The 42,689-nt window shown below is 71.5% G+C and carries 27 protein-coding genes and 1 pseudogene; 17 read left to right on the top strand and 11 right to left on the bottom strand.

Translation table 11 applies throughout. The features are described from left to right. Positions 1–398: 398 nt before the first annotated feature. Both ABZV34_RS30085 and ptsP read left to right on the top strand, forming a co-directional pair. Positions 399–848, top strand: a complete 450-nt coding sequence (locus ABZV34_RS30085; RefSeq protein WP_356283426.1) for a PTS glucose transporter subunit IIA — start codon at positions 399–401, stop codon at positions 846–848. 77 nt (positions 849–925) lie between these two features. Beyond that, entirely contained in the window at positions 926–2,596 is a 1,671-nt protein-coding gene (gene ptsP, locus ABZV34_RS30080) for a phosphoenolpyruvate--protein phosphotransferase (protein ID WP_356283423.1), read from the top strand. A gap of 71 nt (positions 2,597–2,667) precedes the next feature. On the opposite strand, the gene ABZV34_RS30075 is transcribed toward ptsP, so the two are convergent. After that, the gene (locus ABZV34_RS30075) at positions 2,668–3,561 is read right to left on the bottom strand and encodes a hypothetical protein (RefSeq protein ID WP_356283422.1); all 894 of its coding nucleotides are present in this window, start codon (positions 3,559–3,561) and stop codon (positions 2,668–2,670) included. A gap of 248 nt (positions 3,562–3,809) precedes the next feature. Next, on the bottom strand, positions 3,810–5,777 hold the full coding sequence (locus tag ABZV34_RS30070; RefSeq protein WP_356283419.1) for an acetoacetate--CoA ligase: 1,968 nt from the start codon (positions 5,775–5,777) through the stop codon (positions 3,810–3,812). Positions 5,778–5,990: 213 nt separating this feature from the next. Between ABZV34_RS30070 and ABZV34_RS30065 the strand changes: the two genes are divergently transcribed. After that, the gene (locus ABZV34_RS30065) at positions 5,991–8,357 is read left to right on the top strand and encodes a TIM-barrel domain-containing protein (RefSeq protein ID WP_356283416.1); all 2,367 of its coding nucleotides are present in this window, start codon (positions 5,991–5,993) and stop codon (positions 8,355–8,357) included. Between the two features lie 28 nt (positions 8,358–8,385). Here the strand turns inward: ABZV34_RS30065 and ABZV34_RS30060 are convergent, their stop codons facing one another. Then, positions 8,386–8,919: an NUDIX domain-containing protein gene (locus tag ABZV34_RS30060; RefSeq protein WP_356283413.1), complete on the bottom strand. Its 534-nt coding sequence runs from the start codon at positions 8,917–8,919 to the stop codon at positions 8,386–8,388. 469 nt (positions 8,920–9,388) lie between these two features. Here ABZV34_RS30060 and ABZV34_RS30055 point away from each other — a divergent pair, with 469 nt between their 5' ends. From ABZV34_RS30055 to glpK, 5 genes are all read left to right on the top strand, one after another. Further along, positions 9,389–9,814 carry a zinc ribbon domain-containing protein gene (locus ABZV34_RS30055; RefSeq protein ID WP_356283430.1) on the top strand — a complete coding sequence of 142 codons (426 nt, stop codon included), beginning with the start codon at positions 9,389–9,391 and terminating at the stop codon, positions 9,812–9,814. A 28-nt stretch (positions 9,815–9,842) separates the two neighbouring features. Next, a complete protein-coding gene (locus tag ABZV34_RS30050; protein ID WP_356283410.1) occupies positions 9,843–11,033 on the top strand; it encodes a lipid-transfer protein in 1,191 nt (396 codons plus the stop codon). A gap of 99 nt (positions 11,034–11,132) precedes the next feature. Continuing rightward, on the top strand, positions 11,133–12,764 hold the full coding sequence (locus tag ABZV34_RS30045; protein ID WP_356283407.1) for a GGDEF domain-containing protein: 1,632 nt from the start codon (positions 11,133–11,135) through the stop codon (positions 12,762–12,764). 482 nt (positions 12,765–13,246) lie between these two features. Further along, entirely contained in the window at positions 13,247–13,987 is a 741-nt protein-coding gene (locus ABZV34_RS30040) for an MIP/aquaporin family protein (protein ID WP_356283404.1), read from the top strand. Between the two features lie 13 nt (positions 13,988–14,000). Next, complete coding sequence (glpK, locus tag ABZV34_RS30035; protein ID WP_356283401.1) at positions 14,001–15,521, top strand: glycerol kinase GlpK; 1,521 nt, start codon at positions 14,001–14,003, stop codon at positions 15,519–15,521. 121 nt (positions 15,522–15,642) lie between these two features. On the opposite strand, the gene ABZV34_RS30030 is transcribed toward glpK, so the two are convergent. The 5 genes and pseudogenes from ABZV34_RS30030 to ABZV34_RS30010 all read right to left on the bottom strand — a co-directional run bounded on the left by ABZV34_RS30030 (position 15,643) and on the right by ABZV34_RS30010 (position 23,620). Then, positions 15,643–16,248: an ATP/GTP-binding protein gene (locus ABZV34_RS30030; protein ID WP_356283398.1), complete on the bottom strand. Its 606-nt coding sequence runs from the start codon at positions 16,246–16,248 to the stop codon at positions 15,643–15,645. Further along, a pseudogene (locus tag ABZV34_RS30025) lies at positions 16,229–19,862 on the bottom strand (hydantoinase B/oxoprolinase family protein). Before ABZV34_RS30025 ends, ABZV34_RS30030 begins: the two are co-directional and overlap by 20 nt. A gap of 24 nt (positions 19,863–19,886) precedes the next feature. Beyond that, the gene (locus ABZV34_RS30020; RefSeq protein ID WP_356283395.1) at positions 19,887–20,282 is read right to left on the bottom strand and encodes a DUF742 domain-containing protein; all 396 of its coding nucleotides are present in this window, start codon (positions 20,280–20,282) and stop codon (positions 19,887–19,889) included. A 9-nt stretch (positions 20,283–20,291) separates the two neighbouring features. After that, on the bottom strand, positions 20,292–20,732 hold the full coding sequence (locus ABZV34_RS30015; protein WP_356283392.1) for a roadblock/LC7 domain-containing protein: 441 nt from the start codon (positions 20,730–20,732) through the stop codon (positions 20,292–20,294). Further along, positions 20,729–23,620, bottom strand: a complete 2,892-nt coding sequence (locus tag ABZV34_RS30010) for a nitrate- and nitrite sensing domain-containing protein (RefSeq protein ID WP_356283389.1) — start codon at positions 23,618–23,620, stop codon at positions 20,729–20,731. The genes ABZV34_RS30015 and ABZV34_RS30010 overlap by 4 nt, the downstream gene beginning before the upstream one ends. Positions 23,621–24,198: 578 nt before the next feature. On the opposite strand from ABZV34_RS30010, the gene ABZV34_RS30005 reads away from it, so the two are divergent. After that, positions 24,199–24,930: a hypothetical protein gene (locus ABZV34_RS30005; protein WP_356283427.1), complete on the top strand. Its 732-nt coding sequence runs from the start codon at positions 24,199–24,201 to the stop codon at positions 24,928–24,930. 226 nt (positions 24,931–25,156) lie between these two features. Here ABZV34_RS30005 and ABZV34_RS30000 read toward each other — a convergent pair whose 3' ends face one another. Next, positions 25,157–26,422 (bottom strand): FAD-dependent oxidoreductase, encoded by a 1,266-nt coding sequence (locus ABZV34_RS30000; protein ID WP_356283387.1) that lies wholly within the window; start codon positions 26,420–26,422, stop codon positions 25,157–25,159. Next, positions 26,419–26,739 carry a bifunctional 3-phenylpropionate/cinnamic acid dioxygenase ferredoxin subunit gene (locus ABZV34_RS29995; protein ID WP_356283384.1) on the bottom strand — a complete coding sequence of 107 codons (321 nt, stop codon included), beginning with the start codon at positions 26,737–26,739 and terminating at the stop codon, positions 26,419–26,421. The genes ABZV34_RS30000 and ABZV34_RS29995 overlap by 4 nt, the downstream gene beginning before the upstream one ends. Before the next feature lie 214 nt (positions 26,740–26,953). On the opposite strand from ABZV34_RS29995, the gene ABZV34_RS29990 reads away from it, so the two are divergent. The 8 genes from ABZV34_RS29990 (at position 26,954) to ABZV34_RS29955 (ending at position 39,126) form a co-directional block, all read left to right on the top strand. Further along, positions 26,954–27,775: an IclR family transcriptional regulator gene (locus tag ABZV34_RS29990; protein WP_356283381.1), complete on the top strand. Its 822-nt coding sequence runs from the start codon at positions 26,954–26,956 to the stop codon at positions 27,773–27,775. Between the two features lie 373 nt (positions 27,776–28,148). After that, on the top strand, positions 28,149–29,234 hold the full coding sequence (locus tag ABZV34_RS29985) for an S-(hydroxymethyl)mycothiol dehydrogenase (RefSeq protein WP_356283378.1): 1,086 nt from the start codon (positions 28,149–28,151) through the stop codon (positions 29,232–29,234). A 234-nt stretch (positions 29,235–29,468) separates the two neighbouring features. Continuing rightward, positions 29,469–31,922, top strand: a complete 2,454-nt coding sequence (locus ABZV34_RS29980) for an FAD-dependent oxidoreductase (RefSeq protein WP_356283375.1) — start codon at positions 29,469–29,471, stop codon at positions 31,920–31,922. Between the two features lie 39 nt (positions 31,923–31,961). Further along, positions 31,962–33,116 (top strand): N-methyl-L-tryptophan oxidase, encoded by a 1,155-nt coding sequence (gene solA / locus ABZV34_RS29975; protein WP_356283372.1) that lies wholly within the window; start codon positions 31,962–31,964, stop codon positions 33,114–33,116. Between the two features lie 11 nt (positions 33,117–33,127). After that, the gene (locus ABZV34_RS29970) at positions 33,128–34,273 is read left to right on the top strand and encodes an aromatic ring-hydroxylating dioxygenase subunit alpha (protein WP_356283369.1); all 1,146 of its coding nucleotides are present in this window, start codon (positions 33,128–33,130) and stop codon (positions 34,271–34,273) included. Then, positions 34,266–35,726 carry an aldehyde dehydrogenase family protein gene (locus ABZV34_RS29965; RefSeq protein WP_356283366.1) on the top strand — a complete coding sequence of 487 codons (1,461 nt, stop codon included), beginning with the start codon at positions 34,266–34,268 and terminating at the stop codon, positions 35,724–35,726. The genes ABZV34_RS29970 and ABZV34_RS29965 overlap by 8 nt, the downstream gene beginning before the upstream one ends. A gap of 237 nt (positions 35,727–35,963) precedes the next feature. Further along, positions 35,964–37,526: an amino acid permease gene (locus ABZV34_RS29960; protein ID WP_356283363.1), complete on the top strand. Its 1,563-nt coding sequence runs from the start codon at positions 35,964–35,966 to the stop codon at positions 37,524–37,526. A gap of 49 nt (positions 37,527–37,575) precedes the next feature. Beyond that, a complete protein-coding gene (locus ABZV34_RS29955) occupies positions 37,576–39,126 on the top strand; it encodes a GMC family oxidoreductase N-terminal domain-containing protein (RefSeq protein ID WP_356283360.1) in 1,551 nt (516 codons plus the stop codon). A gap of 99 nt (positions 39,127–39,225) precedes the next feature. On the opposite strand, the gene ABZV34_RS29950 is transcribed toward ABZV34_RS29955, so the two are convergent. Then, on the bottom strand, positions 39,226–42,689 hold a 3,464-nt coding region (locus ABZV34_RS29950; protein ID WP_356283357.1), incomplete at its 5' end, for a hypothetical protein.

Here is a 42,689-nt window from a genome sequence, read left to right as displayed (position 1 = left end):
CCGACTCTATCAGACCGTTTCCGTATCCGATTTCCTCGGCGCTTTCCAGGTTTCCGCTTTCGCGTTTCCCTTTCCGGCGGTTCCGACTTTATCAGTGATTTTCCGTCTCTCTGACCACCCTCCTGCAGACATACAGAAGGAGACCCCGAGATAGGATCTGACAAGTTGGGTGCTGCCAGGCAACGACGCTTGGATGCGCCGCTCAGCCTCAAGCAGGAGTACGACTGTACAGGGGGCCTCGGAGCGGGCGCAAATCGTTTGCGCCGTGCTCTACGTCTGTCAACCGGAACCTCTCGTGCAGAACCGGCACTTCATATGACATACCCTGCTCGAACAGTGCGCCGTCCCGGACAGACAGTGACGGCCCCTCATGAATCTCCACCCTTGGGAGGCTTCCCATGACCACCGTTACGTCCCCTCTTGCAGGACGCGCCATCGGACTCGCCGCGGTACCGGATCCCGTCTTCTCCGGCGCGATGGTCGGCCCCGGCACGGCGATCGATCCCGTGCGTGAGCCCTCGGAGGCTGTCGCTCCCGTTGACGGAGTAATCGTCTCCCTCCACCCCCACGCCTTCGTCGTCGTCGACGAACAGGGTCACGGCGTGCTCACGCACCTGGGCATCGACACCGTGCAGCTCAACGGCGAGGGCTTCGAGCTGCTCGTCAACAAGGGAGACACCGTCACGCGCGGCCAGGCCGTGTTGCGCTGGAACCCGGCTGCCGTGGAACAGGCCGGCAAGTCGCCGATCTGCCCGGTCGTGGCACTCGAGGCAACGGCCGACTCCCTCTCCGACGTCCGCGAGGACGGCGACGTGAAGTCCGGCGACACCCTCTTCGCCTGGCAGTGACCTCCGTGCAGTCCTCGACGGCACATCGCATGACCACCGCGGCGGCGGGACCCGCCGCACTATCGGAGACGGGTGAGATGGAGACAACGCTGCGAGGCGTCGGCGTGAGCCACGGTGTGGCGATCGGCGAGGTTCGGCACATGGGAACGGCGGTCCTCGAACCGCCTGCCAAGCAGATCCCGGCGGAGGACGCGGAGCGCGAACAAGGGCGCGCCCGCAAGGCCGTCGAGGCGGTGGCGGCCGACTTGATCGCGCGCGGCAATCTGGCCGGCGGCGAGGCCCAGCACGTGCTCGAGGCGCAGGCCATGATGGCCCAGGACCCCGAGTTGATGGCCGACGTGGACCGGCGTATCGCCGTCGGCAGCACGGCGGAGCGCGCGGTCTACGACGCGTTCGCCTCGTACCGGGCTCTGTTGGCGGGTGCGGGTGAGTACCTCGCCGGCCGTGTGGCCGACCTCGACGACGTGCGGAACCGTATCGTCGCCCGGCTGCTCGGCGTACCCATGCCGGGTGTCCCGGACAGTGACGAGCCCTACGTTCTCATCGCCCGTGACCTCGCCCCCGCGGACACGGCGCTGCTCGACCCCACCCTCGTGCTCGGCTTCGTCACCGAGGAGGGCGGGCCGACCAGCCACAGCGCGATCCTGGCGCGGGCGCTCGGCGTACCCGCCGTGGTCGCGCTGCCCGGTGCCGGCGAACTCGCCGAGGGCACCGTGATCGCCGTGGACGGCAGCACCGGTGAGATCTTCGTGGAGCCGAGCGCCGAGAAGAAGGCACAACTGCGAGCCGCGGCCGCGGAGCGCAGGGCGGCACTGTCCGTCTCGACCGGTCCCGGCGCCACCTCCGACGGGCACAAGGTGCCGCTGCTGGCCAACGTCGGTGGCCCGTCCGACGTGCCGGCCGCTGTGGAGGCCGGAGCCGAAGGTGTCGGTCTGTTCCGTACCGAGTTCCTCTTCCTGGACGACAGCAAGCAGGCGCCCTCGGAGGAGAAGCAGGTCGAGGCGTACCGGCAGGTGCTCGAGGCGTTCCCCGAGGGACGCGTCGTGGTGCGTGTGCTGGACGCGGGCGCGGACAAGCCGCTCGAGTTCCTGACTCCGGCCGACGAGCCGAACCCGGCGCTGGGTGTGCGGGGTCTGCGTACGCTGCTCGACCACCCCGACGTGCTGCGGACGCAGCTGACGGCGCTGGCGAAGGCTTCGGAAGGACTGCCGGTCCACCTCGAAGTGATGGCTCCGATGGTCGCGGACCGCATCGACGCCAAGGCGTTCGCCGACGCGTGCCGTGCCGCCGGACTACGGGCGAAGTTCGGCGCCATGGTGGAGATCCCGTCGGCCGCCCTGCGGGCGCGGTCGATCCTCCAGGAGGTCGAGTTCCTGTCCCTGGGCACGAACGACCTCGCGCAGTACACCTTCGCCGCGGACCGGCAGGTGGGCGCGGTGTCCCGGCTGCAGGACCCGTGGCAGCCCGCGTTGCTCGACCTGGTCGCGCTGTCCGCCGAGGCGGCGAAGGCCGAGGGCAAGAGCTGTGGCGTCTGCGGTGAGGCCGCGTCGGACCCGCTGCTCGCGTGTGTGCTGACGGGTCTGGGGATCACCTCCCTGTCGATGGGTGCCGCGTCGATCCCCTATGTCCGGGCGACGCTCGCCAAGTACACGCTCGCGCAGTGCGAACGTGCCGCCGCGGCCGCACGCGCCGCGGACACGGCCGAGGAGGCGCGCACGGCGGCTCAGGCGGTGCTCTCCGGCGAGTGACGCGGCTCCTCGCCGAGCGAGGGCCGCCCGCCGAGGGGCGCTCCACCCGCGGGTGGAGCGCCCCTTCGCCTTCAGTGGGTGTGATCTGTCGTCCCTCCTTCGGGTCCGAGGTCGGGCGGTACGCAGTAGTCGACGCCCGATTCCGGGGAGACGAGGTCGCCGGACGCTACATCGGTGCAGTAGGCGTCGAAGACCTCACCGGCGGTGAGGGGTTCCAGTCCGTCGGCGCGCAGGCGCCATCCGTAGACGCGGTCGGTCGTGCCGGGGGCGGTGGTGCGCATGACGAGGCCGCCTGCGCTACGGGTGGCGATGCCCAGAGCGAGGACCGTGGTGAATTCCAGGGCTTCCGCTTCGTCGAGGCGGGCGGTGCCCCCGGCGTCGTCGTGGGCCCGGAGCGCGGCGACGAGTGGTTCGGGTGCCGTCGAGACACTGCAGACGAGGTGGCGTTCGCCGGGATCCGCGGTGTCGAGGACCCGGGCGAGCAGGCGGGAGGCCCGCGCGAAGGACGCGCGTCCGATGTCCTCTCCGCAGGAGGCGCAGTCGCCGACGCGGGCCAGGAGTGTCGTCGCGTACTCCCAGGTCGCCTTGCGGACGGCTTCGTCGATCAGGTCCGGAACGAGGTCGGCGAGGGGCTGGCCCTGGTACGGAACGGTGGAGCCGGTGGCGGCCAGTTCGGCGGTGAAACGGGTGCGGCTGGCGGCGGCGTCGGGTTCCAGTCCGTTGTGGACGCAGAACTCCGCGTACTCCTCGGGGTCGAAGAGTGCCACCGTGGTGTGGCTGCCCTGGGCGGCGAGAGTCCGCAGCAGGGATTCCACCTGCTGGAGGTAGGCAGTGTGGTCGTCGAAGGTGAAGGTGCGGTAGCGCCGCATCGCCGTGAAGTCGTGGGCGTCGGTCAGCAGACCGATCGTGCCGGCGATTTCACGGCGCAGGACGCGTCGCATGGTCTGGTGTTCGGTGTGCGCCATTGTTTCCCCCTGTGCACAGTCGATCAATGCTCACTCACAGTAATCGACGGCACTGACAACGGCCCGCGGGCGAGGTGCTCGCAGACCGCTTTGTGAGAGAACAAGCAGGTCACAGGGGGTGGACGTGTCCGGGACGGTTCAGCCGTCGGCGGCGCTCGACCTTCGCGGTGACGGCGCGTGGATCGCTGCTGCGCCGGGCGGCCGGTGCGAGTCCGTGGCCGACCGGACGGGTCGGCCACGGGGGCTGGTCAGCCGCGCTTGCGCGCCAGGTCCTCGTAGAACCTCAGTAGTTCGACGTTGTCCACGGAGCCGACGTTGACCGCCTTGCCCAGTGGAGCGCCCTGCAGCAGGCGCTTGACCGGGACCTCGATGCGTTTGCCCGTGAGCGTGTGCGGGACGCCGGGGACCTCGATGACCTCGTCGGGGACATGGCGGGGGGAGAGCTGTTCGCGAATGGTCTGCTTGATGCGGTTGAGGAGCGCTTCGTCGAGTGCGGCTCCGGGGGCGAGGTGGACGAAGAGGGGCATCCAGTAACCGCCGTCGGGCTGTTCGACGCCGATGACGAGCGACTCCTTGATCTCGGGGAGGCGTTCGACGGCTTCGTAGATGTCGGCCGACCCCATGCGCACGCCCTGGCGGTTGAGCGTGGAGTCGGAGCGGCCATGGATGACCACGGAGTTCCGTGAGGTGACGGTGATCCAGTCGCCGTGACGCCACACTCCGGGATAGGTGTCGAAGTAACTGTCGTGGTAGCGGCTGCCGTCGGGGTCGTTCCAGAAACGGATGGGCATGGACGGCATCGGGTTGGTGACCACGAGTTCGCCGACTTCGTCGATGACGGGTTCGCCGCCGGCGTCCCAGGACTGGAGGTCGGTGCCGAGTCCCGCCGCCTGGAGCTCGCCGATGTACACCGGGAGGGTGGGCACGGCTCCCGCGAAGCAGGAGCACACGTCCGTCCCCCCGCTGACCGAGGCGATCCACAGGTCCTCGCCCACCTCGTCGTGCAGCCAGCGGAAGCCGTCGGGCGGCAGCGGCGAGCCGGTGGTCGCGACGCACCTCACGCGCGTGAGGTCGAAGTCGCGTGCGGGGTGCACCTCCGCCTTGCGGCACGCCATGACGTACGCGGCGGACGTACCGAACAGGGTCGCTCCCGTGCGTTCGGCGATGCGCCACTGGGCACCGGTGTCCGGGTAGCCGGGACTGCCGTCGTACAGGACGATCGTGGTGCCCGTGAGCAGGCCCGAGACGAGGAAGTTCCACATCATCCAGCCGGTGGACGTGTACCAGAAGAAGCGGTCCTCGGTGCTCAGGTCGCAGTGCAGCCCGAGCTGCTTGAGGTGCTCGACGAGGATCCCGCCCTGGGACTGGACGATCGCCTTGGGCAGCCCGGTCGTTCCCGACGAATAGAGCACCCACAAGGGGTGGTCGAACGGCACCGGTTCGAAGACCGGCTCCACATCGGCGGAGGTCAGCGTGGCCCAGTCCAGGGCGCCTTCGGGCGCCTCCGTGCCGAGCAGCGGGATGTGGACGACTGCGCGCAGGGTGGGCAGCTCGCCACGCAGTTCGGCGACCACGTCGCGGCGGTCGTGCTCCTTGCCGCCGTAGCGGTAGCCGTCGACCGTGAAGAGCACGACAGGTTCGACCTGCTGGAAGCGGTCGAGGACGCTGCGGGCTCCGAAGTCGGGGGCGCAGGAGGTCCACACCGCTCCCACGGCGGCCGTGGCGAGCAGGGCGACCACGGCCTGCGGAACGTTCGGGAGATAGCCGCTGACGCGGTCGCCCGGGGCTACGCCGAGGGCGCGCAGCTCGGCGGCCAGGGAGCCGACCTGGCGGCGCAGCTCGGACCAGCTCACGGGGGTCGGCTCGTGGGTCTCGTCGACGTACAGGAGCGCGGGTTCGTCCGCGCGGGTTCCGGCCGCGCGCAGGGCGTGCTCGGCGTAGTTGAGGGTCGCTCCGGGGAACCATTCGGCGCCGGGCATCGACCGGTCGCCGAGCACGCGGGTGTAGGGGGTCGAGAAGCCTACGTCGAACCACTCGGTGACGGCTTTCCAGAACGTGTCCAGCTCATCCACGGACCAGCGGTGCAGTGCCGCGTAGCCGCCGTGGGAGGGGGCTCCGTGGTGCTCGGCCGCCCAGGCCTGGAATTTCGTGATCTGTGCCTGAGCGATGCGCTCTGGAGCGGGCTGCCAGAGCGGTGAGGGGTTCGCGGTGGACATGGGGCGGCTCCCGGACTGTGCGCGTCGTGTGCGTCGGTCGCGCACGAGCTGGGGTGTGCGCGTCGCGCGGCTGACAGGGACGATGCCATGTGATCGACTTCAGCACCAGGGCAGGCCACACATAGTCGGCGACGTGAAGATGTGCCCTCACCACGGGTGAACGGAAGTTGAACGACTCACCCGTTCGATGGAGGCAATGGCAGGGTGAGCAGCATGGATGGTCGTGACCTGGTGCGTTCGGTGAAGGCGGTCGGTTCGACGGGGGCGGCCCAAGGGTTGCGGACCGTGCGTGCCGCATGGCGCAGGCGGCGTGCCGATGCCGTCGGGCTGCCGCGACGGGGGGCCGAGCGTGCACGGGTGCCGGGCCCGGTGCAGGCCGTGGAACCGGGGCCCGGCGGCGGTGTCGTCCGGTTCAGCCGGTCCGACCTGCGGATCATGGTTGCGGTGAGCGGCGCGGTGTTCTGGGGCTGGGACGGCGTCGGTCCGGAGCCGTCGTACGGGCTCGCCGGCCGTTGTCCGGAGCCGGACCCGCGGGCCGTCCTGGAGCCCGACAAGGACGGCGGGTGGCGGGTGGTGGCCGAACGGGTGACGGTCGTCGTCTCGCGGCACGGAGCCGTCGAGGTGCGCACTCCTGGTGGGGTGATCCTGCGCCGCGATCTGCCGCCCCGCTGGTGGGAGCCGGTCGACGGGGGCGGGGCGCGCTGGATGCAGCGTTCGGAGGTGGCCGCCGACGCCCGGTTCTTCGGTCTGGGCGGGCGGGCGGCGGGTCCCAGGCTGCGCGACGGCACGTACCGGTTGTGGAACACCGATCCGGGGCACGCTTTCGCGCCCGGCGACGACCCGCTGTACATCACCATGCCCGTGCAGATGGTGGTCGCCGACGCGGCCACCCATCTCGTGTTCCACGACTCCTCGTGGGACGGCACGGTGGCTCTGCGTGAGGGTGAGGAGGGCGCGGGCTCCGGACACGACCGGGCCGGAACCTGCGAGTTGCGGATGGACGGCGGGCCACTGCGCTGCTGGGTGATAGTGGGCACTCCCGCGCGCGTGCTGCACGCCTGGGTGTCGCTGGCCGGTGCCCCGGCGCTGCCGCCGGCCTGGGCGCTGGGGCACCATCACGCGCGCTGGGGCTTCGGAAGCGAGCAGGAGGTGCGGCGGATCGTCGCGGGCTACCAGGAGCGTGATCTGCCGCTCGACGCGGTCCATCTGGACATCGACCACTACGACGCGCACCAGGTGTTCACCGTCGACCGGGAGCGCTTCCCGAAACTGCCGGCGCTCGCCGGGGATCTGCGTCGTGACGGTATCCGGCTGGTGTCGATCGTCGACGCGGCCGTCAAGGCCGAGCCGGGCAACGCGGTGTACGACAGCGGCGTCACCGAGAACGCCTTCGTGGGGGATGCGTCGGGCCGGCCCGTACGCAGTGTGGTGTGGCCCGGGGACTCGGTCCATCCGGACTTCACGGACGCGCGCGTGCGGCAGTGGTGGGGCGGTCTCTACGAGGAGCGGCTCGCGCAGGGGTTCTCGGGGTTCTGGCACGACATGAACGAACCGACGTCGTTCACGGCCTTCGGGGAGTCGACGCTGCCGCGGTCGGCGCGGCACTCCCTGGAGGGGCGCGGGGGTGACCACCGTGAGGCGCACAACGTGTACGCCCTGGGGATGGCCCGGGCCGCGTACGAGAGTCTGCGCCACATGGTCCCCCTGGAGCGGCCGTTCCTCTTCTCGCGCTCGGGGTGGGCAGGAATGCAGCGCTACGGGGGGGCCTGGTCCGGGGACGTGGCCACCGGCTGGCCGGGGCTGCGGGCGTCGCTGTCGTTGGTGCTCGGGCTCGGTCTGTGCGGGGTTCCGTACTCGGGTCCTGACGTGGGCGGCTTCGACGGGAGTCCGTCGCCGGAGCTGTATCTGCGGTGGTTCCAGCTCGGCGCGTATCTCCCGCTGTTCCGTACGCACGCGAGTGTGCGGGCGGGGCGCCGGGAACCCTGGGAGTTCGGTGCCGACGTTCTGGAGCACGCGCGCGTGGCGCTCGTCGAGCGGCGGCGGCTGTTGCCGTACTTCGTGACGCTCGCGCATCTGGCGGCCCGTACCGGAGCACCGTATGTGCGTCCGGTGTGGTGGGGCGCGCCAGAGGACCGGGCGTTGCGCGACTGCGAGGACACCTTCCTGCTCGGCGACTGTCTCCTCGTGGCGCCGGTGCTCGACCACGGGGCGGACCGGCGTGCGGTCCAGCTGCCGCGGGGGCGCTGGTACGACACCGTCACCGAAGAGGCGTACGAGGGGCCGGCCCAGGTGCTGCTCGACGCCCCCTTGTCGCGGATTCCGGTCCTGGCGCGCGCGGGTGCCGTTCTGCCCGTCCGGGGCGACGACGGTGCCCTGGAGCTGGAGGTGTGGGCTCCCGCGCGCGGGCGGGTCGGTGGTGGCCTCGTGGTGCCCGATGAGGGCGACGGATGGGACGAGCCGGAGGTGGAACGCTATGTGACGCGCTGGGAGGGGGAGCACGTGGTCGTCCGGCGGGAGGGGGACAACGGCGCGAGCCGGCCGGAACGTCCCGTTCGGATGCGGGGGCTCGGGTCGCTCTGAAGGGCCCCGTGGGGCCCCAGGAGTCCCCTCAGTACCGTCCTTCGAACCACGCCCCGGCCGCCAGGGTGTGCAGCGGGAACGCGAGTTCGGCCGGTCTGCGCAGCAGATGCCAGCCCGCGGTCTCGTCCGTGGCGGCGGAGGCCGGCAGGTCGGCCGCCGGGCGCGCCGGGAGGAGGCCGAAGAGCAGCAGGTGGCCGGCGGGAGAGCTCATCGCGTCGGCGAGGCGCACCTCGCGGCCGGCGGCGTCGATGCCCGTCTCCTCCCTGAGTTCCCGGACGACGGCACGCCGCCAGTCCTCCCGGTCGTCGATGAAGCCTCCGGGCAACGCGATGCCCCCGCGCGCGGGGGCGATGGTCCGGGTGATGACGACCAGGGCGGTGCCCTCGGCGTCGTAGACGGGCTGCAGGGCCACCGCGACCGGCAAGGGGTTGCGGTAGGCGACGGCGCCACAGACCGCGCAGGTGCGGGGCCAGCCGGAGATGCCCTCTCCGTAGGGTGCTCCGCAACTCGAACAGTGCGAGTCCGGGGCGAAGTCGGCGTGTGGGTGCGGGGTTTCGGACACGCCGGGACTGTAGCCGATCACCCGGCGCCGGCTTCAGGCGCCTCCGTGCTCGGTCCGTATTCGGCCGCGGTGCCGCGTACGGCGGGGCCGTTCGGTGGTCGTCACGGGGCGGGTGGACCGGCTCGGCGGGCCGGGCGGCGACTCGTCGTTCACGGGGAGGCCGAAGGAGGTGTCCGGACAGGGCTCGGGCTTGTAGGTGCGGTGCCGGCGCTCCTCGGCGAGCTTGAGGAACCCGGGTCCTTCGAGAGCCGTGCCGAGCGCCCGGTTCGCCGCGGGCCTCAGAGCGTCGTTGCCGCGGGGGCGGCCGGAACCACCCCCGTGGGCCCCGGCCGCCCCTCCTGTACTCCGACGCCCCGGAGGCCTGCGTGGTTCTCTTCCGAAGCTGCCCATTTTCCGTTGCCCGTGGCACACTTCTGACGTTCCGTCAGATCCACGCCATGGAGGGGTCTTGTCGCGTACACGCACGCCTGTGGTCGCCGGATGGTTCGCCGGAGACGGGGACGGGTTCCATCTGCTCGGTACACGCTGCTCGGCGTGCGCCTCGGTCTTCTTCCCCCGCGAGGACGGCTTCTGTCGCAATCCCGGCTGCCCGGGCGGAGACCTGAACGAGGTCCCGCTCTCCCGGCGCGGTCGCATCTGGTCCTACACGGACAGCCGTTACCGGCCACCGTCACCGTATGTGACCGATCCGGAACTCTTGTGGGAGCCCTACGCGTTGATCGCTGTGGAGCTGGAATCCGAGCGGATCGTCGTACTCGGTCAGACGGTTCCCGGTGTCTCCACCGTCGATCTGGCGGTGGGCATGGAAGTGGAGGTCGTCCCCGGTGTGCTGAACGAGGACGAGGAAACGACGTGGACGACGTGGCACTGGCGGCCGACGGGGGTGACGGCATGAGGAGCATGCGGGACACGGGGGTGACGGCATGAGCGGCGAGGTGGCGGTGCTCGGCGCGGGCCTGCACCCGTGGGGCAAGTGGGGACGGGGTTTCGTCGCGTACGGGGTGGCGGCGGCCCGAGCGGCGCTGGCCGACGCGGAGGTCGACTGGCGGGACGTCGACTCGGTCGTGGGCGCGGACACCGTGCGCGGAGGCTATCCGGGACACGTGGCGGGCGCGACCTTCGCGAGGGCGCTCGGCTGGCAGGGAGCGCGGGTGACGAGCGTGTACGCGGCGTGCGCCTCGGGAGCGCAAGCCGTCGGCACCGCGCGGGCGCAGATCCTGTCGGGTCTCGCGGACCTGGTGCTCGTGGTGGGCGCGGACGCGGCGCCCAAGGGGTTCTTCCGTCCGGCGGGCGGGGAGCGGCCGGACGATCCCGACTGGTTGCGGTTCCGTGTCCTCGGCGCGACGAATCCGACGTACTTCGGGCTGTACGCCCGCAGGCGGATGGCCGTGCACGGAGACACCTTGGAGGACTTCGCGCAGGTCAAGGTGAAGAACGCCGCCTTCGGGGCGCTGAACCCGAACGCGCGGTACCGCAAGAGGGTCACCGCCGAGGAGGTGGCCGGCTCCGCGGTCGTCGCCGATCCGCTGCGGCTGCTCGACATCTGCGCGACCTCCGACGGCGGTGCCGCCCTGGTGCTGTCGAGCATGGAGTTCGCACGACGGCACGGGACGGCCGATCCCGTGCGGATCCGCGCGGTGTCGACGGTGACGCCGCGCTATCCCCACACCGTGCTGGATCTGCCGGACATCGCCACGGACTCCGCGGTCGCGGTGGAGCCCGCGGCAGACACCTTCCGCGCCTCGATCGCACGGGCGGCCTACGAGGAGGCGGGGATCGGCCCGGAGGATCTGTCGCTGGCCGAGGTGTACGACCTGTCCACGGCGCTGGAGTTGCAGTGGTACGAGGATCTCGGGCTGTGTACGGAGGGCGAGGCGGCGAAGTTGCTGCGGGAAGGGGCCACGGCGCTGGGCGGCCGGATACCGGTCAACGTCAGCGGAGGCCTGGCCTCCTTCGGCGAAGCCGTACCGGCACAGGCCATAGCCCAGGTGTGCGAGCTGACCTGGCAGCTGCGGGGCCACGCGGGCGACCGGCAGGTCAGGGGAGCACGCGTGGGGATCACCGCGAACCAAGGCCTGTTCGGACACGGATCGTCGGTGGTCGCCGTCCGCTGAGCCGGCAGACTTGCGCACTCTCTGTGACAAGTCGGGAATCCCGCGTGAACAGCTCGTGAATCGCGCCCGGGTGTGCGCGGACGGCGCCAGTATGCTTCCGTGCCCTCCTGGACGGATACTGTCCGCTTCGCCTTCCAGCCGGTCGTCAACCTGACGACCGGAGGGGTCGCGGCGCTGGAGATACTCGCCCGCCCGGAGGCCGGAGACATCCTCGCTCAGGCGCGTCGCGATCCCGAACTCGACGGCCGGCTGGCCGCGTTGGCGATCCAGTCGGCGGCCCGCAAAGGGACCCTGCTGCCGCTGCACGTCAACGTGTTCGCCGGGACCCCGGCCGATCTCGGCGGACTCGCGGCACTGCGCGAGGCGGTCCGCGCGGCCGGGCGGCTGCCGTGGGAGGTCACGGTCGACATCGGGCCTCCGTACACGCATGTGCCGCAGCATGCCCTGCTGGAGGCCGTCGCCACGCTGCGCGGCGACGGCTTCCGGATCTGCGCGGACGGTGTGGGCGACGGCGACGTACCGCTGCGCCTGCTCACGGATCTCGCACCCGACCTGGTGAAGCTCGACGTGTCCCTGCTGGCTCGCCCCGCGGCCGTGCGGGCGATGCGAACGCTGTGCGAACAGCTGGGCGCGCTGTTGTCCGTGGAGGGCGTCGAGACGGAGCTGCAGTGCGCGGCCGCGGTCTCGGCGGGCGCGCAACTGGCGCAGGGCGACCTGTTCGCGCCGCCCGCGCGGCTGCCCGCGGCGGACGTATACGTTCCGGCCCCCTCCCCCGGCGTCGCCCCCACACCCCCGTCCGGGCCTTCGGTGCTGCAGTTCGTGCGGCCCGCCGCGCTGCTGCCCGCGACGGCGTCCGCGGGACGGGTACGCGCGCTGCTCACCGGGTCGCCCGACGTGTCCGGGGTGCTGCTCGTGGACGCCGCGGGGATCCCGGTCCGCTCGGTGCACCGGTCACGATTCCTGTTGTCCATGTCGGGGCCCTACGGGCACGCGCTGTACGCCGACCGCCCGGCCGCCAAGCTCGGGGATCCGCCGCGCACGGTCGGCGTGGACGCCACCGCGTGGGAGGTCCTCGACGTGGTGGCGGACGGGGAACGGGACCGAACGTCCGACGACGTGGCGGTCGTCGACCGCTACGGGCGGTGTGTGGGGGTCGTACGCCTGGCCGATCTCGTACGAGCGCTCTCCGAGAGCCGGGTCGAGGAGGCGGCGGGGCTCAACCCGCTGACACGGCTGCCCGGTTCGGACGTGATCACCACGGAGGTGGACCGGCGGATCGCGCACGGCCGCGTGTTCGCGCTCAGCTGGCTCGATGTCGACCATTTCAAGCGGGTCAACGACGGAGCGGGGTTCGCGGCGGGCGACGAACTCATCCGCGCGGTCGGGCGGGCTCTGCAGCTCGCGGCGTCCGAGGCGACCCGGGTGGGGCACATCGGTGGGGACGACTTCCTGGTCCTGGCGGATCCGGACACGCTCGACCCACTGGCCAGTTCCGTGCTCGACGCGCCATGGTCGGCGGGCGGACAGCCCGTCACGCTGTCGCTGGCCACGATCCTGTGCGCGCCGGGAAGCGTGAGCGACCACCGACAGGCGGCCGCCTGTCTGGCGCCGCTGAAGCAGGCGGCGAAGTCACTGAGCGGGGCGAGCTGGGTTCTGGGGCGTGCGGGTCTGCCGGGCCATGAGGTCCGCCGCGGCTCGGGCGCGGCACAGGCGCAGGCGCAGGCGGGCTGAGCGGCAGGGTAGGTACCCACCGAGTCCCGTAGGTGGGTGTGGCGTCAGGAGACCGCGGGGACACGGGAGCCGCGTGGGGCGTGGAGACATGAGCGGAGACCTGAGGGGAGCCATGTGACGGGCGGTGCCCGGGGGCGCCCCGGGACGAGCGGGCCGGGAGGCCCGTGCCGCGTGTCGATCTTGGCTCGTTCACGGCCCTCAACCGTTCCCGTCGCCGACCTTGACGCCCCCTGGGCACCGGTGAACACTTCCGGGTGTCAGTCGGCATCGCCGCATTCGGGCGTCTCCAGGCACCGCGCCGCCCGGGTTCCCGACCTGTACCAAAGGCCGTCCCCCACGGGCGATTCCGCTGCGACGGCACGCTCGTCACGGACGCCGGGCGGGGCGCGGGACCTCCCTGCCCTCGGCTGAAGTGGCCATGGGAAACGCATCCTGCACGGTGGCCCGGGGCGGTCCGCTCCGGGCGAGGCCTAGGAGCCGCCATGAGCAACGGCGACATATTCGTCGGCGAGTTGATCGGCACTGCGATTCTGATTCTGTTCGGCGCGGGCGTCTGCGCCGCTGTCACACTCGACAAGTCCAAGGCGCGGGGCGCCGGCTGGGTCGTCATCGCCTTCGGATGGGGATTCGGCGTGCTCGCCGGCGCGTACACCGCCGCACCACTGTCCGGGGGACAACTCAACCCGGCCGTGACCATCGGTTTCGCCATCGAGGGCTCGACCAAGTGGGAGGACGTGCCCTTCTACGTCCTGGGGCAGTTCGCCGGCGCCGCCGTCGGCGCCACGCTCTGCTGGCTGCTCTACCTCGGCCAGTTCAACCTCAACGCGGACGAGGACAACGCCATCGAGACGCTGGGCATCTTCTCGACCCGGCCCGAGATCGACAACCCGGTGCAGAACCTCATCACCGAGACCATCGCCACCGCCGGCCTGATGCTGCCCATTCTGGCCATGGTCGGCGGCCACAAGCACGTGGCGGGGATCGGCGACGCGGGACTTCCGGTGCAGCTCATCGCGTTCCTCGTCGTCGGTATCGGCCTCTCGCTGGGCGGCCCCACGGGGTATGCCATCAACCCGGCCCGCGACCTGGGACCACGCCTCATCCACGCACTGCTGCCGATTCCCAACAAGGGCACCTCGCAGTGGAGCTACTCCTGGATCCCGGTGGTCGGCCCGATCGCGGGTGCCGCCATCGGGGCCGCGATCTACAACGCAGCCTTCTGACGAAGGGGACGTCATGACGGACAACGCCGAGAAGTACGTCGCCGCAATCGACCAGGGCACCACATCGAGCCGCTGCATCATCTTCGACCGGGGCGGCGCGATCGTCGCCGTCGACCAGCGCGAGCACCGCCAGATCTTCCCCAAGCCGGGATGGGTGGAACACGACGCCACCGAGATCTGGTCCAAGGTGCAGGCGGTGGTGGCCGGCGCGATCGCCAAAGCCGGCCTGCGCGCCGACCAACTGAGCGCGCTCGGCATCACCAACCAGCGCGAAACGACGGTCCTGTGGGACCGCGCCACCGGCAAGCCCGTGCACAACGCGATCGTCTGGCAGGACACCCGGACCTCCGCGCTCTGCCACGAACTGGGCGGCACGGACGGCCAGGACCGCTTCCGCGACCAGACCGGCCTGCCGCTGGCCAGCTACTTCTCCGGGCCCAAGGCCGCCTGGCTGCTGGACAACGTGCCGGGCCTGCGCGCGCGTGCCGAACGCGGCGAGATCGCCTTCGGCACCATCGACTCCTGGCTGATCTGGAACCTGACGGGCGGCACGAACGGCGGTCGGCACGTCACCGACGTCACCAACGCCGGGCGCACCATGCTGATGAACCTGGAGACCCTCCAGTGGGACCCGTCCATCCTCTCCGCGATGAACATCCCCGAAGCGGTGCTGCCCGAGATCAGGTCCTCCGCCGAGGTGTACGGCACCGCCGTGGGCCAGCTCGCGGGCGTCCCCGTGGCGTCGGCGCTCGGCGACCAGCAGGCGGCGGTCTTCGGGCAGACCTGCTACGACGTGGGGACGGCCAAGAACACGTACGGCACGGGCAGTTTCCTGCTGCTCAACACCGGGAACCGGCCCGTCCCCTCGAAGAACGGGCTGCTCACCACCATGGGGTACAAGATCGGTGGTGAGGCACCCGTCTACTGCCTCGAGGGGTCGATCGCGATCACCGGCGCCCTGGTGCAGTGGTTCCGCGACCAGCTCGGCATCATCCGCAGTGCCGACGAGATCGAGCCGTTGGCCGCGAGCGTCGAGGACAACGGCGGCGCCTACATCGTGCCCGCGTTCTCCGGCCTGTTCGCCCCGTACTGGCGCTCCGACGCCCGCGGTGTCGTCACCGGCCTCACCCGGTACGTCACCAAGGCCCACCTCGCCCGCGCGGTCCTGGAGGCGACGAGCTGGCAGACCCGGGAGGTCGTGGACGCCATGTTCCAGGACTCCGGGGTGCAGATCACCACCTTGAAGGTGGACGGCGGCATGACCAAGAACAACCTGCTGATGCAGCACCAGGCGGATGTCCTCGGCGTGCCGGTGATCCGCCCGAAGGTCTCCGAGACGACCTGCCTGGGAGCGGCCTACGCAGCTGGGCTCGCCACCGGCGTGTGGAACGACCTCGACGAGCTCAAGTCGCACTGGCAGAAGGACGTCGAGTGGGCACCGGCCATGGAGGCCTCCGTACGCGACCGCGAGTACCACAACTGGCGCAAGGCGGTGGAGAAGAGCTTCGGCTGGCACACGGACGACGTCGGCTGAGGACGCGCGCCACGCGCGCGTGGCCCGTGTGAGGCGTACGCGCGCGTGCGCGATCGCGGCCCGTACCCCGGTCGGCGGGGGTACGGGCCGTGTCCGCGACGCCCAGGGGCCCGGGCCCGGGTCAGGTCGTGACCGGTTCGCGTCGGGCGACCGTGGTCGCCAGCGCGTGCTGAACGACCTCGATGAGGACCTCCTTGGCCGACTCCCGGTCCCGTGCGTCACACAGGACGAGCGGCACGTCGTCGTCGAGGTCCAGGGCCTGACGCACCGCCTCGACCGGATGGCGGGCCACTCCTTCGAAGCAGTTGACCCCCATCACGAACGGAATGGAGCGCCGCTCGAAGTAGTCGACGGCGGCGAAGCAGTCCTCCAGCCGCCGGGTGTCGGCGAGCACGATCGCACCGAGCGAACCGGTGGCCAGTTCGTCCCACAGGAACCAGAAGCGGTCCTGTCCGGGCGTCCCGAAGAGGTACAGGACCAGGTCCTCGCGGAGCGTGATGCGGCCGAAGTCCATGGCGACGGTGGTGGTGTTCTTGCCCTCCACGCCGCTGGTGTCGTCCACGGGCCGGCCCACCTCGGTGAGCACCTCCTCGGTGCGCAGCGGCTTGATCTCGCTGACCGCGCCGACCAGGGTCGTCTTGCCCACGCCGAAGCCGCCGGCCACCAGGATCTTGAGCGTGACGGGCTCGACCGGAGGCTTGCCGCGCTCAGTACGCCCGAAGATCATCGATCTCTACTCCTGCTTGATGGGGGTTCGTGCGGCGGTGGGCCGTAGCCTCCGCCGCCGGGGGTTTCGATGACGAGTACGTCGCCGGGGCCGACATCCGTCGTAGCACTTCCGCCAAGTTCGGTGACCGTGCCGTCGGCGCGCTCCACCCGGCCCGCGCCGAGTGCCCCCGGCCCGCCGCCCGCCATGCCGTAGGGCGGCATCCGGCGGTGCTGGGAGAGCGTGGAGAGGGTCATCGGCTCGAGGAAACGGATCCGGCGCACGGCGCCGTCCCCGCCGTTCCAGCGTCCCCGGCCTCCGCTGCCGTGCCGGACCGCGAACTCGTCGAGCCGGACAGGCAGCCGCCATTCCAGCACCTCGGGGTCGGTGAGCCGCGAGTTGGTCATGTGGGTCTGCACGACGGAGGCGCCGGGGAAGCCGTCACCCGCGCCCGATCCGGAGGCCACGGTCTCGTAGTACTGATAGCGCTCATTGCCGAACGTCACGTTGTTCATCGTGCCGGAGCCCTCGGCCTGTACACCGAGGGCTCCGTACAGCGCTCCGGTGATCGCCTGGGAGGTCTCCACGTTGCCGGCGACCACGGCGGCCGGGGGCTCGGGGGCCAGCATCGAGCCGGGCGGCACCACGACGTTCAGGGGACGCAGACAGCCTTCGTTGAGCGGGATGTCGTCGTCGACCAGGGTGCGGAAGACGTACAGGACCGCGGCGTCGACCACGGAGAAGGGTGCGTTGAAGTTGCTGGTGAGCTGCGGGGACGTGCCCGTGAAGTCGATGGTCGCGGAGCGCTCGCGGCGGTCCACCCGCACACTGACCCGGATGACGGCTCCCGAGTCGGTCTCGTAGGCGAACTCGCCGTCCTCCAGGGCGTCGATGACGCGTCGCACGGCTTCCTCGGCATTGTCCTGCACATGGCGCATATAGGCCTGTACGACGTCGATCCCGAAGTTCTCGATCATGCGGGCGACTTCGTCCACGCCCTTCTGGTTGGCGGCGATCTGGGCGCGCAGGTCGGCGAGGTTGGTCTCCGGATCGCGCGAGGGGTAGGGCGCCTCGGTGAGCAGGGCCAGTGTCTCCGCCTCGCGGAACCGGCCGTTCTCGGTGAGCAGCCAGTTGTCGAAGAGGATGCCTTCCTCGTCGATGGTGCGGCTGTTCGCGGGCATGGAACCCGGCGCGATGCCGCCGATCTCGGCGTGGTGGCCGCGTGCGGCGACGTAGAAGAGGATCCGCTCACCCTCCGTGTCGAACACCGGGGTGATCACGGTGACGTCCGGCAGGTGGGTACCACCGTGGTACGGGTCGTTGACCGCGTACGTGTCGCCGGGCCGCATGCTGTCGCCGCGCCGCCGGAGGACCTCCTGCACGCTGGTGCCCATGGAGCCCAGGTGCACCGGGATGTGGGGTGCGTTGGCCACCAGGCTGCCGTCGGGGTCGAAGAGGGCGCAGGAGAAGTCCAGGCGCTCCTTGATGTTGACGGACTGGGCGGTGGACTCCAGACGGGCGCCCATCTGCTCGGCGATGGACATGAAGAGGTTGTTGAAGACCTCCAGGAGGACCGGGTCCGCTTCCGTGCCGAGATCGGAACTCTGCGTAATCGCCACGCGTTCCATGACCAGATGCCCGTCGTCGGTCACCGCGGCCCGCCAGCCGTCGTCGACGACGGTCGTCGCGCTGGACTCCGTGATGATCGCGGGTCCGGTGACGGTCTGCCCGGGGGGCAGTTGCTCGCGGCGGTGCAGGGGCACGTCGCGCCGGACACCCCCCGTGTGCAGGCTGACCGTCTCCGGCGCACCGGGGGCGGCCGAAGGGGTGACGAGGGCGGAGAGATCGGGGGGTTCGGTGAGACCGGTGGCTTCCACGGACAGGGCTTCCACGACGACCGGACGATCGAGGGTGAAGGAGTAGGTGGCGCGATGGAGTTCTTCGAAGGCCCGCGTCATGGTGTCGGGCCGCGTCAGCTCCACGGTGAGCGCCGTGTCCGTGCCGTCGTAGCGGAGCTGGGCGCGGCGGGTGACGCGGATGCGGTGCCCTGGCACGTCCTCGGCGAGAAGTTCGGCACGCGCCGCGCCCTCCAGGTCGTCGGCGGTCTTGAGAACGCCGGGCATCGAGGAGAGTTCCAGGGGGGCCTCCACGGACTGCTCGCGCATGGCCGTGGTGTCGGCGAGCCCGATGCCGAGGGCGGAGAGGACACCGGCCATGGGCGGGACGAGGACCGTGCGGATGCCGAGCGAGTCGGCCACCATGCACGCGTGCTGACCGCCCGCGCCGCCGAAGGTGGTGAGCGCGTACCGGGTGACGTCGTGGCCCTTCTGGACCGAGATCCGTTTGACGGCGTTGGCGATGTTGGCCACGGCGATCTGCAGGTATCCCTCCGCCACCTGCTCCGGGGTGCGGTCGTCGCCGGTCCTCTCGCGGATCTCGCGCGCGAGAGCGGCGAACCGGCCACGCACGAGGGCGTCGTCGAGTGCCTGGTCGCCCTCGGGGCCGAACACCTGGGGGAAGTACGCGGACTGGATGCGGCCGAGCACCACGTTGGCGTCGGTGACCGTGAGCGGGCCGCCGCCGCGGTAGGAGGCGGGGCCCGGAGTGGCGCCTGCCGAGTCGGGTCCCACGCGGTAGCGGGAGCCGTCGAAGTGGAGCACCGACCCGCCCCCGGCGGCGACGGTGTGGATGTCCAGCATGGGCGCGCGCAACCGGACCCCGGCGATCCGCGTGGTGAAGACGCGTTCGTACTCGCCCGCGAAGTGCGAGACGTCCGTGGAGGTGCCGCCCATGTCGAAGCCGATGACCCGGTCGAAGCCGGCGAGCTGCGACATCCGGGCCATGCCGACGATGCCGCCCGCGGGTCCGGACAGGACGGCGTCCTTGCCTCGGAACCGGCCGGCTTCGGTGAGCCCTCCATTGGACTGCATGAACATCAGCCGCACTCCGCGCAGTTCGTCGGCGACATGCTCGACGTAGCGGCGCAGCACCGGCGACAGGTACGCGTCGACGACCGCCGTGTCGCCCCGCGGGACCAGCCTCATCAACGGGCTGACCTCGCTGGAGAGCGAGATCTGCGGGAATCCGACCGTGGCCGCGAGTTCACCGACGGCCTGTTCGTGGGTGGGGTGGAGATGACTGTGCATGCAGACGACGGCGACGGCGCGGATGCCGGAGTCGTACGCCTCCTGGAGGGGCACGGCGAGGGCGTCGAGGTCGGGGGCGCGCAGGACGGTGCCGTCGGCGGCGATCCGCTCGTCGACCTCGACCACACGCTCGTACAGCAGCTCGGGCAGTTCGATGGCGCGGGCGAAGATGCGTGGGCGGTTCTGGTAGGCGATGCGCAGGGCGTCCCGGAAGCCCCGGGTGACGACGAGAAGGGTGCGTTCTCCCTTGCGTTCCAGGAGGGCGTTGGTGGCGACGGTGGTGCCCATGCGGACGGCGTCGACGGGCGTGTCCCGGGGATCCCGGCCGTCGACGCCGAGGAGTTCGCGTACGCCCGCCACCGCCGCGTCGGCGTACCGGGCGGGATGGTCGGACAGCAGTTTGTGCGTGAGCAGACGGCCGTCCGGGCGTCGCGCGACGATGTCGGTGAAGGTGCCGCCCCGGTCGACCCAGAACTGCCAGCCAGTCACTTATGTTCCCCGCTTCCGCCCAGCTCAGAGCGCTCGGAGGCCGTTGATCACGTCGCGCAGAATACTCTCGTCCGGCAGCTCGGCAGGGGGTACGGGACGTGTCACATGGACCATTTCCTCGTGCACGAGGTCACCGATCAGGACCCGTACCACTCCGACGGGCAGGTCGAGCTCGGCGGCGAGTTCGGCGACCGACTGGGGTGTGTCGCGGCAGAGTTCCACGATGTCCACGTGTTCCGGGGACAGGCTGTGGTCCGCTTCGGTGTCGTCCGCGTGGGGTTCGGCGACGACCACGGCGATCAGGTCGAGGCGATGCTGGGCCGGGCTGGTGGTGCGGCCGCGCGTCATGGCATAGGGCCGGACCACCGGTCCGGCGTCGTCGTCGAACCAGTGGCTTGTTCCCTGACCGTCTCCGCTCATGCCATCCCACTACCCGCCGGAGGGCAGATCGGTGCGCGGAGCGGCGGCCAGATGTGCGCCGACCCGCTTCACCAGGAGTGTCATTTCGTAGGCGACCTGCCCGACGTCGGAGTCGGCGTCCGAGAACACGGCGAGGCAGCTGCCGTCGCCGGCGGCCGTGACGAAGAGGAAGGCGTTCTCGAGTTCGACGACGGTCTGCCGGACGCCGCCCGCCTCGAAGTGCCGTCCGACCCCCTTGGCCAGGCTGTGGAAGCCGGAGGCGACGGCGGCCAGGTGCTCGCTGTCCTCCCGGGTCAGGTCCTTGGACGCCCCGGTGGGCAGGCCGTCGCCGGAGAGCACGATCGCCTTGCGGATACTGGCGACGCGGTCCACCAGATCGTCGAGGAGCCAGTTCAGCTCTCCCGACGCCGTGCCGGTCTCGGTGGGCTCTGTTGTCTTCGGCGCGGTCATCGGCCGTCCCCCTCTGTGGTTCCTGGTGCTGTGCCGTCCTGGGCCTGGTCGCCCACGGCGTTCTCCTCGCGGCCGCGCCGCCAGCCGCGCTGGAGCGAGGCCATCCGGTTGCGTACCTCTTCGGCGTCACGATCGGTGGGATCCGGCCCGCGGACGGCGCCGGCTCCCTCGCGCTCCCCGCGCCGCTCGGGGCCGTCCTTCAACTGCGGTGCCAGATGGGCCTGCCGGACGCGGCGGGGCAGGGGTGTCGTACCCGGTTGCGCCCCTTCGGCCGCGGTGTCGGGGCTCGGTCCGGTCCCGGCCGTACCCGGCGGGGAGGTGCGACGGGTGCGTCTGGGCAGCGCGGTGGCCGCCTGGCCGGGGCCGGGCGTCTCGGACCGCGGGCCCGGCAGGCCGGAACGCGGTGCCGCGCCCTGGGCGTGTTCGCCGTTGCGACGCGCGGAGGTGTCGGTGCGCTCGGCGCGCCGGACGGCCGACGGCTTGGCGCTCTCGTGCTCGGCCTTGCCGGCGACACCGAGCAGGTCCACCGGCTCCAGGCCCTTGGCCGGCTCCGGACGCTCGGCGGTCCGCTCGTCCGTCTCGCCGCTCCGCGGCCGTGTCCGGGTCACGGGACGACCGTGCGAGCTGACGAGTTTGGGGGACCCGCGCCGCGGCAGCGGCACCGGGGCGCCCGGACGGTCGTCACCGCTGCGGGCCGTCTCGTCCTGCCCCTCGCGGCCCGGCTGGTGGTGCTCGACCGGTCCGCCGGCGATGGAGCGGCGCGGCCCGAACAGACCGTCCTGTCCGGTGTCCTCGCCGAGGGCGTCCGGGAATCCGCCGAATGCGTTCAGCTCCACCGGCGCCTCCAGTTCGACCGGGCCATCCAGGATCGAGGCGGGCAGACCGGGGAGGCGCACCGGGACCTCGGACAGCGCCGTCTTGCGGTCCGCCTCGGCCTTGCCCTCCTTCGAGGGCAGCGTGCGGTCCAGACGGAAGCCGATGCCGTTGGTGTCCGGGACGTCGTCCGTGAGCAGCGCGTCGGGGAGGAAGACGATGGCGGTCGTGCCGCCGTACGGGGAGGGCTGGAGGGAGACGCGTACGTTCTGCCGCTGGGCGAGCCTGCTGACGACGAAAAGCCCGAGCCGGTCGGTGTCGGAGAGCTCGAACTCGGGGGTCTCGGCGAGCCGCAGATTGGCGTCGAGGAGTGCTTCGGCGGCCATACCGAGGCCGCGGTCGTGGATCTCCAGGGTGAAGCCGTTGGCGACGCGTTCGCCGATGACCTGCACGGCGGTGTGCGGGGGCGAGAACACCGTGGCGTTCTCCAGGAGTTCGGCCACGAGGTGGGTGATGTCGGCCACGGCCGGCCCGGTGACGGCGACGCGGGGCAGCCGGCGCACCTCGATGCGCTCGTAGTCCTCCACCTCGGCGACGGCGGCGCGGACGATGTCCATGAGCTGCACGGGCTTGCGCCACTGCCGGGAGGGCGCGGCGCCGGAGAGGATGACGAGCCCCTCGGCGTGCCGGCGCATGCGCGTGGTCAGGTGGTCCAGGCGGAACAGGTCGGCGAGTTCGTCGGTGTCCTCGGTCCTGCGTTCCATGGTGTCGAGGAGGGTGAGCTGTTTGTGGAGCAGGACCTGGCTGCGGCGAGCGAGGTTGACGAAGACCTCGGAGACACCGTCGCGGAGTTCGGACTGCTTGACCGCGGCCTCGACAGCGGCGCGCTGGAGGGTGTTGAGTGCCTGGCCGACCTCGCCGATCTCGTTCTTGTCGTACTCCAGGCGTGGTGCTTCGGTCTCGACGTCGACCTGTTCGCCCGCGGAGAGTCGGCGCATCACGCTGGGCAGCCGGACGCCGGAGGCCTCGTGGGCCTCCATACGCAGTCGGCCCAGGTCGCGAATGAGGCTCCGGCCGATGCGGACGGACAGGATGATCGAGACCAGCAGGGCGACGAGCCCGAGGACGCCCGCGATGGCCGCCTTGACGACGACTCCCGTGGCCACGGGCCGGATCCGGTGGTGGTAGCGGTCGGTCGCCCTGTTGTCGAGGTCGCCGAGCTCGTCGAGGACATGCCCGGCGGCCCGGTCCCAGCTCTTCGCGGTGACGCCGTGGGGGGAACCTGCCGGGGAGGTGACGACGGCTTGCTCGGCCACACGCAGGGGTGCCGTATCGGCGTTCTTCCAGTAGCTCTCGTAGCGCTCGCTCTCCGAGTCGGGCAGCAGCGGCAGGCTGACGTCGTAGAGCAGCGTGCGCTGGGCCACGAGATCGGAGATGTCACGGATGTCGTCACCGGTGACGCGGCCCGCGACCAGCGCGGAACCGAGAAGGGCGTCCTCGCGCGAGAGCAGCTCGCGGGCGATGTCGATGTTGACGAGGGCGCGGCCCTGCTTGTCCATCTCCACGTTGTCGACGAGGTGGAGGTTGGAGACCAGGGTGTAGCAGGGGTCGACGAGACGGTTGTAGAGGTCGAGTGCCTGGGCCCGGTCGACGGTGCCCTCCTCGACGCTGCGGCGCAGTGAGTCGATGCCGTCGAGGGCGTCCAGCATGATGGTGAGGCGCTCGGCTGTGTCCGCGCCCATCTGCTCGGCCATGCCGTCGCTCTTGGCATTCGCTCGGACTTTCGCCACGGCCCGGTCGGTGGCGGTCCGGCTGTGCCGCAGCGCCGCGAGCGCGTCGGACGCGCGGGGATCGGCGAGATAGACGAGGGTCTGGCGGCGCTCCTGCTGGAGGACGCCGACGGCGTCCTCGGACGGATAGCCGATCTTCTCGACGACGTCGGACACGTTGAACAACTGGTTCGCCTCGCGCCCGGTGATGACCGTCGCGAAGGCCCAGATACCCGTCAGGGAAAGGAGCGGCACGAGGAGCAGCGCCACGATCTTCCGGCGGATGGACTTCCCGCGAAAGCGCATGGCCTCCCCCAGCTCGGCCCCCTCCGGCCCGGGGGCACACCTGTGCGTCAACAAACGGCGTGAGCCTACTACTGACTCGCAGGTAACTCGAAGGGCTGTCCTGGCGGCCGCCCGGCGCGAAGGCCACGGAACCTCCGCGCTTCCGGGAACCGGAGATGGGCAGTTGTCCGTCCATTGGGGGAGATTGCCTCCCTGATTCCGGCACGCGTGAGCGAATCACATCGGACCGGTGGACTTGGTCAGTTGGCCGGATCTTTTTCCTGGTGGGGAATCTTCGGGGCACTCCGTTCGTCTTTCTGTATGGGAGATGGGGGCGGAATCGGCCACAGGGGCCGCATCCCGCGTCCAGGCGGCGTAAAGCAGCGCAAGCCGGGCAGCCACTGGGGAGCAGGTGCCGTACGGCACCCGTGCGAGAGGTCTGCTGGGCGGTGGGGAGTGACGAGTTGATGGGCACGGCGGAGCGGCACGGGGCGTCCGGGAGCGGTGTTGCGGCACCGGTGGCGGAGCGCGGAACCGCACAGGCACCGGATCGGGACAGTCCGGCGGACGGGCGCGATCGAGTGGACGGGCGGCACGCGGTGGCGGGCGGACCCGGCGAAGCGGGGGGACAGGGAGCTGTCACGGCCGAGCGCGAGCGGGCGAGCGGGCAAGACGCCACGGCTGAGGAGCGGGACCCCGTGATCGGGCGGCAGGCCTCCGCCCGGGACGGAGACGCCCGCACCGGCGTGGGGAGTGGATACGCGCGACGAAGCGGCTCTGCTGCGGCGCCCCGTGAGCACGAGCGCGCGGGCAGACCGGGCGGTGGGTCCGCCGGGTACGGGCATGCGGAGGAGGCGGGAGTGGCCGCCGGTGTACCGGAGGCGGCGAGCCGGCGCGGTGCGGTCGGCCGGGGCGTCGCCGCGCACGAAGAACAGGCGTACTACCGGCCGTTGTGGATCGAGGAGCCGGCGCGGCGTCGGCGGTTGCCCGACCCGGTGCGGACCGCGGCCGTGCGGGCGGTCCTCATCATCTCCGTGACACTGATCCAGGCGGTCACCGCGTTCCTGTCCACGATGGCGGAGTCCTGGCTGGCCTTCCCCATGGTCCTGAGCAGCGTGGCCAGCACGGTCGTGGCGACCTGGGCCGTCCTCGACGTCTGGGTCACACGACAGGTGTGGAACCAACGGAACGGGGTGGTGTCGGAGCCGAGCAGCACCGCCCGGGCCCTGCGGCGCGAGCGCCGTCGGGCGCGACGCCAGGCACGCACGACGAAGCGGGCGCAGGAGCGGATACAGCGGCGGGGCGGCGCCGGGCGGTTGTCGCACCCGTGAGGCCGAGGGCCTGAGGTCGGCATCGTCGGCACCTCTGAGTGCGGCACCCCGAGGTCGGCATCGTCGACGCCTGAGTGCGCCACCCCCTGGCCGGCTGTCCCGGCGCCGGACTCCGGGAGCTCGCGCTCCCGGGGTCGCGTTCGGGACGCCTGTCCGGGCCCAGAGTGTCGGGCCGCCTCGCGCCTGGCGCTCTCCGGGTCGCCCTCAGATCGTCGTCGAGGCGGCGTCAGAGGTTCGCCGCGGCGGCTTCGGCCTGCTCCACCGGGCTCTGATGGGCTGTGAGTTGACGCCTCGCTTTCATGAACGGGCGTGGGCGGTCGACGGAGAGCACGGCGGTGGTCCGGCCCTCGCGTTCGTACAGGGCGAGGAGGCCGTCCTCGCCCGGTGTGCCGTCCTCGATGGTGCCCTCGGCGATCCGGACGGTGTCCGCCTGCCGGCGGCGTCCCGCGAACTGGACACGCGCGCCGTACTGATCGGACCAGAAGTAGGGCAGGGAGCGTACGGTCCCGATGGTGCGTCCGGCGAGCAGGTTGCCCACCGCGACGCGGGGTTGTTCGGTGGCGGACGTCCAGTGCTCGGCCCGGGTGCCACCGACGCGGGCGACGTCGCCGACGGCCACCACCTGGGGCAGCCCGGTGACGCATCCGTCGTCGCACAGGACGCCGTCGTGCAGAGCGAGTGCCGAACCGGCCAGCCAGCCGGTGTTGGGGGTCGCGCCGATACCGACGACCACGACGTCGGCGGGCAGGATCCGGCCGTCGGAGAGCTCCACTGCGGTGACGACGGGACCGGCCGGGCCGTCCTGGGCGCGCTCCGGACCGGTCGCGTCACGCCCCCGGCTCGCGCCGGCTCCGCTGCCCCGCAGCGCGGCGACCCCGGTGCCGGTCACCAGCTCGACGCCGCCGCGTCGGTGCAACGCGGCGCACACGGCGGCCATTTCGGGGCCGAGCGGGAGGACGAGGGGCAACGGGGCGGCCTCGACGACGGTGACGTCGTGACCGAGCCCGGCACAGGAGGAAGCGGTCTCGGCGCCGATGAAGCCGCCGCCGATGACGACGACGCGGCGCGGTCCGTGGATGAGTTCCTCGCGCAGGGAGCGGGCGTCGTCGAGGGTGCGCAGGGTGTGCACACCGGTGAGGCCGTCACCCGGAAGCCGGCGGGCCGAGGCGCCGGTGGCGATGACCACGCCGTCCGTGGAGACGGTACGGCCGTCGTCGAGGAGGACGGTGCGGCCACGGGCGTCGAGGCCGTGGGCACGTACGCCGAGCAGCCACTCGGCGTCGAGTGCGGCTCTCTCCTCGGCGTCGGTCAGGGCGAGTCGGGATTCGTCGGCGCGGCCGGTGAGGAAGTCCTTGGACAGGGGCGGACGGTCGTACGGGGCATGGGTCTCGTCGCCGACGATCACCAGGCGGCCGTCGAAGCCCTGGGCCCGTAGCTCCCGGGCGGCGTACAGACCGGAGAGCGAGGCACCGACGACGGTCACGGTCCTCATGCGGCGGTGCCCTCCTCCACGGCCAGGTGGATGTGGATGATCCCGTCGTCGACGGTGACACGGTGGGTGCGGACGGGGCGCCGTGCCGGAAGACATGTCGGCTGCCCCGTACGGAGATCGAAGGAGGCGGCGTGCAAGGGGCACTCGACCAGACATCCCTCCAGCCAGCCCTCCGAGAGGGAGGCGTCCTGGTGGGTGCAGGTGTCGTCGATGGCGTAGAGCTCGCCGTCGGCGTTGAACACGGCGACGGGCGGGGTGGTGTCGACACGGACGGATGCGCCCGCCGGGAGGTCGGCAAGGCGGCAGACGGGAATCATGGGCCCCCCTCTCGGTCCGGGACTCTCCGTCCGGGACCTCCTGGTCCAGGTGGTCCGGACACCTTTCCGGTTCCGGACACTTCGGTAACATGATGTTTCGCATGGCGCACGAGGGAGCGCTATGCGCAACAGAATCCGTGCGGGGGTCCCGCCACGTCAAGGGCTTCCCGCAGATGCGGCCCAAACAGGGCTGCCTGGTGGTGAGAGTTGAGCTATGACCCGCACGCAGAAGCAGGCTGAGCACTCCGAGGGCTTTCCCGAGAAGCGGAACGGCAGGGGCGCGGGCAGTGCCGTCCAGTCGGTGGACCGCGCCGTGAGCGTGCTGGAGATCCTCGCCCGGCTCGGCGAGGCAGGTGTCACCGAGATCGCCGAGGAGCTGGACGTGCACAAGTCCACCGCCTTCCGACTCCTCGGCGTCCTGGAGAACCGCGGTCTGGTGGCCCAGGCCAAGGACCGCGGGAAGTACTACCTGGGGGCCGCCGTACTGCGCCTGGCGGGAGCGGCGGCGGTACGCCTGGACATCTCGCAGGAGGGCGTCCCGGTCTGCCGCGAACTCGCCGACGAGCTGGGCGAGACGGTCAACATCGCGGTCCTCGACGACGACGCGGCGGTCAACATCATGCAGGCCCGCGGCACCGCCTCGGTCACCGCGCAGAACTGGCTGGGCAGACGTACTCCGTTGCACGCCACCTCCAGCGGCAAGGTGCTGTTCGCGCACATGCCGCCCACGCTGCGCGAAGGCCTGCTCGCGAGGCCGCTGCCGCGCTTCACGGAGCGGACGGTCACGGGCCCCTCCACCCTGCGCGCCGAACTGGAGGCCGTGATCGAGCAGGGCTACGGCATCACCGTCGAGGAGCTGGAACTGGGCCTCGCCGCCGTGGCCGCGCCGGTCCGCGCGCACGACGGCAAGGTGATCGCGGCGATCAGCGTGTCGGGGCCGGTCTACCGGCTGAACGCCGACCGCCTGCCCGAGCTGTCCAAGCGGACGGTCGCGGCGGGGGCCGAGCTGTCCCGGCGCATGGGGTACGGCTTCTGAGAGCGGCCGGGAGGCCGGCGGGAAGCCGCGACGACAACGCACCAACGACGGCGACGAGGGCCGGTTCCGACGCCTCCCCTCAACCGCCTTCCCTCAACCGGACGAGGCCCGCACGCGCGCCCCACGAGGCCCGCACGGGCCCCCGACGGGGCGCGCGCCGCGGCGGAATCGAGCGGGTTGGTCGCCTCACCAGGACGCGGGGCCCGGGACGATCCCGGGCCCCGCCGCCTGGTGTGTGTCCGTCAGGTTTCGGGCACGCCGTTCCTTTTGCCAAGGGTTAACTCCCACCTCTTGACGGCTCGCTGACGGCGTTCTCAATATGTTCCTCATCGCGCAACCCATAGTGCAATGCGCAACAGCAGAGGAGCTTGTCGTGCCACACGAGGTCCGTGCCGTAGTCGCTGTCAGGAAGGGCGCACCGGTGGAGGTGCGGACCGTCGTCGTCCCCGACCCGGGCCCCGGCGAGGTGCTCGTCGACGTCCAGGCCTGCGGGGTCTGCCACACGGATCTGCACTACCGCGAGGGCGCGATCACCGACGACTTCCCCTTCCTCCTCGGCCATGAGGCGGCCGGCACGATCGAGGCGGTCGGGGAGGGCGTCACCGACCTGGTCCCCGGCGACTATGTCGTCCTCGCCTGGCGGGCACCCTGCGGGACCTGTCGCTCCTGTCGCCGTGGCCGCCCCTGGTACTGCTTCGACTCCCGCAACGCCACCCAGCCCATGACCCTCCTCGACGGCACCGTGCTGAGCAACGCCCTCGGTATCGGTGCCTTCGCCGAGAAGACCCTGGTGGCGGCGGGACAGGCGGTGAAGATCGACCCGGCCGCCCGCCCGGAGGCCGCGGGTCTGATCGGCTGCGGTGTGATGGCCGGATACGGCGCCGCGGTCAACACGGGCAACGTGGGCCGCGGAGACACCGTCGCCGTCATCGGATGCGGCGGCGTCGGCAACGCGGCGATCGCCGGCGCCTGTCTCAACGGCGCCATGAAGGTGATCGCCGTGGACATCGACGACAAGAAGCTCGACCAGGCGGAGAAGTTCGGCGCGACCCACACGGTGAACTCGCGCGGCACGGACCCGGTCGAGGCCGTGCGGGCCCTCACCGGCGGCTTCGGAGTCGACATCGCCATCGACGCGGTGGGCCACCCGGAGACGTACAGACAGGCGTTCTACATGCGCGACCACGCCGGTGTGCTCGTCCAGGTCGGCGTCCCCGACCCCGGGATGAGGATCGACCTTCCGCTGATCGACCTGTTCTCGCGCGGCGGCGCGCTGAAGTCGTCCTGGTACGGGGACTGCCTGCCGAGCCGGGACTTCCCGTACCTCATCGACCAGTACCTGTACGGGCTGCTGGACCTCAACGCGTTCGTCTCCGAGACCATCGCGCTCGACCAGGTGGAGGAGGCGTTCGCCAAGATGGGACGGGGTGAGGTGCTGCGCTCGGTGGTGCTCCTGTGACCACCGCGACCGCCGAACGGTCCGACGCCCTCGCTTCGTAGGCCCCGCTCGTGGGCCCAGCCCGCTCCCCCCTCCGAGCCGCTCCCACCTCCCCGCCCGCTCCCGCCTCCCCGCCCGCTCCCCCGTCCTCGCGTCGCCACATCCACGCCGTACCCGGTCCGTGCCCGCTCCAGCAGAGCGCGCGCCCGGCCCGCACCCTCAGCGCGTTCGCTCCCCACCCCGGCAAGGAGGGGCATGTCCAGCACACCCGCACCCCGTCCCCGCGTGGTCGTCATCGGCGCCGGCATCGTCGGCTGCTCCCTCGCCGACGAGCTGACCGCCCGCGGCTGGACCGACGTCACCGTTCTCGAACAGGGGCCGCTGCCCGCCCCGGGCGGCTCCACCTCGCACGCGCCGGGCCTGGTGTTCCAGACCAGCCCGTCCAGGACCCTCACCGCGTTCGCCCGCTACACCGTGGAGAAGTTCACCTCCCTCCAGGTCGACGGCGTCCCCTGTTTCGACCCGGTCGGCGGTCTGGAGCTCGCGACGACGCCCGAGCGCCTCGCCGACCTGCACCGCAGGGCCGGCTACGCCGCCTCCTGGGGCGTCCGCGGTGAGATCGTCAGCGCGGCGCGCTGCGCGGAACTGTGGCCGCTCATCGACCGGTCGGTGGTACTCGGGGGCTTCCACACCCCCGACGACGGCCTGGCCCGCGCGTTGCTCGCGGCCCGTGCCCAGCTCGAACGCGCCACCGCGCGGGGCGCCCGGTTCCTGGACCGCCACACGGTCGTCGGCATCGGACGGGAGGAGGGCAGGGTCACCGCCGTCGTCACCGACCGCGGTACCTTCCTCGCCGACCACGTCGTCTCGGCGGCCGGATTCTGGGGCCCGGTCATCGGACGCATGGCCGGTGTCGACGTACCCCTGCAGCCGCTCGCACACCAGTACGCGAAGACCAAGCGGCTCCCCGAGCTGGCCGACGCCACCGCCGAGGCCTCGAGGCCCATCCTCCGTTTCCAGGACCGCGACCTCTACTTCCGCGAGCACACCGACCGCATCGGCATCGGCAGCTACGCCCACAAGCCGCTGCCCGTCGACCCGTTCGGCGTCCTCCCCTACGACGAGGCGCGCGCGAACGACCTGGCGATGCCGTCCTCGTACCCCTTCACCGAGGAGGACTGGGCGCCGAGCTGGGAGGACTGCCGCCGGCTGCTGCCCGCCCTGCGCGGGACGGAGATCGAGGAGGGCTTCAACGGCGTCTTCTCCTTCACTCCGGACGGCATGCCGGTGCTCGGCGAATCGCGCGCCCTGCGCGGCTTCTGGCTGGCCGAGGCGGTCTGGGTCACCCACTCCGCGGGGGTGGCGAGGGCCGTCGCCGAGTGGATGGTCGACGGTCGTGCCTCCCTCGACCTCCACGAATGCGACCTCACGCGCTTCGAGGACGCGCAGCGCTCACCGTCGTACGTCCGTGAGCGCGGTGCGCGGCAGTTCGTCGAGGTGTACGACGTCCTGCACCCGCTCCAGCCGCTGGAGGAACCCCGTCCCCTGCGCGTCAGCCCGTTCCACGCGCGTCAGCGCGAGCTCGGCGCGTACTTCCTGGAGGGCGGCGGCTGGGAGCGCCCGCACTGGTACGAGACGAACGCCCCCCTGCTGGACGGCCTGGAAGTCCCCGGGCGGGACCCCTGGTCGTCGCGCTTCTGGTCGCCGATCGCGGCGGCCGAGGCGAGGGCGACCCGCGAGAGGGTCGCGCTGTACGACATGACCCCGCTGCGCCGTCTCGAAGTCACCGGCGCCGGTGCCCTCGACTTCCTCCAGCGCATGACCAGCAACAACCTCCGCAAGAAGCCCGGCGCGGTCACGTACACCCTGCTCCTCGACGGGACGGGCGGCATACGTTCGGACCTCACCGTCGCGCGTCTCGCCCCCGACCGCTTCCAGGTGGGCGCCAACTCCCCCGCCGACCTGGACTGGCTGACCCGCCACGCCCCCCGCGACGTGCACATCCGGGACATCACCTCCGGCACCTGCTGCGTCGGCGTCTGGGGTCCGCGCGCCAGGGACCTCGTCCAGCCGCTGACCCGCGACGACTTCTCGCACGAGGGCTTCGGCTACTTCCGCGCGAGGGAGACGTTCCTGGGGCACGTCCCGGTGACGGCGATGCGGCTGTCGTACGTGGGTGAGCTGGGCTGGGAGCTGTACACCACCGCCGATCTGGGACTCAGGCTCTGGGACACCCTGTGGGAGGCGGGGCAGGCGCACGGCGTGGTCGCGGCCGGCCGGTCGGCCTTCAACAGCCTCCGGCTGGAGAAGGGTTACCGCGCCTGGGGCACCGACATGACCGACGAGCACCATCCCTTCGAGGCGGGCGTCGGCTTCGCGGTCCGTATGGACAAGGACGGTTTCGTCGGCCAGGAGGCGCTGCGGGGCCTCGCGGCGGCGGAGCCGGCCCGCAGACTGACCGCGCTGCTCCTGGACGACCCGGCGTCCGTCGTGCTCGGCAAGGAGCCCGTCCACGTCGACGGCGCCCCGGCGGGGTACGTGACCAGCGCCTCGTACGGCTACACGCTGGGCCGTTGTGTCGCCTACGCCTGGCTGCCGGCGCTCCCGGCCGGCACGGGCGTGCACATCGAGTACTTCGGCGAGAAGATCCCGGCCACCGTCGCCGACGAGCCGCTCTTCGACCCGGGGATGACCCGCATCCGCCGCTGAGAAACCCGGACACGCCCCAAACACGCCCAGGAGGTCCCGGTGTCCCCCACCTACGACGTGATCGTGATCGGTCTCGGCGGCATGGGCAGCGCCGCCGCCCACCATCTGTCGGCACGCGGCGCCCGCGTGCTCGGCCTGGAGAGGTTCGGCCCGGTCCACAACCGCGGCTCCAGCCACGGCGGTTCGCGCATCACCCGGCAGTCCTACTTCGAGGACCCGGCATACGTACCCCTGCTGCTGCGCTCCTACGAGCTGTACGAGGAACTGGAGCGGGCGACCGGCCGGGAGATCGCCACCCTCTGCGGCGGTGTGATGATCGGCCGTCCCGACTCGCGGACGGTCTCCGGTTCGCTGCTCTCCGCCGAGCGATGGGACCTGCCCCACGAGATGCTGGACGCCCCGGAGATCCGCCGTCGCTTCCCGACCCTGAACCCCGACGACGACGAGGTCGCGCTGTACGAGGCACGGGCCGGGCTCGTCCGCCCCGAGAACACCGTCGCCGCGCATCTCCAACTCGCCACCCGGCAGGGCGCCGACCTGCACTTCGAGGAACCGATGACGCGCTGGGAGCCCTGCCGGGACGGGGTGCGTGTCCACACCGCCGAGAACACGTACACCGCGGGCCGGCTGGTGATCTGCCCGGGTGCCTGGGCGCCGCGGCTGCTGACCGACCTCGGGGTGCCGTTCACCATCGAGCGGCAGGTCATGTACTGGTTCCAGCCGAAGGGCGGGGTCCGGCCGTTCCTGCCCGGGGAGCATCCCGTCTACATCTGGGAGGACGGCGCCGGAGTCCAGGTGTACGGCTTCCCGTCGATCGACGGGCCGGACCTGGGCGCCAAGGTCGCCTTCTTCCGCAAGGGCGTCGTGACCACGCCGGAGACCATCGACCGGACGGTCCACGAGGACGAGATCCAGGCCATGGCGGCTCACATGTCCCGTTGCATCCCCGACCTGCCCGGCGCCTTCCTCAAGGCCGCCACCTGCATGTACTCCAACACCCCCGACGAGCACTTCGTCATCGCCCGCCATCCGGCGCACCCGGAGACCGTGACCGTGGCCTGCGGGTTCTCCGGGCACGGCTTCAAGTTCGTGCCGGTCGTCGGCGAGATCCTCGCCGACCTCGCGCTGACCGGCACCACCGATCACCCGATCGGATTGTTCGACCCCCGCCGCCTCGCCGCCGCGCCCGCCTGAGGAGTACGCACGTGACGACGATCCCCGTCTCCCGGTCCCCTCTCCCCCCCAGCCTGATCGCCACCCTGCCCGGCCACTACTACACCGACCCGGAGATCTTCCGGCAGGAACAGGAGTCCCTGTTCGAGTCGATGTGGTTCTGTGCCGTCCGCTCCGCGGATCTCACGCGGCCCGGCGCCTTCCGCACCGTGCAGGTCGGCCGGGAGAGCGTCCTGATCACCCGCTCACGCACGGGTGACCTGCGTGCCTTCCTGAACGTCTGCCGGCACCGCGGGGCCCGGCTGTGCACGCAGGAGTCGGGCGAGGTCCGCCGCACTCTCCAGTGCCCGTACCACGCCTGGACCTACGGCCTCGACGGGAAGCTGGTCGCCGCGCCGAACCTGGTGAAGATGCCGGACGTCGACCGCGTCGCGTACGGCCTGATCGGGGTGGCGCTGCGCGAGTGGCTCGGCTACGCCTGGGTGTGCCTGGCCGACGAGCCGCCCTCCTTCGAGGAGACGGTGCTGGGCGCGGCCGTGGAGCGGCTGGGCGACGCGGCCGCGATCGACCACTACGGCACCGAGAAGCTGGCGCTCGGCAGACGCGTCAGGTACGACGTGAGGGCGAACTGGAAACTGATCGTCGAGAACTTCATGGAGTGCTACCACTGCGCCACGATCCACCCCGAGCTCACCGACGTGCTCCCGGAGTTCGCCGAGGGGTACGCCGCCCAGTACTACGTGGGGCACGGCGCCGCGTTCGGTGAGGACGTCCGGGGGTTCACGGTCGACGGCGGCGAGGGCTTCGGCCGGCTGCCGGACCTGGCGGACGACCAGGACCGCCGCTACTACGCGATCACGGTGAAACCGACGGTCTTCGTCAATCTCGTCCCCGACCATGTCATCCTGCACCGCATGTTCCCGCTCGCCGAGGACCGCACGGTCGTCGAGTGCGACTGGCTCTACGCGCCGGAGGTCGTGGAGTCCGGCGCCGACGTGTCCCGGTCGGTCGAGCTCTTCCACCGGGTCAACGAGCAGGATTTCGAGGCCTGCGAGCGAACACAGCCCGCGATGACGTCGCGTGCGTACCGGAACGGTGGTGTCCTGGTGCCCACCGAGCATCACATCGGGATCTTCCACGAGTGGCTGATCCGGCGATTGGGAGGCCCCCGTGCCTGACCTGTTCATCGACGGTACGTGGCGGGGCGCTCTCGACGAGCGCACCCGCGAGATCCGCTGCCCCGCCGACGGCACCCTGGCCGGGGTCGTCGACGAGGCGGGCGGCAAGGACACGGTGGAGGCGATCGCCGCGGCGCGCCGTGCCTTCGACGAGGGTCCGTGGCCCTCGACCCCGGCGGCGGACCGCGGCGACCTGCTGCTGCACGTCGCCGACCTCCTCGTACGGGACAAGGACGCGCTCGCCCGCGCCGAGTCGCTCGACACCGGCAAACGGCTCGTCGAGAGCGAGTACGACATCGACGACATCGCGAACTGCTTCCGGTACTTCGGCCGGGCCGCCTCCGCCGAGACGGGCCGGGTGGTGGACACGGGCACGGCGAGCGTCGACAGCCGGGTCGTGTACGAGCCCGTCGGGGTCTGCGCGCTGATCACGCCCTGGAACTATCCGCTGCTGCAGACGGCCTGGAAGGTCGCTCCGGCGCTCGCGGCGGGCAACACCTTCGTGCTGAAGCCGAGCGAGCTCACCCCGCACACGGCGATCCACCTGATGCGGCTCCTCGAAGAGGCCGGGCTGCCGGCCGGAGCGGCCAACCTCGTGCTGGGGGCGGGGCCCGAGGCGGGCGCGCCGCTCGCCGACCACCCGGACGTGGACCTCGTCTCGTTCACCGGCGGCCTGCACACCGGTCGGCGGCTGATGGCCGCGGCGGCCGGGACGGTGAAAAAGGTCGCCCTGGAGCTCGGCGGCAAGAACCCCAACATCGTCTTCGCCGACGCCGACTTCGAGACCGCGGTCGACATGGCGCTGACCGCGGTCTTCCTGCACTCCGGGCAGGTCTGCTCGGCCGGGGCCCGGCTGCTGGTCGAGGACTCGCTGCACGACCGGTTCGTCGACGAGCTCGTCCGCCGGGCCGAGCTGATCCGGCTCGGCGGACCGTTCGACGAGCAGGCGCAGACCGGGCCGCTGGTCTCCGCCGCGCACCGGGCCAAGGTCGAGGCGTACGTCGAACGGGGCGTCGCCGAGGGCGCGGTGCTGCGCTGCGGCGGCAGGCGCCCCGAGGGGCTCGACGAGGGGTTCTACTACCTGCCCACCGTGCTGGACGAGTGCACGGGCGACATGTCCGTGGTCCAGGACGAGTCCTTCGGCCCGGTGCTGACCGTGGAACGCTTCCGTGACGAGGCGGACGCCGTGCGGCTCGCCAACGACACGATCTACGGCCTGGCGGGCGCCGTGTTCACCACGGACGAGGCCAGGGCGCAGCGGGTGGCGGCCCGGCTGCGGCTCGGCACGGTCTGGATCAACGACTACCACCCCTATGTCCCGCAGGCCGAATGGGGTGGATTCAAGCAGTCCGGTTTCGGGCGCGAGCTCGGACCGGCCGGCCTCGCCGAGTACCGCGAGGCGAAGCACATCTGGCGCAACACCGATCCGTCCCCGCAGGGCTGGTTCGCGTGATCCCCCGGTGATCCCCAGTGATCCCCTGACGGTTGCCTGAGCCACCCCCCGACTACCTCACCCGGCCGCCGCCACCTCCCGGCTCCACCCACCCCCCTTGTCAGCCGATCCCCCTGTCCACCCGCCACCACCCGGCTCCCCCACCCAGCCGGCACCCGATTCCCCCACCCACCCGCTGCCACCCCCCGACTCCACCCGCACGAGCCGCGCCCCTCTCCCCGATCCAGGAGGCCGCTCATGACCACCCGTCCACCGACCACCCACCAGAACGACGACGCCGAACTCTCCGAGTTCGGCTACAAGCCGGAACTGAAGCGCACCCTCGGCAACTTCCACACCTTCGCCGCGGGCATCAGCTACATCTCCATCCTCACCGGCACCTTCCAGCTCTTCTACTTCGGTTACGGCAGCGGCGGTCCCGCCTACTGGTGGTCCTGGCCGATGGTGTTCATAGGCCAGTTCATGGTCGCGCTCTGCTTCGCCGAACTCGCCGCCCGCTACCCGGTGGCCGGTTCCGTCTACAACTGGTCCAAGAAGGTGGGCAACGCGCACATAGGCTGGCTCGCGGGCTGGATGATGCTGCTCGCGTCGATCGTGACGATCGCGGCCGTCGCCCTCGCCTATCAGCTGACGCTCCCGCAGATCTCCTCCGCCTTCCAGTTCGTGGGCGACGGCACGGGAAAGTACGACGTCGCCACCAACGCGGTGCTGCTGGCCGCGGTACTGATCCTGTTCACCACCGTCGTCAACGCCTTCGGCGTGAAACTGATGGCGACCATCAACACGGCGGGCGTCTTCATCGAACTGATCGCCACCGTCGTGCTGATCATCCTGTTCGCGGTGCACATCACCCGTGGCCCCCAGGTGGTGATGGACACCCAGGGCACCGGCCACGGCCAGTCTTTCGGCTACTTCGGCGCCTTCCTGGTGGCCTCGCTGGCGTCCGCCTACGTCATGTACGGGTTCGACACGGCCTCGTCGCTCGGTGAGGAGTGCCTCGACCCCTCGCGGAACGCGCCGCGCGCCATCATCCGCGCCATCGTCGCGTCCTTCGTCCTCGGCGGGCTCGTTCTGCTCCTCGCGCTGATGAGCGTCTCCAGCCTGAGGGGCGAGAAGCTCTCCACGGACGGGCTGCAGTACATCGTCCTCAACGTGCTCGGCCCGACGGCGGGCAAGGCGATGCTGTGGTGCGTACTGATCGCGGTCACGGTGTGCGCGCTGGCCGTGCACACGGCGGCGGTCCGGCTGGCCTTCGCGATGGCCCGTGACAACAACCTGCCCGCCTCCTCGAAGCTGGCCAAGGTCAACGCGCGGTTCCGGACACCGGTACTGCCGACCGTGATCATCGGGCTCCTCGCGCTGGCGATCCTGGTGGTCAACATCCGCCAGCCGCAGATCTTCACCGTGGTCACCAGCATCGGCATCATCATGATCTACCTGGCGTACCTCATGGTCACCGGACCCATGCTGGTCGCCCGACTGCGCGGCACGTGGCAGCCGGCGGGTGACGGCAAGTTCTCGCTGGGGCGCTGGGGGCTGCTCGTCAACATCGTCGCCGTCGTCTGGGGCGCGGCCATGACGGTCAACCTCATCTGGCCGCGTTCCGCGGTCTACAACGCGACCGCCCCGTACCACTGGTATCTGCGCTGGGGCGCCGTCCTGTTCGTGGCCGTCGTCGCCGGCGGCGGCTTCGCCTACTACTGGTTCGTGCAGCGGCACCGCACCGGGGTCCTCGCCGAGCACCAGCTCCGGTCCGACACCTCCGCCGCCTCTCCCCTGATCGCCCCCGCCGCCGAGTGAGGACCGGCGGACACCCGGCCGAAGAGCAACCCGAGGAGGTCAACTCTCCATGACTGTCGATGAATTCGACTATGTAGTGGTCGGCGGCGGTACGGCGGGCAACGTGGTGGCGGCCCGGCTCTCCGAGAATCCCTCCGTCACCGTGTGCGTGCTGGAGGCGGGCCCCAGCGACGTCGGGGACGAGAACGTCCTGAAGCTGGAACGCTGGATGGGACTGCTGGAGTCCGGCTACGACTGGGACTACCCGGTCGAGCCGCAGACCAGCGGCAACAGCTTCATGCGGCACGCCCGCGCCAAGGTGCTCGGGGGCTGCTCCTCGCACAACTCCTGCATCGCGTTCTGGGCCCCGGCGGAGGACCTGGACGACTGGGCCGCGGCGGGCTGTACGGGGTGGAGCGCGGCCGAACTCTTCCCGCTCTACCGGCGGCTGGAGTCCAACGACGCTCCCGGCGACCACCACGGCCGCAACGGCCCGGTGAAACTGCGCACGCTCAAGGGCGAGGACCCCTGCGGCACCGCGCTGCTGGAGGCCTGCGCGCAGGCGGGCATCCCGACCACGGCCTTCAACACCGGCACGACCGTGGTCCGCGGTGCCAACTGGTTCCAGATCAACTCCGACGAGAACAACGTCCGCCAGTCCTCGTCGGTCGCGTATCTGCACCCGGTCATGGGCAAGCGGCCGAACCTCTCGGTACGGACGGGGGTGCGCGCCAAGAAGCTCGTCCTGGAGGGGCGGCGGTGCGTGGGCGCCGAGTACCTGGACCCGGACCTGATCCACACCCGGACGGTACGTGCCCGCCGCGAGGTGGTCGTGTCCTGCGGGTCCATCGACACGCCCAAGCTGCTGATGCTGTCGGGCATCGGGCCCGCGGCGCATCTGCGCGAGGTCGGTGTCGACGTCGTGGTGGACTCGGCGGGTGTCGGCGAGAACCTCCAGGACCATCCCGAGGGCGTCATCATGTGGGAGGCCCGGCAGCCGATGACCACCACGTCCAGCCAGTGGTGGGAGGCCGGCATCTTCTACGACACCGAACCGGGCCTGGACCGGCCGGACCTGATGTACCACTACGGCTCGGTGCCGTTCGACATGAACACCGCGCGGCACGGCTTCCCCACGACCGAGAACGCCTTCTGCCTCACCCCGAACGTCACCCGCGCGAAGTCACGCGGCACCGTGCGGCTGCGCACCCGCGACTACCGGGACAAGCCGAGGGTCGATCCGCGCTACTTCACCCACGAGCACGACGTGCGCGTGATGACGTACGGGCTGAAGCTGGCCCGGGAGATCGCGTCGCAGCCCGCGCTGAACGGCTGGGCGGGGGCCGAACTGGCTCCCGGCCCGGACGTCCGGACCGACGACGAACTGCTCGACTACATCCACAAGACCCACAACACCGTCTACCACCCGTCCTGCACCGTGAAGATGGGCGCGGACGACGACTCCTCGGCCCCGCTCGACGCGCGGCTGCGGGTCAAGGGGGTCGAGGGTCTGCGGGTCGCGGACGGCTCGGTGATGCCGGATCTCATCTCCGTCAATCCCTGCGTCACGACGATGATGATCGGCGAGAAGTGCGCCGACCTGGTGAAGGAGGACGTGTAGGGGCACTCCACAAGGGACGCGGGGCCGTGACGGCATGCGGCCCCGCCGGGTGGGCGCGACCAGCCCCGAGCAGCACTCGGCTCCCCGGGGCCGTCCGTCCTACGGGGCGGTCGGCGCCGGGCGCTTGAACATCCGCGTCGCCGTGATCTCCGTGTGTACGGCCTCCCCGGCGGGGGCCTCACGCGGCAGTCCCGGCCGGAGGTGCTCCTCCACGCTGATGTACTTCAGCCCGGCACGCAGGTCGGCGTCGTTGCGCAGCCGGATGACGAGGGGGAACTCCGCGAGCGCGGTCGTGTCGAACAGGCCCGTGGTGTACAGGAGCTGGACGCCGAGCGCGTCCGAGACGGCCCGCTGCAGCTCCAGCAGGTACGTCGCGTTGGCGCGGCCGATGGGGTTGTCGAGGAAGAGCGTGCCGGCGTGCCGGTGCTTGTCGCGGCCCCGGTCGTTGCTGCGCAGCGCGGCCATCGTGCAGTAGAGCGCGATGGCGGCGGTCAGCAGCTGCCCGCCGGAGAACACGTCACCCATCTGTCCGACGGGAACACGCTCGGCTCGCAGCACGGCGTCCGGCTTCAGGATCTCGACCGCGACGCCCTTGGGCCGGAGCGCGGCGCCGACGCCCCTGAGCAGCAGCGACATGCCGTCGCGGCGCATGTCGGAGTTCTTCTTGAGCGCCGCGCGGGTGGCCTCGTCCACGACCTCACCGAGCCGTTCGGCCAGTGTGGCCTGGTCGGGCTCCTCGAAGCGGATCCGCAGGAACTCCTGTCCTGACCACTCGCCTAGCCCCTCGGGCAGCCGCGACAGCCGCTGGGCGGAGCGCAGTGTGGCGAGGGAGGACTCCACGAGCCCGCGCAGCCGGTCGACGATCGAGTCCCGGTTGCGCTCCAGCTGCTCCAGCTCGTCGGTGAGGACCCGCAGCCGGGGCGCGAAGGCGTCCGCCCACTTCTGGGCGTGCTCGGGCAGCGCGGACGCGGGCAGCTCGCGGATCTGCTGGCGGGCCGGGGTGCGCACCTGCTCGTAGCGCGTGGAGTTGGCGTGCCGTACGAGGATGTCGCCGGCCTCGCGGACGGCGCCCTCGGCGGCGGAGAGGTCGGCGGCGCAGCCGCGCAGGGAGCGACGGGTCTCGGCGGCGGCGTGCCGTGCCTCTTCGAGGCTGCCGGGGTAGGGCTCCTGCTCCTCCCGCTCCTCGTCGGAGTGCTCGCGCAGCAGGTCCCGCAGGAGGGCTGCCGTCTCGTCGAAGCCGCCTGCCGCGTCCTCGGCTGTGCGGTGGGCGCCGAGCAGTTCGGCGTGCGCTGCCCGGGTCTCGTTCAACGCCTCCGCGCGGGAGGCGAGTTCACCGGTGGCCGCGCGCAGCAGGGTCTGGGCGTGCTCGGCGTCGCGCGGGATCAGTTCCTCCGACAGTTCCGTGTGGGCCCCGCCGTCCTCCGGCGCGTGCCGTTCGGCCTCGCCGCGCAGACGCCCGAGCTGCTCGCTCGCGGTCGACATCCGGGTCTCCAGGAGCTGTACGAGTTCCTCGGCACGGGCGGCGGCGGCCTGCCGGGACGGCCCGTCGGACCCGTCCGGAGACTCCAGCAGCTGCGCGGCGCGGGTGCGCACCTTGTTGCTGAGCCGGTCCAGCTCGGCCAGCGCCCCGCTCTCGTCGCTCTCGGCCCGCGCCTGCTCGGCCCGCAGGTCGGCGCCGACGCCGACCTTCTCGTACAACTGCGAGGCGGCTCGGTAGGCCTCGCGCAGGGCGGGCAGCGGCGCCTTCGTGGCGTCCGGCGCGTCCTGCGGCACGTCGTCGGGGGCGCCGGCGATCTCCGCGCGCTCGGCGCGCAGCGCGCGGGCCGTACGACGGGCGTCGTCGGCGGCACGCTGGGTGGCGCGGCGGTCCTCGTCGGCGGCTCGGGCGCGCTCCAGGCAGGCCTGGGCGCGGGCCTCCGACTCCGTTGCCTCGTCGGCGAGTTCGCGCAGTTTCACCTGCCAGCCGGCGCGTTCGCGCAGCCGGAACGCGAGGCCCGCGAGCGCGTCGGCGGCGCGCCGGGCGCGCTGGGCGGTGTCCTGGCGTTCGTCGCGTACGAGGGCGGCCTCGGCGGCGGTCTGGTCCGCCTCGGCCCGCACCGTACGCGCCTCGGCGAGTTCGGCCTCGGCCTCCTCGGCGAAGGCGCGGGCCGCCTGGGCGGCCCCGGCCAGCTCGACGAGCCGGCCGGACGGGCATCCGGTGCGCCAGGACGCGAGCCGCGCCGCCAGCTCCCGGTCCTTGGCGAGCCGGCCGGCCAGGGCGCGGATCTCCTCGTCCCGGCCGGTGGCGCGGGCACGCAGCGTCTGCCGTTCCTCGTCGGCGGCGTGCTCGTCGTGCATGGCCGGGTTCGGGGGGACGAGGAACACCCCGGTGTCTCCCGCGTCGGTGGCGGGGGTCGGGGCCAGCAGCGCGGCGGCGGTGCCGACGGCGACGGCGGAGCGGGGCAGCAGCGCCGCCTCGGCGAGTGCCCCGCGGGCCCGTGCGTGCGTGTCCGGATCGGTGATGATCACGCCGTCGACGAGCTCCGGGCGGGCGGCCAGTACCCGCGCGTGGTCGACCGGGTCGACGGCCTGGGCGAGATAGCGCCAGCCGGGCAGTGCCGGGATGCCGTGCTCGCCGAGGTACTCGACCGTGGCCAGCACGTCCGGGCCGGGCGGCAGCAGCCCGCCGTCGCCGAGGGCGCCGAGGATGCGTGCGTCGTCGGCCGCGGCGGTCCGCAGCTCGAAGAGCTGGCGTTCGGCGGAGGACACGCCGTCGTCGAGGAGCGTGCGGAGTTCGTCGGCGTACTGGTCCAGATCCTCGGGGGTGAGGACGCCCTCGGCCGTGGTCCAGGGGTCGGCGGAGGTGTCGCCGCGGACTCGGCCGTGGCTACCGGAAACGGGGTGCCCGGTGCGCCCTGCCGTGTGGTCGCCCGCGCCCGCCTGCCGGCCGGGGTGGCCGGTCGTCACGCCTGCGGTGTCCGCGCCCGTCCGGGGCAGTGGCACCCCGCCGCGCGCCCTGGCTCCGGCGCCGGGCAGGCCGAGCAGTTCGGCGAGCCGCTCCTCGCCCGCCAGTCCCTCCGCGGTCCGTCGCTCCCCGTCGTACGCGCGGTCGGCCGCCGCCGCCGCGTCCGCCGCGCGGGCGGCCGTCAGCTCCGCGCGGGACTCGGTCGACGCCGCCTCCCTGGCGTGCTCCGTGGCCCGTCGCGAGGCCTCGCGGGCGATGTCCCAGGCCGCGACGGCGGTCTTCTCGGCGTCGCTGGCGGCGAGCGCGGCGCGGGCCGGGTCGGCGTCGGGGGCGGTGTCGTCGAGCCAGCCCGCGCGGACCGCCTCGGCGGTCTCCTGTTCCACCTCGCTGAGCCGCTGGCGCAGGTGTCCGATCTCACTGCGGGCACGCTGGGCCGCGGTGGCCGCGGCGGTGGAGCCGGCGTACGCGGTCTCGCCGACGTCCTGCAGCCCGGCGGAGCGCTCCTCCTCCTCGTTGGCGAGGGAACTGATCAGGGACGCGATCAGCAGCATCGGGAAGTTCGTGGCGAGGCCGGCCGCGACCAGGGCGAGCGTGGTCACCGTGCTGCTGACGGTGACCA

The organism is Streptomyces sp. NPDC005195, assembly GCF_040608315.1.
Classification (GTDB): domain Bacteria; phylum Actinomycetota; class Actinomycetes; order Streptomycetales; family Streptomycetaceae; genus Streptomyces; species Streptomyces kaempferi.
Note: the sequence above shows the minus strand (reverse complement) of the source record. Positions and strands in the feature narration are given on the sequence as shown.

Excerpts from the sequence above, each read along its gene's own strand:
- ABZV34_RS30085 (WP_356283426.1), top strand. The coding sequence starts at position 399 with ATGACCACCGTTACGTCCCCTCTTGCAGGACGCGCCATCGGACTCGCC.
- ptsP (WP_356283423.1), top strand. The coding sequence starts at position 926 with ATGGAGACAACGCTGCGAGGCGTCGGCGTGAGCCACGGTGTGGCGATC.
- ABZV34_RS30075 (WP_356283422.1), bottom strand. The coding sequence starts at position 3,561 with ATGGCGCACACCGAACACCAGACCATGCGACGCGTCCTGCGCCGTGAA.
- ABZV34_RS30070 (WP_356283419.1), bottom strand. The coding sequence starts at position 5,777 with ATGTCCACCGCGAACCCCTCACCGCTCTGGCAGCCCGCTCCAGAGCGC.
- ABZV34_RS30065 (WP_356283416.1), top strand. The coding sequence starts at position 5,991 with ATGGATGGTCGTGACCTGGTGCGTTCGGTGAAGGCGGTCGGTTCGACG.
- ABZV34_RS30050 (WP_356283410.1), top strand. The coding sequence starts at position 9,843 with ATGAGCGGCGAGGTGGCGGTGCTCGGCGCGGGCCTGCACCCGTGGGGC.
- ABZV34_RS30040 (WP_356283404.1), top strand. The coding sequence starts at position 13,247 with ATGAGCAACGGCGACATATTCGTCGGCGAGTTGATCGGCACTGCGATT.
- glpK (WP_356283401.1), top strand. The coding sequence starts at position 14,001 with ATGACGGACAACGCCGAGAAGTACGTCGCCGCAATCGACCAGGGCACC.
- ABZV34_RS30030 (WP_356283398.1), bottom strand. The coding sequence starts at position 16,248 with ATGATCTTCGGGCGTACTGAGCGCGGCAAGCCTCCGGTCGAGCCCGTC.
- ABZV34_RS30020 (WP_356283395.1), bottom strand. The coding sequence starts at position 20,282 with ATGAGCGGAGACGGTCAGGGAACAAGCCACTGGTTCGACGACGACGCC.
- ABZV34_RS30015 (WP_356283392.1), bottom strand. The coding sequence starts at position 20,732 with ATGACCGCGCCGAAGACAACAGAGCCCACCGAGACCGGCACGGCGTCG.
- ABZV34_RS30010 (WP_356283389.1), bottom strand. The coding sequence starts at position 23,620 with ATGCGCTTTCGCGGGAAGTCCATCCGCCGGAAGATCGTGGCGCTGCTC.
- ABZV34_RS30000 (WP_356283387.1), bottom strand. The coding sequence starts at position 26,422 with ATGAGGACCGTGACCGTCGTCGGTGCCTCGCTCTCCGGTCTGTACGCC.
- ABZV34_RS29995 (WP_356283384.1), bottom strand. The coding sequence starts at position 26,739 with ATGATTCCCGTCTGCCGCCTTGCCGACCTCCCGGCGGGCGCATCCGTC.
- ABZV34_RS29990 (WP_356283381.1), top strand. The coding sequence starts at position 26,954 with ATGACCCGCACGCAGAAGCAGGCTGAGCACTCCGAGGGCTTTCCCGAG.
- ABZV34_RS29980 (WP_356283375.1), top strand. The coding sequence starts at position 29,469 with ATGTCCAGCACACCCGCACCCCGTCCCCGCGTGGTCGTCATCGGCGCC.
- ABZV34_RS29960 (WP_356283363.1), top strand. The coding sequence starts at position 35,964 with ATGACCACCCGTCCACCGACCACCCACCAGAACGACGACGCCGAACTC.
- ABZV34_RS29955 (WP_356283360.1), top strand. The coding sequence starts at position 37,576 with ATGACTGTCGATGAATTCGACTATGTAGTGGTCGGCGGCGGTACGGCG.